Below are 57,165 nucleotides of genomic sequence, written 5' to 3' on the forward strand. Positions count from 1 at the left end.
CGGCTTTGCCGACGTGAACAAGTTCTTCGAGGGCAGCCTGTTCTTCGATGCGGTCAACCCGGAGCTGGAAGGCCGCATGCTGAAGGAATTCGAGCGCATCAAGGCAGGCTTCTGATCCCGATAGCGGCGGGAACCGGCGCCCGCCGCTCCGCCAAGAGCCAACAATCAAGACAAAAGGATGTGCCAGCATGCCAGGCGCAAATGGGTATTCCGTTCTGTTCGAACCGGTGAAAATCGGCCCCGTCACCACCCGCAACCGGTTTTTCCAGGTGCCGCATTGCACCGGGTTGGGCCATGTCCGTCCGCAGGCAGAGGCTGCGGTACGTGCGATGAAGGCTGAGGGCGGCTGGTCCGTGGTCTCAACCCAGGAGACCGAAATCCACCCGACTTCGGACCTTGGCCCCTATGCAGAGCACCGGCTCTGGGACAAGCACGACGTCCCGGCGCTGCGGCTGATGACGGAGCAGGTCCATGCCAAGGGATCGCTGGCGGCGATCCAGCTCGCCCATAACGGCCACCACGCGATGAACCACCTGACCCGCGCCCCGGTACTGGGGGTGAGCGACCGGCCGATTGACGTTGTCTATCCCAAGCAGGCCCGCGCCATGGACAAGCAGGACATCCGCGACCTGCGCCGCTGGCACCGGGACGCAGCGCTGCGCGCCCGCGACGCGGGGTTTGACATCGTCTATGTCTACGCCGGCCACCAGATGACCCTGGCGCATCACTTCCTGCTGCCCCAGTACAACAGCCGCAGCGACGAATACGGCGGCTCGCTTCAAAACCGTGTCCGCCTGACCCGCGAACTGCTGGAAGACACCCGCGAAGTGCTGGACGGACACTGCGCCGTCGCCTTCCGCTTTGCTGTAGACCAGATGATAGGCACGGACGGCATGCAGGCCGGGGAGGAGGGCCGCGCGGTGGTGGAAATGCTGGCGGACCTGCCCGATCTCTGGGACGTGAATGTCGCGGACTGGAGCAACGACAGCCAGACCACCCGGTTCCAGCCCGAAGACGGCTATCAACTGCCCTACACCGAATTCGTGAAGCAGGTGACAAGCAAACCGGTGGTCGGCGTCGGCCGCTTCACTTCGCCCGACCTGATGGCCTCGCTGGTCTCCCGGGGCGTGCTGGACCTGATCGGCGCTGCCCGTCCGTCCATTGCCGACCCCTTCCTGCCCAAGAAGATCGAGGAAGGCCGGATCGAGGAAATCCGCGAATGCATCGGCTGCAACATCTGCGTCTCCGCGGACAACCTCGGCGTCCCGATCCGCTGCACCCAGAACCCCACGATGGGCGAAGAATGGCGCCGCAAATGGCATCCGGAGGTTATCGCGCCCAAACAGCAGGAAGAGGCCGTACTGGTGGTCGGCTCCGGCCCCGCGGGTCTGGAATGCGCAATGCAACTCGCCAGGCGCGGCTATCAGGTGACGCTGGCGGAAGCGTCAGGGGAATTTGGCGGACGGGTGCGGAAGGAAAGCAGGCTCAAGGGTCTGTCCGCCTGGAAACGGGTTGCCGACAACCGCCTGTGGGATCTCCAGCAGCGCGGCAACGTGCAGATGTTCACCGGCAGCTTGCTCACCGCGGCGGAGGTTGCCGATCTGGGGATTCCGAATGTCTTCCTTGCCACCGGCAGCAGTTGGCACCGCGACGGACGCGGGCGGACCTCGCCGTTGGCGCTGGCGATGGGCGGAATGCCTGTCTTCACTCCGGATGACATCATGGACGGCCTCCTGCCGCCGACTGACGGCCCGGTGCTGCTGTATGATGATGATCAGGGCTATATCGGCGGTGTGCTGGCAAGCCATCTTGCCGCCGCGGACCGCAAGGTGGTCTTGGCGACGCCGGGCGCCGTTGCCTCGGCCTTTACCGAACTCACTCTGGAGCAGCACCGGGTGCAGGCGGACCTGCTTCAGGCCGGAGTGGAGATCATCCCGCTGCACGCTCTGCAATCGGCGGACGCGTCCGGCGCGCTGCTGTCCTGCATCTACACCAGCCGCCCGCGCCGCGTGGACTGTGCCAGCGTGCTGATGGTCACCTCCCGCCAGCGCGGCACCGCGCTTTATGATGACCTCACTGCGCACCATGCAGACCGCTTCACCACGCTGGAGCTGATCGGCGATGCCGCCGCCCCGGGCCTGATCGCCGATGCGGTCTTTACCGGGCATCTCGCGGCGCGCAATTTCGAACGCGACCCGGAGGCCGCAGATGCCGACTGGTTCCGCCGTGAACTCATCTCACTCGAAGACATGGGAGGCGCATGATGCCGAAGGACGATCTGCAGCTGATGCGTGAACTGATCGACAGCCACCGTGAAGGATTTGCACTGGAGCGGCATTTCTATACCTCCCAGGCGGTTTACAACAATGACATCAAGATGTTTTGGAACCGCAACTGGATCTGGGCCGGGCATGTCAGTCAAATCGCCGAACCCGGAGACTACTTCCTGTTCGACTACGGGCCGGAGTCGGTGATCGTCGTGCGCGACCGCGAGGGCGAGGTGCGTGCGCATCTGAACGTCTGCCGTCACCGCGGCTCCCGCGTCTGCCTGGAAAGCCGGGGGTCCGCCCGGGTGTTCTCCTGCCCCTACCACGCCTGGACCTTCGGGCTGGACGGAAAACTCCGCGGCGGCCGCGCCATGGGGCCGGATTTCGACCCGTCCGATTACGGGCTGTTCCCGGTGCAGGTGCAGATCTTCCAAGGCCTCATCTTCATTTGCGCCGATGAAAACCCGCCGTCGCTGGAAGCAAGCCTCGACCGCCTCGCGCCTCTGTCGGCACCGATGGGATTGGACTACCTGAAACTCGCGCATGAGGCCTCCTACCCGGTGCCCGCCAATTGGAAGCTGGCGCTCGAAAACTACCTCGAGTGCTACCACTGCGCCCCTTCGCATCAGGAGTATTCCCGCAGCCACTCGCTTAAAGACTCGGCAGAGGTGGAAAAATACGGCGGCGCCCTGCGCGAGCGGTCTGCCGCCATCGGCCTGCCTGTCGAAGAACTGGACCTGACAGGCCCCAATGCGCTTGCACCGGGTACGGATGTCTACTGGCGCCGCTACCCGCTGTTTCCCGGCTACCAGACCGGCAGCAAGGACGGCGAACCGCTGGCGCCGCCTCTGGGCGGACTCACGGGCCATGACGGCGGCGCGACCGATCTGTCGGTCGGTGCGCTCAACTATTTCCTGATCTACGCCGATCATCTGGTGGGCTACCGTTTCGTGCCCCGCGGCCTTCAGGAAACCGACATCCAGATCGCCTGGTATGTGCGCGGCGACGCAGAGGAGGGCCGCGACTATGACAAGGAAGCGCTCACCTGGCTGTGGCATGTCACCTCGCTCGATGACGAGCGGATTATCCGCCACAACCAGGAGGGCGTGAACTCGCACCGGTTCGTGCCAGGCCCGCTGTCCGAAATGGAGTGGAGCCTGCCCGGCTTCTACCGCAGCTATTTCAGCATGATCTGAGAAGCCGGGATCGCTGGCGCAGGGCTATTGCACCACTGGTTCCTGCGCCAGCTCCAGGTGCAGCTCGCTGCCGGTGTAGGGGCTGGCGGCGATGGCTGCATCATCCAGTTCCACCCCCAGGCCCGGCTCCCTGGAAGGGATTACATAGCCATCCTCCCAGCTGATCGCGGATTTGAGGCAGGACATATAGGGGCCTTCGAAAGTGCCGATCGACTCGAGGATCAGGAAGTTCGGGCTGCAGGCGGAGATCTGGATGTTCGCCGCCGCCACCACAGGCCCGCAGTAAAGATGCGGCGCGATCTGGGCCTGCCGGGTCTCTGCCATGGATGCGATCTTTTTGGCCTCCAAGAGGCCGCCGACTCGCCCCAGGTCCATCTGCAGGATCGAGGCCGCCCCGGCCTCCAGCACGCGGGCGAACTCATGCTTGGTACAGAGCCGCTCGCCGGTTGAAATCGGCACCGCGGTGAAGCGCGCCACCTCTGCCATATCGGCGGGGTTCTCCGGCGGCACCGGCTCCTCGAACCACAAGGGCTCATAGGGTTCCAGCCGCCGCGCCATCCGCTTGGCGCCGGAGACGGTGAACTGGCCGTGGGTGCCGAACAGCAGGTCCGCGCGGGTGCCGACCGCCTCGCGGATGCGCTTCACGAACATCTCGCTGCGCTCCAGATCCTCCAGCCGCGGCTGATGCCCGTCATAGATCGTGTACGGCCCGGCGGGGTCGAATTTCACCGCGGTGAAGCCCTGCTCCACCCGCTTCAGCGCCACCTCCGCCGCGATGTCCGGGTCGTTGTAGACATTGGGCGTGTCCGGGTCCGGATAAACGTCGCCTTCTGGCGGGTAGAGGTATGTATAGCTGCGCAGCCGCTCATGCACCTGGCCGCCCAACAGTTCATACGCCGGCTTACCCGCAGCTTTGCCAATGATGTCCCAGCAGGCCATTTCCAACCCGCTCAGCACTCCCATCACCGTCACATCGGGGCGCATGGTGTAACCCGCGCCATAGGACTTGCGCCACAGCTTCTCGATATGGTGCGGGTCGCAGCCTTCGAACTGGCGGGCAAACAGCTCCTCTGCCATGGCGCAGCACAGGTCCGGGCCGAAGGTCGCGTTGTATATCTCGCCCACTCCGGTAATGCCGCAGGCGGTGGTCAGGCGCACAAAGATGAAATAGCGCCCGCCGTGGCGCGGTGGCGGGTTGCCGAACACAAAGGTCTCAATCTTGTCGAGCTTCATCTGAAATTCCCTGTCATTCAGCCGCCAAGGGCCTGTTTTCATTATCTTCCAGAACCATTTCGGCACCGCGCGCCGCCAGCATCATCGTGGGCGCATTGGTATTGCCCGAGGTCACATTCGGGAACGACGACGCGTCAATCACCCGCAGGCCCGCCATCCCATGCACCCTGAGCCGCGCATCCAGGACCGAGTCGGTTGCAGTATGCCCCATCCGGCACGTGCAGCTTGCATGAAACACGCTGCCCGCGCGTTCACGGAAGTTTTCCAGCAGCGCAGCATCATCCATCCCGGCGATATCCGGCACCCGCTGCTCCCGCGTGACCCGTTTCATGGCGGGGGTTGCGGCCAGCGCCTGCAGCAGATGGCTGGCGCGGATGGCGGTCGCCTTGTCTTCCTCCGCCGACAGCGAGTTCGGCTCGATCAGCGGTGCCTGGCCTGGGTCGGCGGACTGGATATTGATCTGCCCTCGGCTGACCGGGCGGCTCGGTTGCACGCACAGCAGAAAGCCGTTGTCCTTGTCAATCTGAGGCTTGCCGTTTGCCTGTGTCGAGTAAGACGCCGGGTTGCAATAGACCTGCACATCCGGCAGCGCCGCGCCCGCCGTGCGGACAAAGCCGCTGCACTGATTGACCGGTACGCTCAGCGGCCCTTTGCGGGTCAGCACATAGTGCAGCCCGGCCTTCATCTGCTTGGCCAAACTGCCCAGCCGGTCGTTCAGCGTCGCTGTATTGGCCCAGAAGAAATGCGAGACCGCCAGATGGTCCTGCAGCCCCTGCCCCACCTGCGGCAGGTCATGCGCCACCTCGATCCCATGCCGCTGCAGCAGCGCCGCGGGGCCTATGCCGGAAAGCTGCAAGAGCTGCGGAGAGTTCACCGCGCCGGCGCTGAGGATCACCTCGCGCGCGGCCTTGGCGGTTTGCGGTTGGCCTTTCACCCGGAAGGCCACGCCGGTGGCCCGCCAGCCCGCGGTCAGCACTTTCTCTACCAGCGCGCCGCTGATCACCGTCAGGTTGCCGCGTTTCATCGCGGGCCGCAGGAACGCATCCGCCGAGGACCAGCGCCGCCCGTCCTTCACCGTGCTGCGGACATAGCCCATGCCCTCGCCGGGCAGCGTATTGACCCCTTCCTCCGCCGCGGCGTTCATGTCCGGCAGGAACGGCCAGCCCATGTCCTGCCCGGCGGCGAGAAAGTTTTTGGCAAAGGGATGCATCCGCTCGCTGAGGTCGGTAACCCGCACCGGCCCCGTCCCGCGCAGACGGCGGCGGCCCTGATGCCATTCGTCGTTGGTCTCCAGCGCTTCATAGCTGCGGCGCACGTTCTCCCAGCCCCAGCCGGTTGCGCCTGCGGTGTCCCAGTCGTCGAAATCATGCGGCAGCCCGCGCACATAGGCCATCGCGTTGATCGAACTGGAGCCGCCCAGCACCTTGCCCCGCGGCCAATAGGCCGCGCGCCCGTTCAGCCCCGGATCCGCCGCCGCCGAATAACGCCAGTTCACCTTGGGATCCGAGAAGGTGAAGCCATAACCAACTGGGATCTTGATCCAGAACCGCTGGTCGCTGCCGCCGGCCTCGATCAGCAGCACCTTGTAGCGGCCATTGGCAGTCAGCCGTTCGGCGAGCACACAGCCGGCCGAACCAGCGCCCACGATGATGAAGTCGAATGTCTGCGCCATGGCAAGCCTGATCCGTTGAGTTCCCGCCAAATTGCGCAGCGCGTATGATATAAATCAAACAATGTGTTTTGCCCCTATGGCTTAACTATGCTTAAAGCTTTTGCCATGACCGACCTGCCCCATGTCACTTGGCTCAAGGCCTTTGAGGCCGCCGCACGGCTGAATAGTTTCTCCGCCGCGGCGGAGGAGTTGGGCCTCACGCCCGCTGCCATCAGCCAGCAGATCCGCCTGCTGGAAAAACACTTGAATGCCCAGCTGTTCAAACGCCTGCCACGTGGTGTCGCGCTAACCGACACCGGCCAGGCCTATGCCCAGCCGATCCGCAAATCCTTCATCGACATGCAGCAGGCCACCGCCGGCCTGTTCGGCAAGAAACGCAAGCGGGTGGTCAGGGTGCGGGCCTCGATTTCCTGCGCGGCCTTGGTCATCGCGCCCCAGCTTGGCCGTTTTCAGGCGACGCACCCGGATATTCTGGTAGAGCTGACCACGTCCATCTGGGCCAACCGGTTTGACGAGGAAGGTCTGGACATCGACATCCGCTATGGCGGCGACTGGCAGGAGAGCGAGGTTCTGCATCTGGGCCACGAAAACGCTGTGCCCGTCTGCAGCCCTGGTTACCTGCACGATCTGGGCGGCAGCCCTTCGATCCATGATCTGGCCGGATCCGATGTGGTGCAGATCTTCGGCTCGGAAACCGACTGGGGCCGCCTGTCGGAGCTGCACGGGCTGAACCTGCAGACACCGGCAGACTGGTTAAAGGCGGATTCATCACTGCTGGCGCTACAGACCATCGCGGCAGGCCACGGGGTGACGATGGTGCTGGAAAGTTTTGCCAGACAATACATCGAGCAGGGGCTGGTAGTGGTTCCGACCACCTTTAAGCTGCCGAAACGGCGCTCGCATTACATTGTGATCAATGACCGGGCTGGCCAGCGCGAGGAGGTCAAGACCTTCTGCAGCTGGCTCATGTCGCTGTACCAGGCGCTGATCTGAAGCGGTTTTCCACCCGTTTTTGCTGCGGCAGTTGTGGCTTTGCTATTCCAGCAGAGCATCCAGAGACGCGGCCATCGCGCTCCACAATTCCTCTGCCGGTTCGGTGCCGACCGAAATGCGGATAAACCCCGGCGCAACCGCATCGCCCCAACGGGCGCGGCGCTCCGCCGAGGTGTGGATACCGCCGAAAGACGTCGCAGAGCGGATCAGCGGGCAGGTGTTGATGAAGGAATCGGCCTGTTCCGCACTGTCCAGCGTGATCGAGATCAGGAAACCGAACCGGGACATCTGCTGTTTCGCCAGCTCAAACGAGGGGTCGGATTTCAGCCCCGGAAAGCGGATCGCCTGCACCAGCGGATGCGCTGCCAGCCGTTCGGCCAGCACCTCAGCGGTGCTGCACATGCGGTCAAAACGCACGTCCAATGTTTCCAGCCCGCGGTGCGCGAGCCAAGCCTCCTGCGGGCCGGGGATGCCGCCGCCGAACTGGCGCCATTCGCGCGCGGCCTGCAGCACATCCGAATTGCGGGTCGCCAGATGCCCCATCAGCACATCGGAATGCCCGCCCGGCGCCTTGGTGTCAGAGGCCACCACGACATCCGCACCCAGTTCCATCGGGCGCTGGCCCAGCGGGGTCATGGTGGTGTTATCGACAATCAGCAGCCCGCCAGCGGCGTGAACCGCCTCAGCAATCGCGTGCAGGTCGCACAGGTCCAGGCCGGGGTTTGAAGGGGTTTCCGCAAAAACAACGTCAAAACCTTCGAAGCCGCCCTCGGCAAAACTGGTGGTGGGGCGCTGGTGAACTTCCACGCCGAGGCTCTGCAGGAACCGCTCGCTCAGGCGCCGGGTCACATAATAGCCGTCCGACGGGATCAGCAGTTTCGACCCTCCCCTCACGGTGGCAAACAGCGCCGCAGAGATCGCCGCCATGCCAGACGGAAAGGCCAGCGCGGGCGCGTCTTCCAGGTATGCCAGAACATGTTCCAGATGCTCCCAGGTGGCATTGTCCACCCGGCCATAGCTGGGACCGCCGGTCCAGTCGCCCGGCAAGTGGTACATCGAGCTTTGCGTCAGCGGCAGGGCCACCGGATCGCCCTCGGACAGCGTGTTGCCGCGCAAATGCAGCATGGCACCGGATTTTGGAGCGGTGGGAGTATCCATTTAAGGCGCCTTTCCTGTGTACGGGTCAACGGATTCATAGCGGCCCCCCTTCAAAGGAAACAAGGCCGGAAACGCAGGGTTCCCGGCCTTTCGCTTTGATCCCTTATTAAATGCCCTCAGCCCATCCAGCGGCGCACGGGGGCGGCGGATTCTTCCAGCGGCTGACAAACAACGTCGATCAGGGTGGGACCGTCATGGGCAAAAGCTTCCTTAAGCGCCTGGTCCAGATCTTCCGGCTTCTCGACCCGCCAGGTCCTGACTCCGAATGCCTCCGCCACCGCGGCGTGGTTGGTGCGTTTGAAGTCCACATTGTAATAGCGCTTATCGCAGTCGTCGCGCTGGCTCGCCTTGATCCAGCCGAAGTTCGCATTGGAGAACACCACATAGGTGATGGGTGCCGCGCAGCGCACCACGGTTTCCAGTTCGCCGCAAGTGAAGTTGAAGGAGCCGTCGCCCATAATGCCCACAACCTTGGCTCCGGGCCGCCCGAACCAGGCTCCGAGCGATGCAGACAGCGCGTAACCCAGGGCACCGTGGGCGCGGTTGGTGATGTACTGACGGCCCGGATGCTTCTGCTGCGAGTAGGCGTTGTAGTAGGGGCAGCTGGTTCCGGGATCGGAGACCACGATGGCGTCATCCGGCAGATTCCGGTTCAGGGTATGGATGATCTGTTCCGGCAGAACCTGTTTGGTCTTGCTGTGCGCCAGCTCTTCGAATTTGGCAAACTTGCGCTGCTTGATGTCGGCCACTTTGGCGGCGCCGCCAAATGCCGGCAAATCGCCTTCGCGGCCATCCAGATAGGCATTCACCGTCTGCAGCGCCAGTTTCAGGTCGGCAACCACACCCTCCTCAGTCGGGTAATTGGCGCCGATTACCATCGGGTCATTGTCGAAATGCACGATGCGCTGGCCGGGCCTGGGCGCCTCCCAGCGCGAGGTGGTGGTGGAGCCGGCGCGGCAGCCCATGAAAACCACCAGATCGGCAGCTTCCATCATCTCCCAGGTCTCGTCGGTGCCGCCGTTGGAGCCGACCACGCCGAGAGACAGCGGGTGGGTGTCGGCGAGCGCTCCCTTGCCCGAGATTGAGGTCCCGACAGCGATATCCAGGCGGGTTGCCAACCTGCCCAGCTCTTCCATAGCGCCTGAAATCACCACGCCGCCACCGCAGACGATCAGCGGAGACTTGGCGCTGAGGATGGCCTTGACGGCAGCCTCCGCCGTGCCCGGCTCCGGCGCCGCGCGGTAGGCGGGGTAGCTTTGATGCTTCGGGTCGCCCCAGATATCACTGGCCGGCACATCGTCATACTGGATGTCATAAGGCAGCCCCAGATGCGCCGAGCCGGAACGGCCGGTTGTCATTGCCCGGAACGCCTGGCGCACCATGCGCGGGATATGCTCGGCGCGCCTGATCACCGTGTTGAATTTTGTGAGGGGGCCCATCAGGACCTCCTGATTCACCTCGGTCAGCGGGTATTTCCCGTAGGAACCGATGGAAATGTCAGTGGTGATCGCCAGCACCGCATAGGAGCTTTCGTTAGCCTCGATCAGCCCCGGCAGGATGTAGGTGGCGCCGCCGCCCGAGGGGCCTTCGCAGACCCCCACCCGCCCGGTCACGCGGGAGAATCCGTCCGCCATATAGGCCGCGCTGCGCTCGTCGCGGGTAAGGACATGGGTGATGCCATGCTCCAGCCGGTTCATCGCATCATAGAAGGGCAGCGTGGTATCGCCGCAAAGGCCGAAGATATGAGTAACGCCATGCGCCTCAAGCGAGCGCACCATCGCCTCGGCGCCGTTCATCGTATTCTTCATTTGGACCTCCAAAAACCTGTCCGAAAACATTCCGGGAAACGCCCGGGATTCGCGCTCAGAACTGTATACAGGTCTGTAGAAATTTTTGAAGGCATAATCAGACCACAGGCTGCCACAGAGTTTTCCGGCACTGAGACCCGGAATTTTTTGTATGCCGCTGCCGCCCGAACACCCTACTGTGGCGGGAAATCAATTGCTTTCCCGGTTGGACCTGCCATGCCCCAGATCACTGCCACTCTCCTTGATCAGATCCGCGCCCGCTTTGCCCAGGTGGAAAACTGCCCGCAGCAGGGCAGCCGCATCTTTTTTGAAAACGCCGGCGGTGCGTTGTCACTGAATTCGGTGGTGGAGACCTCCGCCCGCTATGCCGCGATCCCCGACAACCAGGGCCGCGACAACTCCGGCAGTCATGAGCTGGTGCGGGTTATCACCAAGGCCAAGGACGACATGCGCGTGATGATGAACGCGCCCGGCGGCCAGTTCTTCGCTGGCGAAAGCGGTACCGAACTGCTGTTCCGCCTGATTATGAACGCCTGTCTTGGCACCTCCGAAGGCAGGACTGTGCTGGGCTCGACGCTGGAGCACCCGGCCACCCGCTCCGCCTGCGCCCGCTGGGCTGGGGTGGCGCGGCAGAACCATGTGCTGATCCCACATGATGATGCCAGCGGCACGATCACCGCTGATGCCTACGCCAAAGCGGTCACACCGGATGCGGTTGTGGCAACCATCGTCCATACCTCGCCAGTGACCGGTATGGGCGTGGATGTGGCCGCCTGCGCTGCCGCCATCCGTGAAGTCGCTCCAGAGTGCTTCATCATCGTGGACGGCATCCAGCACGCCGCCCACGGGCGCATCGACCTGACCGCCTACGGCGTGGATGGCTATGTGATCTCGCCCTACAAGATGTTTTCGCGTCATGGCTACGGGCTCGCCTGGATCTCGGACCGGCTGACCGCGCTGCCGCATAACTGCCTGATCGACGGGCCCGCGGACAACTGGGAAATGGGCACCCGCGACACCGGCAGCTATGCGACGCTGTCGGATGTGGCCGCCTACCTGGAGTGGCTCGGCGGCGAGGTCAGCGATGCCACGGACCGGCGCGCAAAATTCGTGGCGGCGGGGGAGGCTATCCACACCCACGAGAAAGCCCTGACCGACGCGATGATCCAGGGTACAGGCAACCTGCCCGGCCTTGCCGAAATGGACGGCGTCACCATTTTGGGCGGCGCCGACAACCCCGCGCGCGAGGGGCTGGTGTCGCTGGCCGTGGACGGGGTGCCTTCGGTGGAGGTGGTCAAACGCTTGAACGAACAGGGCATCCGCACCCATCTGCGCAAGGCGGACCATTATTCCGGCAACATTCTGACGCCCCTTGGCATGGACAGCTGCGTGCGCGTTTCCATGTGCCACTACAACAGCGTGGGCGAAGTGGCGAAGTTCTTGGGCGTGATGAAAGAGATCACCGGATGACCCATCGAATCCGGGGCCAATGGGTTTGAATTCTTCACGGGTCATCACCCGCCCCCGCCGCTAGGGTCGCCGGGAAGGATACAGCGGCCCTCCCCAGCCTGCAGGGAGCGCCGTTTCAGGCACGCAGGCAAGGGAACATGACGCATGAAAACCCATGCACAGGCAGTTGTCATCGGCGGCGGGCTGGTCGGCTGCTCGATCCTCTACCACCTGGCGAAACTCGGCTGGAAAGACGTGGTGCTCTTGGAACGCGACGAGCTGACCGCCGGCTCCACCTGGCATGCGGCGGCCAACATCCACGGGCTGCACGACAACAACAACGTGACCCGTGTCCAGCACTATACCATGAACCTGTATAAAGAGCTGGAAAAGGAAACCGGCCAAGGCTGCGGCGTGTTCCAGCCGGGCTCCCTGTACCTCGCCAAGACCGAGGAGCGTGAGCACCAGTTGCGCTTGCAGGAGGCCAAGGCGAAATACTACGGCCTCAACTTTCATGAGGTCAGCCGCGAACAGGCCAAGGAACTGCACCCGCTGGCGCAGTTCGACGACATCCGCTGCATCATGTTCGAACCCGACGGCGGAAACGTCGACCCCTCGGGCGTGACCATGGCCTATGCCGCCGGCGCCCGCGCCATGGGCGCCCAGATCGAACGCTTCTGCCCGGTGATCGGCACCGAGCAGCAGCCCGACGGCTCCTGGATCGTGAAGACGGAAAAGGGCGACATCCACACCCAGTGGGTGGTCAACGCAGGCGGCCTCTGGGGCCGCGAGGTGGCGGCGATGGCGGGCCTCACCCTGCCGTTGCAGCCGACCGAGCATCAGTATTTCGTCACTGAATCCATCGACGAGGTTGCCAATCTGGGCCGCCGCCTGCCCTCAATCGCCGACCGCGACGGCGAATACTACTTCCGTCAGGAGGGCAACGGCTTCCTGATCGGCGCCTATGAGAAGGACATGCGCTTCTGGGCCGAGGACGGAACCCCGCTGGACTTTGCCCATGAGCTGTTCCCCGACGATCTGGACCGGATCATGGAGAACGTGATCCGTGCCACCGAACGCGTTCCTTGTGCCGAAACCGCCGGCGTCAAACGCGTCATCAACGGCCCGATGATCTGGTCGCCCGACTCCAACGCCATCTGGGGCCCGGTGCCGGAGCTGAAAAACTACTTCTGCTGCACCGGCATCATTCCCGGCTTCTCCCAGTCCGGCGGCCTCGGTTTGCTGGCGGCGCAGTGGATGATCGAGGGCGAACCGCAATACGATATGTTCGCTTGGGATCTCGCGCGCTTTGGCGACTGGGCCGACAAGGCATTCACCAAGGCCCGGGTCGAGGACCAGTACGCCCACCGCTTTGCCATCCATTTCCCGAACGAGGAACGCAGTGCCGGCCGCCCGGCCCGTGTGCGTCCCGCGTACGAGCTGCAAAAGGAAATAGGCTGCGTCTTTGGCCTCAACTGCGGCTGGGAGCATCCCCTGTGGTTCTCCGGCACGCCCGGCACCCAGGACACCAACAGCTTCACCCGCCAGAACTGGTGGGAGCCGGTGGGCCGCGAGGTCAACATGCTGCGCGAAAACGTCGGTGTAATCGACATCTCGAACTTCGCCAACTACGTGATCAAGGGGCCGGGCGCGTTTGACTGGCTGGACAAGCTGGTTGCCAACAAGGTGCCCACTGAGGTGGGCCGCAGCTGCCTCACCCCGCTGATCTCGGTCCGCGGCGGCGTGGCCGGCGATTTCACCATCAGCAAGGTGGCGGATGACGAGTACATGATGGTCGGCTCCGGTATGGCGGAACGCTATCACCAGCGGTTCTTCAACATGATCGAGCTGCCCGAAGGCACCACGTTTGAGGTCGCGACCAACCGCATCGCGGGCTTCAACGTGGCCGGTCCGAAATCCCGCGAGATGCTGCAGCGGCTGACCAATGCGGATCTGTCGAACGAGGCTTACCGCTTCATGCGCTCGCGCACCATCGACGTGGCCGGTGTGGAATGCCTGGCGATCCGCGTGTCCTTCACCGGCGATCTGGGCTGGGAACTGCACTGCGCGGAAAGCGATCAGGTCAAGCTGTACTCCGCCCTGCTGGCGGCAGCCGCAGAGTTTGACGGCGGCCCGGTTGGCGGCCGCGCGCTCGGCTCCCTGCGGATCGAGAAGGGTTATGGCTCCTGGGGCCGCGAATACAGCCAGGAATACTGGCCGCAGGAGGTTGGCCTGGCCGGTCTCATCAAGCTGGACAAGGACTTTCTGAACAAGGACGCCTATCTGAAGGTCAAGGACAACGCCCCGCGCGAAGTTCTGTCAGCCTTCGAGATCGACACGGTGAACGATGCCGATGCCTCGGGCGGCGAGCCGGTCTTCACCCCGGACGGCAAACCGGTGGGCCGGGTGACCTCAGGCGCCTACGGCTACTCCGTCGGCAAGTCGCTGGCGCTGGGGTATGCCAACCCGGCGGTTGCTAAGCCGGGTGACGAGGTCGAGGTCTTCATCCTGGGCAAGCCGCATAAGGCGCGCATTCTGGAAGCGGCGGCCTTTGATCCTTCGGGCGCGCGACTGCGGGCCTAAGCAGGCTCCACCGCCCGACTAGAAACACCAAGGGCAGCGCCCGACCCTGGGTGGGTGCGAAAGCGCCCTCCCGTGGGGAGGGTCGGGCGCTGCCCGGCCTTCGTCCGGGCGGGACTTACCTGTGGGGCAGAGCTAAATCGGCTGCATCCCCGCCGTCAGCCATTGCGCGAAACGGGCCTCATCCACATCCCCCGTGGCGAGGTCCTCCATCATTCGCACGCCCTCCACCAGGTCCGGGCGGAACTGGTATCCGTTCAGCCGCAGAAAGGTAACGGCGGTCACAAAGGCCGTGCGCTTGTTTCCATCGACAAAGGCATGCGCCTTGGCGAGCCCGAACGCATAGGCCGCGGCAACCTCCGCCACGCCTGCATCCGAATAGGCCGCAAGGTTCATCGCCCGCGCGCAACCCATCTCCAGCAGCGCCCTGTCACGCATCCCCGCCGCGCCGCCGTGGCGGGCAATCTGCCGGTCATGAATGACAGTAACGGCTGCCAGCGGCACCCATTTATAAGTGCTCACGCAAGCGCCTGCAGCAGATCACGGTTCTCATCCATCACGATCTCGGCCGCGGCCAGCGCCTCGGCCACCGAGGGGTCATGCGCCATCACCCTAAGGCTGCCATCATCGCCGCGCACCACAAACAGCGTGTCGCCTTCCTTGGCGTCCAGCATGGTGAGCATCTCCGTCGTCAGCGTGATGACGGCAGAGTTTCCGACTTTCCTGATCTTGGTCTCAATCATTGGCAGGCCTCATGTATATATACCCGTATATACGTCAAGGACCGCCGAATTTCAATGTCTGCGGCAAACGGCGGTCAGGCCCTACACATCCATCTCCGCCGCAGCCTTCAGCAGCCAGGTCTTGAAATGCTTGACCGAAGGCGTTGCCGCCTTGTCCTTGAAGGTGGCGAAATAGGTCCAAGGGCAATCAAGGTCGAAATCGAAAGGCTCCACCAGCCGCCCGTCTGCTACATGGAACCGGACTAGTGTTTTCGGCAGCACTGCGCAGCCCAACCCGTTTGCAGCAAACTCCAGCCCCATGTTGGAGGAATTGGTCTGCAAGCCCCCCTTCAGCTCGATGCCGGCCAGCCCATAATGCTTGGCTATCTTCTCCCAGTATATCGGCCGTCCCAGGATGTGGATCAGCTTCGCCTGCACCAGTTGTTCCGGCCGGGTCAGCACCTCGCCCGCGACCTGGAAGTCTGGCGCACAGACCAGCGCCAGCTTCTCGTCCCACAACTTGACCGCCGGTCCCATCACGTCATCGACATGGTTGATGGTGATGGAAATGTCCGAAACATTGGTTTCCACATCCACCCAGATGGTGCTGTGGATGGTCAGATCGATATCCGGATGCGCCGCGGAAAACCCCTCGATCACCTTCAACAGCCAGCGTTCCGCCAGGCTGACCGGGCAGGAGATCACCACCTCCCGCTTGTGGCTTTGCGAGATCAGGAGCTGGGTGGCTGAATCAATCTCCTGCAGCGCATGACGGACCGAGGGCAGATACGCCTCGCCCACATCGGTCAGCGACAGCGACCGCGGATGGCGCACGAACAGCGGGCGGCCGATGAACTCCTCCAGGCTGCGGACGTGGTTGGACACCGCCGACTGAGTGCAGTTCAGCTCGTCCGCTGCAGAGGTAAAGCTGAGATAGCGCGCGGCGGCCTCAAAAGAACGCAGGAAGGTCAGGTGGGGGAGATTCTTCATCAATCAATCCGCTGGCGGTTTCGGGCCATGTTCACATGCTTTGGAATGCGCCGCAATTCCCAAGGGTTAGCGCCCCGAAGTGGTCAGAAACCGACGTTTAGCACGCAGCTCGCGAAATAAAGGGGGCCTATGACCCCGGTTTAATTGCGGGTCACCCGGCACCAATGCCCCTAGCCTTTGGTCAATGACCTCAGATGGACCGCCTGACATGACAGCCACATTCAACCGCGTCGCTGACTTCACCTTCGGACTGCACCCCGAAGACCTGCTGGAAACCACCCGCGAGGCCGCGGCGCTGATGTTCCTGGACACGCTGGGCATCACTATCGGCGCCACCCCGATGGAGGCCGGGCGCATCGCCCGCGATACCGCCGTGGCGCTTTATGGCTGCGGCGAGGAGGGTTTGGCCGCGCGCATGATGTTCGACGGCCGCCGGGTCAGCGTCGCGGGCGCCGCCTATGCCGCCGCCACCGCCACAGACAATCTGGACGGCCACGACGGTTACTACCCGACCAAGGGCCATATCGGCGTGGTGGTGATCCCGGCCATCGCCGCACTTGCGGAAACCGTCCCGGACTTTTCGGGCCCCGAGGCGCTGGCCATCACCACCCTGGGCTATGAGCTGGCAGGCCGCGCTGCCCTGTCGCTGCATGCCACCGTCAGCGACTACCACACCTCCGGCGCCTGGAACGCACTGGGGGTGGCGGCAATGGCAGCGCGGATGCGCGGCCTCAGCCGTGACCAGCTGCGCGAGGCGCTGGGGATCGCCGAATTCCACGGCCCGCGCAGCCAGATGATGCGCGAGATCGCCAACCCCTCGATGCTGCATGACGGCTCCGGCTGGGGCGCGATGGTGGGCATGTCGGCGGCGGTTCTGGCCGAGAAGGGTTTCACCGGCGCCCCCGCCATCACCATCGAGGAAGACCGGGTGGCGGAGCACTGGGACGACCTCGGCAGCTTCTGGCAGATGGAGCATCAGTACGTGAAGCCCTACCCGATCTGCCGCTGGGCCCATGCCCCGATCGACGCGCTCCGGCAGGTGATGCTGGAGCACGGCCTGACCCACGAACAGCTTGCCAGGATCCACATCAACACCTTCCACGAAAGCGCCTGCCTCTACCCGGGCATCCCCGCGACCACCAGCCAGGCGCAATATTCGCTGGGCTTTGCGGTGGCGGTGCAGGCGGCTTATGGCCGGATCGGCGTCGAGCATATCTCAGGCGAGGGGCTGGCGGACCCACGTGTGGCCTCGATCCACGAGCGGATCTCGGTCGCGGAGGCCGCGCGCCATTCGGTCCGCTTCCCGGCCTGCCGGGTGGCCGATGTGGTGGTGACGCTGACCGACGGGCGAGTGCTGGAGACAGGAGATGTCCACGCCCGCGGCGGCCCCGAGGCGCCGTTCTCGCAGGACGACATCGTGCGGAAGTTCATGGAGTTTGCCGCCCCCGTGCTTGGCGAGGCCCGCGCCGGCGCAATCCGCGATACGGTGCTGGGATTCACCCGCGACGGCAGCAAATTCTCCGATCTGAGCCGTCTGATCTATGACGCGCCGGAAATCAGAGCCTTCTAACAGACTGGAAAGAAAGACATATGTCACGCGAAAGGCGCAGCGGCGGACGCCGCGGCAAATCCACCCGATCCGGCGGCAGTATCGAACAACTGCCCTGGCAACAGGTAAAGAACACCTATCCGGCGTTCGAGCTTTTGAAACCGGAGCAGGTGGACCAGCTGCACGACACCTCGATGCGGATCCTGTCGGAGGCAGGCATCCGGGTGATGGGCGAGAACGTCATGGATCTCTTTGAAGATGCTGGCGCCATCGTCGACCGCGACAGCAAGACCATCCGCATCGACGAGAGCATTGTCGCCGCGGCGCTGGAAACGGTGCCGTTTGAATTTACCCTGACCGCTCGCAACCGCGCCAAGCAGATCACCCTGGGTGGCAATAACGTGACCTTCGGCCTGGTGGCCGGCCCGCCCAACGTGCACGACTGCATTAATGGGCGGCGGCAGGGCAACCTGACCGACTACCAGAACTTCATCAAGCTGGCGCATCACTTCAACGCCATCCACCTGATCGGCAACCAGGTGACCGCGCCGCTGGAGCTGCCCGCCAACAACCGCCATCTGGACACCTACCAGGCCAATCTGACCTATTCGGATCTGACCTTTCACTGCTCCGCCATCGGCCACGGCCGGGCGCTGGACGGGATAAACATGATGGCGATCTCCCGCGGCCAGACGCCAGAGGAGATGAAGGGCGATCCGGGCGTGATCACTATAATCTCGGTGAACTCGCCGCGGCTGTTCGACGACGCGATGGGCGACGGGCTGATCGCTATGGCCGAATACGGCCAGCCGGTGACGGTGACGCCATTCACCCTGATGGGCGCAATGACCCCGGTGACCCTGCCCGCAGCCCTTGCCCAGCAGAACGCCGAGGCGCTGTTCGGCGTGGTGCTGACCCAGCTGGTGAACCCGGGCACCCCGGTGATGTACGGCTCCTTCACCTCCAACGTCGACATGCGCTCCGGCGCGCCGGCCTTTGGCACGCCGGAGAACGCCAAGGCCAATATCGCCGGTGGCCAACTGGCGCGGCGCTATGGCATCCCCTACCGGACCTCCAACGCCAACGCCTCCAACGCGGTGGACCTGCAGGCGGCCTATGAAACCATGATGGCCACCTGGGGCGCGGTGCTGGGCGGCGCCAATATCGTCTATCACGCGGCCGGCTGGCTGGAGGGCGGTCTGACCGCGTCATATGAGAAATTCATCTTGGACGTGGAGATCATCCAGAACATGATCGAATTCCTGAAGCCGATAAAATTCGACGCGGATGAGCTGGGTTTCGATGCCATCCAGTCAGTGCCCACCGGCGGCCATTTCTTTGGCGCCGAGCACACGATGGCGCGCTATGAGACCGCGTTCTACCGCCCGATGCTGTCGGACTGGCAGAATTACGAGAACTGGGAAGCGGCCGGCGCCAAGGACGCCCTGCAACGGGCCACCGGGATCTGGCAGCAGGCCCTGCGGGATTTCGAGGAACCGGCGATGGACCCGGCAATCCGCGAAGAGCTGGAGGCCTATGTGGCCAAGCGGAAGGAAGATATCGGTTCCGGCGAGCCTTGAAGGAGTAGGAGCGAGTGGCCGGCCCGCCGTCCATTGGCCGCCCAGGCCAATGGCGCAGAATAATCGTGCGAGGGGCCAGCCCCTCGCGCCCCCCGGAGTATTTCCGCAAAGAAGAAGGAACCAGGGCGCATTTCGACGCCCTGGTTCTTCACATCAAAGACAGTCGAACAACCGGCCCGGCAGCGCGTCATGGCGCGGCAGGCCAAGTGCCCGCATCAGGCAGAACATCATCGCCTGGTTGGAGGTGACAACTGGCTTGCCTAAGCGCGCCTCGATCCGCTCCACCGCCTCAACCGCGCGCAGGTCAGTGCAGCTGAGAACGATGGCCTCTGCCTTCGGGTGGTCGGCCTGACAGGCGAGATCGAAGACGTCCTCCGGCGTCAGCTCGCCCTGGCCGTAGTTGCCCAGTTCTCGGCCTATATCGGCGCATTTAACCGTTTCGATGCCGTTGGCAGCCAGAAACGCCATCGCCTGGGTGTTAATTTCTCCCAGATAAGGCGAAGAGAAGCCCACTTTCGTTGCGCCAAGAGCCTTGATGCCCGCCACCAGCGAACCGGCGGCGGTGAGGGAGATGGCGCCGGAGCCTGCCTTGATCCGCGCCGCCAGGTCCGCGTCAAAGCCTGGCCCGTGAGTCAGCGTCGCCGAGGTACAGCCATAAAGCACCACGTCGGGCCGCACGCCCGAGATCATCCGGAGGTCATGGCTGATATCCGAGGCGCCAAGCCCCGCCATCTGGTCGGAACCGGGGATCTCGTCCACGTCATAGCCGCCCATGCGCTGGAAATGCACCGTGGTGTCCGGGCAGCGCATCAGCATCATGTCCGCCTCGAGGTTGGTGTTGGTGAAGGGCACCAGCACGCCGATTTTCGCGCGGGTGCGGGTTTCATGGGTCATTTGACAACTCCTTTCAGCACCGCCAGCGCCCGGTCCATCACCGGCTGGCTGCAAATGGTGGCGCGCAGGCAATCGCCCAAGCCATAACCGCCCATGCCGCGCATCAGCAGTTTTTGTTCCCGCAGCGCCGCATCCGCCGCCTGCGCCTGTTCGGGTGAGGCAAAGCGGATCAGCACAAAGTTGGTATGGCTCTGCGGCACCGTGAGCCCCAAAGCGCGGCAGCCTTCGGCAAAGCCGTCGCGGATGGCCGCCGCTTTGGCCACCACGTCCTGCATATGCACCTGGTCCCGCATCGCCGCCGCTGCCATCGCCTGCGACGGGATGGAGATATTGTTGGGGTTCAAGAGCTTGCGCACTTCCCCGGCGATCTCCGGCGGGAAGTACCCCCACCCTGCCCGCGCGCCCGCAAGGCCAAAGGCCTTGGAGAGAGTGCGCAGCACAACCGTATCGCCGCGCTCCGCCAGCGCGAAGATTTCGCCCGGATCGTTGTCCGCATCGGCAAACTCGGCATAGGCCTGATCCACCACCAGCAGCACATCTGCCGGCAGGCCCGCGCGCAGCCGCAGGATTTCAGCGTTCGGTATCAGCGTCCCCGTCGGGTTGCCGGGGTTGCAGACGAAAACGATGCGGGTCTCAGAGGTGACGGCAGCGAGGATATCATCCACCGAAACCGTCAGCTCCCGCTCCCGCGCCTTGACGTAATCCGCTTGCACCTGCGCCGACGCAGACGCCACAAAGGCATAGCCGTAATCGGTGCCCAAGACCCGGTCCCCCGGCCCGGCAAAGGCGCGGATCAGGCAGCCGATCAGCTCCATCGACCCGGCCCCGCACAGCACCTTGACCGGGTCCAGACTGTGCACTTCGGCGACAGCTGCTCGCAGTTCCGGCCACTCCGGGTCCGGGTAGAGCGGCATCTGCTCCAGCACCGCCTTGCCCGCCGCAATCGCAGCCGGGCTGGCGGCAAAGGCGCTTTCGTTCTGGGCGAGGGAAATGACCCCCTCGCCACCCAGATCCGCCAAAGCATAAGGCGCCAGGGCGGCAACATGCGGGACCGCGCGGATCATTTGCCACCCCCATAGGCGCTTGCGCCTTCCTCAGTCACCAGCCCGCGTTTCAAATCCAGTGCCAGCGCTTCGGGGTCGCGCTCCGCCGGGTCGCCGAAACCGCCGCCGCCCGGGGTTTCAAAGATCAGGTAGTCGTCTGCCTCCACCCGCAACTCGCCCTTGCCGGGGATGTCCTGTTCGCCATCGCGGAAGCGGATACGGCCCGGGGCGCCGGGCTGCCCCCCCATGCGGCCCAGTGCCGGGAACTTCAGCCGTTCCACCGACAGGAACACGATGAAGGGGGCGCCGTTCGAGGCCGTCATCTCGATCCGCTGTCCCAGCCCGCCGCGGTATTTGCCTGCGCCACCGCTGTCGGGCCGCAGCTCGCGGCGCCACATGATGACCGGGGCGACCGCCTCGGTGATTTCCACCTGGCTGCCATAGACCCCCGAAGGATAGGCCGTCGCCGACAGCCCGTCCGCATGGGGCCGCGCGCCGGTGCCGCCGTTGTGGACCGGCTCGATGGCAAACGCGCGGCCGCCGTCGCGGGCCACCTCCGGCGCGTGGCGCATCGGCAGGTCGAACATGCAGGACGCGCCCTCGGCCGGAACCTGATCCGGCAGCGCCTGATGCAGGCAGCCGAGCACCAGATCCGGCGTCACCTGCCCCAGCGTATGCCGCATTGCCACCGGCACCGGGCGCTGCGCGTTCAGAATGCAGCCCTTGGGGCCATCAACGGTGAACGGCTCCAAACTCCCGGCATTGTTCGGGATATCCGGCCCGACAATGCAGCGCAGGGCAAACACCGTGTAAGCGGTTGCATAGTTCAGCGGCACGTTGATGCCCTTGCCGGAACAGCCCGAGGTGCCGGTGAAATCCACATGCATGCCGTCCTTGGTGACGGTCAGCGCCGCGTGCAGCTCCAGCTCGTTCTCGTAGCCGTCCATCTTGAGCACGTTCTTGTAGACGCCCTCCGGCACCTCCGCGATTGCCTCCAGCGTGCCGCGGCGGGAGGTCTCGATGATATAGGCGCCCAGAGCATCCAGATCATCTATGCCGAATTCCTCCATCATGCCGGTGAGCCGCTTCACCCCCGCTTCGCAGCAGGCGATCAGCGCATAGATGTCGCCCTCATTGGCGATGGGCTCGCGGCTGTTGGCGCGGATGATATCCATCAAGAGCGCATTGGGCGCGCCCTCCTCCACCAGCTTGCAGGGCGGGATCAGCAGCCCCTCGTCATAGATGTCGGATCCTTCCGGCCCCATGCCGAGGCCGCCCAGGTCCACCAGATGCGAGGTGCAGGAGGTGAAGCCCACCACCTTGCCGTTCTTGAACGCAGGCATCATCAGCAGGAAATCGTTCAGATGCCCTGACGCCAGCCAGGGATCGTTGGTCATGTAGATGTCGCCGGGCTTCATAACCTCCACCGGGAAGCGCTCGCGCAGGTGCATCACCGCCTCGGCCATGGTGTTGATATGACCCGGCGTGCCGGTCACCGCCTGCGCCAGCATCCGGCCCTGCACGTCGAAGATGCCGGCCGAGATGTCGCCGCATTCGCGCACGATGGGCGAAAACGCCGCGCGGATCAGGGTCTGGCCCTGCTCCTCGACAACTGCCAGCAGGCGGTTCCACATGACTTGCAGGCGGGCGGGGGAAAGATCCTGTGACAAAGCGGTCATTGCGCAGCTCCTTTCTGATCCCGGATCAGGACAATGTTGCCAATTACGTCCGCATGGGCAGAGAAATCCGCCGAGACCAGCGTGGTGGTCTGGGGTTCCGTGATCAGCGCCGGGCCGCAGACGCGGTCGCCGGGTTTCAGGCTGTCACGCGGGACAAAACCGGCCTCTTTCTTTGTGCCGTCCACGTCGCAGGTGATCACGCGGAAGGCAGCGGGCGTGACTGTCTTCAGCTCCGGCGTCTCAGGCACCGCTGCCGCCTCGGCCTCCGGAGTCGCCACCCGCACCGCCCAGTTCAGGATCTCGATCTTCATGCCCGGCACCGGGCGCGAGAACTGCTTGGCGTACTCGGCCTCAAACGCCGCGGTCAGCGGGCCAAGGTCCTCCGACGTCAGATCACGATCCGGCAGAGTGATCTCGATCTCATGCCCCTGCCCGCTGTAGCGCATGAAAGCGGTGCGCTGCACTTGCGTTTCGGCATCGCCCGCGCCCTGCGCCACCACCGATTGCGCCTCATCGGTCATCTGGGCGAACAGACAGTTGATGCTGCCCATATCCATGCTCTCCAGCAGCGAATAGCGCGAGCGCACAATCTCGAACGACACCGGCGCAAACAGGAACCCGACGGCCGAGCCCACACCCGGGTTCGGCGGTATCACGATACGCGAAACGCCAGCTGAACGCGCCACCCGTGTCGCATGCAGCGGGCCGTTGCCGCCAAAGGCGATCATGGTGCGCGGGCCCAGGTCCTTGCCGGACTCCACCGCATGCATCCGCCCTGCGCTGGCCATGCTCTCATCCACGATGCGGCTGACGCCATCCGCCGCGCCTGCCCCGTCCACCTCCAGCCTGCTGCCGATCACCCGCGCCAGAGCCTCCTTCGACGCCTCCGGGGCGATCCGGATATGCCCTTCTGCAAAGGTGTCCGGCACGATGTAGCCCAGGGTAATGTCACTGTCGGTCACCGTCGGCTCGGTGCCGCCACGCCCGAATGCCACTGGCCCGGGCTCAGAGCCTGCGGATTTCGGCCCCACGGTCAAACGCCCCAGCCGGTCCACCCCGGCAATAGAGCCGCCGCCGGCGCCAATCTCGATCATCTCGATTACCGGGATCCGCACCGGCATCCCCGACCCCCTGATGAACCGCGCAGCCCGGGCGATCTCGAACTGGCGCGAGGTCTGCGGCCGGGCATTATCAATCAGGCAGAGCTTGGCGGTAGTGCCGCCGACGTCAAAGGACAGCACCTGCGCGAGTCCCGCCCGCGCGGCAATGCGCGCGGCCAGAATGGCGCCGCCGGCGGGTCCGCTTTCCACCAGCCGGATCGGGAACCGCGCCGCCGTCTGGATCGTGCACATGCCGCCGCCCGCGGTCATCATCAGGATCGGGCAGGTCACGCCCTCCGCCGCAAACCGCTCGGCAAAGCGCGCCAGATAGGTCTCCATCAGCGGCTGGATATAGGCGTTGGCCACCGTGGTGCAAAGCCGGTCGAACTCCCGCGCCTCGGGGCTGACCTCGGAGGAGATCGAGACCGTCAGCCCGGGCCGCCGTTCCGCCAGGATATCGCGCAGCCGCCGCTCATGATCCGGGTTGGCATAGGCGTGCATCAGACAGACGGCCACGGCATCAGCGCCGCTGGTGTCCAGTTCCGCAATCAGCGCCTCAACCGCGCTGTCCTGCATCGGGATCAGCATCCCGCCCTCTGCCGACATCCGTTCGCGGATGGTCAGCGCGCGTTCGCGCGGCACCAGCAGATCGGGCTTCTCCAGGTTGATGTCATACTGGGAATAGCGCCGCTCATAGGCGATCTCGAGGATATCCCGGAACCCCTCGGTGGTGACCGTCGCCACCGTCGCCCCGCGCCGCTCGATCAGCGCGTTGGTGGCCAGCGTGGTGCCGTGGATAAAGCCGGTTACCTCGCCCAGCGACCGGCCCGATTGCGCCATCACCCGCGCCGCGCCCTCCATCGCGCCGTCCGCCGGGTTCCGGTGGGTGGTCAGGGTCTTGGTAGAGGCCAGAATAGTGTCTTGCCCGGCCACCAGAACGGTGTCGGTGAATGTGCCGCCAATATCAATGGCAAGGCGCAGCGCCTGTGATGCTGTCATATGTCATTCCAAAGTCTGCCGTTGAGAAACCGTCGAAGCCCGCGAAGGGCGGCGGATCTCAGGCAGCGACCAGATCGCACCCGGTTGCGCGGCGGTCCATGCGTTTTGGAATGAATGCGTGTGTCATGCCCCCATCCTGAGCCGCTGCGGAGCGGCACGCTTGGCGGATTGCGACACACGCAAAGTCAGATAGCGGCATCACGCAGGCCGCAGGCGGCATCCCTCCCGGCAGTTCCCCGCCAGGAGGAAGGGCTTCTCAGCCGAAATGCAGGGTTTTGACTTCCTGGTAATCCTCCAGCCCCAGCATGCCGCCCTCGCGGCCATTGCCGGACTGTTTGTATCCGCCGAAGGGGGAGCCGTAGTTGAAGCCGCCGCCGTTGATATGCACCGCGCCTGCGCGCAGGCGGGCGGCGACACGCTCGGCCCGTTCAGGGTCGCCGGTCTGCAGATAGGCCGCCAGGCCGTACGGCGTGTCATTGGCGATGCGGATGGCGTCTTCCTCATTCTCAAACGGGATGATCACCAGCACCGGGCCAAAAATCTCCTGCTGGGCGATCGCCATGTCATTGGTCACATCGGCAAACACCGTCGGGCGCACATACCAGCCCTTGTCCAGCCCCTCGGGCCGGCCCAAACCGCCCGCCAGCAGGGTGGCACCCTCGCCGATGCCCTTCTGGATCATGCTCTGCACCCGGTCGAACTGGATGCGGTCGAACATCGGGCCGATGTGATCGCCTTCCTGCGACGGATCGCCCACGGCCTGACCCTCGGCTGCCGCCTTGGCGATCTGCAGCACCTGATCATAGCAGCTCCGCTCCACCAGCATCCGGGTCGGCGCGTCGCAGCTCTGGCCGGTGTTGTACATGCATTCCAGCACCGAGGCGGTGACCTTCTCTTCAAGGTCAGCATCGGCAAACACCAGGTTCGGGGACTTTCCGCCCAGCTCCAGCGTCACCCGCTTGACGGTATCCGCAGCGTCCTTGGAGACCGCGATGCCCGCCCGCGTTGACCCGGTGAAGGACATCATGTCCACGTCCGGGTGCCGCGACAGCCCCGCGCCAACCGTCGGGCCGTCGCCATGGATCAGGTTGAACACCCCTGCCGGATAACCCGCGTCATGGATCATCTGCGCATAAACGGCGGCGGACATCGGCGTGTGCTCCGACGGTTTCAGCACGCAGGTGGAGCCGGTCGCCAGGGCCGGCAGCACCTTGAGCGCGATCTGGTTCACCGGCCAGTTCCACGGCGTGATCAGGCCGCAGACCCCGATCGGCTCGCGCACCAGGATGTCGCCGTTCGGCAGCGTCTCGCGCAGCTCCTGGGTTTTCAGCGCCTCCAGGATGCCCTCCAGATGCCCGATCCCCGAATCGGCCTGGGCATTGCGCGCCATCGAAATCGGCGCCCCCATTTCGGCAGACATTGCCCGCGCCAATTCCTCGCGCCGGTCCTTGCTGATCTCCAGAAGCCGTTCCAGCAAAGCAATCCGCTCAACGCGGGAGGTCTGCGAAAAACTCTCAAAAGCCGCACGGGCCGCTGCAACCGCAGCGTTCACGTCATGCTCATCTCCCAGGATAATGGTCCCGATCCGCTCTTCCGTGGCCGGGTTCAGCACCGGGAATTCGCGGCTGGAATGCGGAATCACCCAGGCGCCGCCGATATAGAATTTTTGCAGGTCCATCAGGTTGTTCTCGCTGTAGCACCGCATTTGCGGCTTGGGTTTAGGCAAAAGCGTAGCGCATCTTGAATGCATCTGCCGTTGCCAGTGGATTGGAAGGGCGGGTTTGATCCGGCAGCCTGCCCGCTTTTTTGCGCACAGGATAGGCCAAAACCGCCACCTCGCGGGTCATTTTTCGACAAACCCCTGCTGTGGGCTGGACGCATCAGTGGCCCGGAAAGACACCGTTAACCGCCGGAACCGCTTCGCGGCCCGCTGCCGCGCTGGCTATGCTGCCCGAAAGCCCGCCAAAAAGGGCGCCCAGAGGCAGAACATGAGCAAACCCCATTGGACAGCACGGTCCGTGCTGCTGGCAGGCACGTTCCTGTGCGGCTGTACCGTTGTCGGCATCGACTACCACCGCCCCGATTTCGCGGTGCCGGTCAGCTATTACCAGTCCCGCAGCTATGCCACCGCCAAAGGCGCCTCCGAGAGCTGGTGGCAAGGGCTGAACGACCCCGCGCTGAACCGGCTGGTTGCCGCAGGCCTGCAGCAGAACCTCGGGCTCAAGGCGGCCAAGGAACGGCTGATCGCAGCCGAGGCGCTGCGCCGCGGATCCGGCCGTCCGCAGCAGGCCAGCGGCGATCTGGACGCCAGCTCGATCTTCTCGCGCCGCGAATCGCAGGATGCCTCCACCAGCACCGACACCGCTGCCGTTGGCGCCACCTATGTTTTTGACCTGTTCGGCGAATTCCAGCGCCGCTCCGAACGGGCCGTGGCGGACCGCGACGCGCAATTCTACCAGCTGGCCACCACCCGGCTGGCGGTGATCGACGCGATCACCCGCACCTATATCCAGGCGCGCTTCTTCCAGCGCGGCGCCGCCGTCACCCGCAAGACCATCCAGCTGCGCCAGCAGATCCTGCAAACGGTGGAAGAGCTGAAAGAAGCCCGTGCCGTGCTGGCACTGGACTTGGAACGCACCAAGCTGCAGGTCGCCAGCGCCAAGGCGGACTTGCCAGCCTTCGTCGCCAGTTACGAATCCTCGGTTTTTGCCCTGGCCACGCTGCTGGACCGCGATGCGTCAGAGGTTTTTGCGATGATGCAGGGCAGCTATGGACAGCCCTCTCCCGCCACCCAGCCGGACCTGGGTGTGCCAGCCACCCTTCTGCGCAACCGCCCTGACGTGCTGCTGGCCGAAGCGCAGCTGCGCGGCGCCACCGCAAACATCGGGGTCACCGAGGCAGAGCTATATCCCTCGTTGGAAATCACGGGGTCGGTTCAGGCAGTACGCGGTGCCGACGACCTCTATTCCATCGGCCCGGCGCTGAACCTGCCGCTGTTCAACCGCCCGGTCCTGCGCGCCTTCCACCAGAGCGCAGTTGCCGAGGCCAAGGCCGCCGAATACGACTACCGCGCAGCGGTGCGCGCAGCGGTGGACGAAGTGCAGTCGCAGCAAAGCAGCCTGCGCGCCGCCCGCGAACGAACCGAAGCTCAGGCGCGGGCGGTCAACCTCGGTTCAAAGGTCGCTGATCTGGCGCGCGAAACTTTCAAGGCCAATGAAATCACCCTGTTCGACCTGCTGAACACGGAAGAAGCCCTGCGCGACAACGAGCTGAGCCTGATCATTGCCCGGCGCGACCTGGCACTGGCCTGGGCCAGCCTGCAAATTTCACTGGGCAAGGGCTGGGCGCCGCACCAGGATCCGGGTAGCGCGGTGGTTCTGGTTAAGAAATCAGACTAGGAAAGCTTTGCGGCGCAAATGCAGCAGGCCGCGGTCAGGCCTGCTGGGCCTCGCGCTCCATCCGCTCAACCATTTGCCGCGCGCGCTTGCACTGCAGCTTGTCGCGCAGCGGGCTGTCCGGATCGATATCCTTGGAGCAGACAACACATTTGTCGGCACCGGAAATCGCGTTCAGGCCGCCGCAGCTGCCCTTGATCTTCTTGCCCATGAGGATCACCCCCAGCGACATGCCCAGGGTGACGATCAGCAGCAGAATGAAGGCCAGAAGAAAGGTGCTCATGGGTGGTCTCTCGCTCGATGGCTTGGCGCGCGCTTTAGTGTCCGGTCAGCGCCTCAAAGGCGCTGCTTGCCGCTGTCATATAGGCATCCGCGCCGGCTTGCACGTCCCGATCTATGAAAAACACGGCAAGTTTACGCTCCTCCGCAAGCTTCAGCCCGGCTTCCCGGCCCAGGACCAGCATTGCGGTAGCCCAAGCATCGGCCAGCATCGCGTTTTCCGCGATCACCGTGACCGAGGTAGTGGCGTGCGTCACCGGCCGCCCGACAACCGGATCAAGGATGTGCGAATAACGTCGGCCTTCGTGTTCGAAATAATTGCGGTAATCGCCGGAGGTCGCCAGCCCCAAATCGCTGACCGGCACGATCAGCTGCACGGTCTGCGCCGCCGCATCAGGTTTCTCGATGCCGATGAGCCAGGCCTCTCCCTTGGCGTTCTGACCCTTCGTCACCAGATCTCCGCCGATCTCCACCATGTAATTCTTGATGCCAAAGCCCTGCAGCGCCTCCGCCACAGAATCGACGCCATAGCCCTTGGCAATGGCCGAGAGGTTAATGCCGGTCTCCGGTGCCGCCTTCTTCAGCGTTCCGGCACCCGAATCCAGCTCCAGCAGCCGCGCCTGGCCGACACCGTCCAGTGCTTCGGCAATGGCCGCGTCAGAGGGCACCGGGTCTTCCGGCAGGCGGGGGCCGAACCCCCACAGCTCGATCAGCGGCCCCAAGGTAACATCGAACTTGCCGCCGGTCATGGCGTGCACGTCATTTGCTGCTGCCATCACGTGGGAAAGTTCCTGCGACACCTGCACCGGCACGGTGCTGCGCACGGCTGAGAAGGTGGAAACCTCAGACGCCGGATCCCAGTTGGACATCTTGGCGTTGACGGCTGCCAGAGTGGCTTCCACCTCAGCGGCCAGCGCCGCCTGATCCAGACCCTCGCCAATGGCGACCACGCTGTATGTGGTGCCCATAGTCTGGCCCGTCAGGCGGACCTCCTCCGGCTCGCTTCCGAACCAGCAGCCGGACATCAGCAGCACTGCAGGCAGGATCAGGGCAAGCAGAAACCGTCTGGGCATCGGTCATCCTCCGGGGAAAAAACTGGCGCTGCTATGCCCCTGCCCGGCGCCAGAGTCAAATGGCGCCTCAGAACTTCAGCGGCACGAACGCCAGCGCCAGAAGGCCCATCCCGGCAGGCACCCCGTACAGCCAGGCCCTGAGCCGCGCGTTGGGCGCATCGGACTTCCAGTTCTGCCGGTAGAGATGGCCGCAGACCACCACCACAAACACGGTCAGCGCGCCGGTCGCGGGGGTCAGGTAGAGGGTTTCGAACATGTTGTTTTCCCGCCGTTGTTAGCGCTCGCGTCATTTCGCCCCTTCCCGGATCATAATCCGACGCTAAGATGGGGTATGACCTGATGCAGGATAGGAGGAGACCCCGCGCATGGCACCGTTCTCATACCAGCCTCCCACCCGGGGCGACAAGGCCGGACAGGCCAGCCACAGCCAGTCGGCCGAGTCGAATTTATCGCATGGCCAGTCCACTGTTGCCAAGCTGCTGGAAGCCAAGGGCGATGCGATCTACTCGATCCGTCCGAAGGATACGGTCGGGCACGCGGTCGAGGCACTGAAAGAAAGACGCATCGGCGCGCTCGTGGTCACCGACCAGAATGGCGCGCTGCAGGGCATTCTGTCGGAGCGCGATATCGTGCGGCGGCTGGCGGAAACCCCCGGCCACACTCTGCCGCAGCTGGTCGAGGACATCATGACCCGCGACGTTCAGACCTGCCAGCCCGACGACCTGCTGATCGACGTGGCCAAGGTGATGAACGAAGGCCGCTTCCGCCACCTGCCAGTGATGAAGGACGGCAGGTTGGCTGGCATGATCACTGTCGGCGACGTGGTGAATTTCCGCCTTCAGGAGCTTGAGTACGAAGCCCTGCGCATGAAGCAGATGATCGTCGGCTAGACCCCGCCGCTTCTCCAGAATCCGAGCCGGCCCTGACGCCCGCTGTGGCCCGGGCCGGTTCATCCGGAAGATAACGGTACGGCTTCTGACACAAATCCGGGCTTTCCCTCTTTTCCGGCCGGAACTCGCACGCATTATTTGCAAATGCTGCCGGTTTGATGCGAAGAAAGCCCCCTGGACCCAGCGCCCGTTCATCAAGACTGCAGGATCCTAATCCCCCAGCAACTCCCGGATGCTGGCATCCAGCTGGTCGGCAAACCCCGAATCATTACCTGGATTGGCGGCGCAATGCCCCCAGGGCGAGTCAAACGGGCGAAAGGCAGCGCTTGGCATTTGGCGGGCTTCAGCCTCGTTGTCCTCGGGCGGAAAATAGAGATCATGGGTGCAGGGCATCAGGATGGCGCGGGCCTTGATTGCCGCCAGTGCCGCCCGGAAATCGCCGTTGTAGAGCGGGCCTGCTGAAATATCCCCGGCCTGCCAGGTGGCTAGCTTGGCCAGAAGATTGTTGGCGTCCCATCCGTGGACGTGGTCCTGCTCCCAATCCAGCAACAGTTCCTCGACAGTCTCAAACCGCAATTGGCGGTACAGGCCCTCGCGGAAGAAGGCCTGCGAAAACGCCCAGCCGGCATAAACCCGGCCAAAGGCCTTGAGGCCGGCCACCGGCGGTGAGGCGTAGTTGCCGCCGTTCCAATTCCGGTCGGCGCATAGGGCGGCTTTGACCCCTTCGAGAAAGACAAAATTGTGCGGGGAGGTCCTGGCAGAAGCGCAGAAAGGCAGGATGGCCTGCACCATATCCGGGTACTGCGCCGCCCATTGGTAGGACTGGCAGCCAGCCATGGACCAGCCCGCCACCAGGGCAATCCGCCTTATGCCGAGGTGATCATGGATCAGCCGGTGCTGGGCGGCGATATTGTCCCACATCTGCACCAGCGGAAAGCGTGGGCCATCCTGCGGGGGCGGGGTGTTGGATGGCGAAGAAGACCGCCCGTTTCCGAACAGGTTCGGGCTGACGATGAAATGGCGGTCCGGGTCGATGGCTCGGCCAGGGCCGAAGTACCCTTCGTTGCGGGAATTGGTGCCGGTGTAGAAAGTGGGCAGAACGATGACGTTATCGCGACGGGGCGAGAGCGTGCCATAGGTCTGATAGGCAAGCTTGGCATCTTTCAGCACCTCCCCAGACAAAAGCGGAAAGTCACCCAGGGGATAGATCCGGTAGTCCTGCATCGTGGACTCCTTTGAAAACTGACAGGACCCGGACTGCCCCGGTTAAGGAGAAACACCACAGTTTCGGGTGTGTGCCTTTGGCCGGGATGGCCAGTGAAATCCGCAGGTCCGGGTCCTGTTATTGTCTTATACAAGGTGGCTTAGTACAGGCGCAGGTATTCCTGCACTTCCCAGTCGGTGACTGACTGGTGGTAGCGTTCCCATTCGTCGGTCTTGTAATCGAGATAAGACTTGCGCATCACCGGGCCCATCACATGCTCGGCCATTTCATCATGGCGCAACGCCTCGATCGCGTTGAACAAAGTGCGCGGCAGGCGGCGGATGCCCAATTCCTGCAATTCCGCTTCGGTCTTGGAGTACAGATCGAAATCGGTGGGCTTGCCCGCGTCTATCTTGAGCTTGATGCCCTTCAGCGCGCAGCTCAGGTGCATCGCCATCGCCAGGTAAATGTTCATGGTCATGTCGCAGGCGCGGTTTTCGATGCAGTGGCGGCTTTGCGGCAGGCGGAACTGGGCCGAGCGGTTATTGAAACCGTAGGTGATATTGGTCGGCGCCCAGGTCACGGTGCCACCCTCGAATCCGCCCACCCGCGGCACCAGACCGTTGTAGGAGTTCACCGTCGGGCAGGTGATCGCGGTGATCGCCTCGGCGTGCTGCATCAGCCCGCCCACGGCCCAGCGGCTTTCGTCCGACCAGTCGCTGCCATCGGCGGTTTCGAAGATGTTTTGGCCCGGGCGGCTGTCATGCTGCATCGACATGTTGATATGCGCGCCGGACCGCCAGTCGCCTACCGTCGGCTTCGGCATGAAGGTGACGAACATGCCGTGCTTCTTTGCCACTTCTTTGAGCGTGATGCGCAGGAAGGCCAGACGGTCGGACATTTCCAGCATGTTGGTATAGTGGAAATCCAGCTCGAACTGGGAATAGGCGCCCTCGGCCACCACGTCGTGCAGGTTCCAGCCCAGGCCTTCGATGATGTCAATCATGTCCTTCAGAAACGGCATTGAGTCGATGGAATACTCCACGTCATAACCGAAGGCCTGGCGGCGCGGGCTGATCGCCTTGCCCAGATCGTCGTCGAACGCTTTCACCGGCAGGCCGTTTTCATCGTATTTCATCACGATGAATTCGGGCTCGACGCCGGCATAACCAGTGTAGCCTTCCAGCTTGGCCTCATGCATGGCGCGTTTCAGGGCCTGGCGCGAGCAGACGTTATAAGGCGCGTCTTCCCAGTAAAGGTCCGAGAATATGATCGCCATCGAGGTGTCCCAGGGGCAGACATAAACGGCGTCCAGATCCGGCACCACCACCTGGTCGCTGTCGGCGGGGCTGAGTTCCGGAACAAAGGAGATCGAATGCACCGCGAACTGCGGGCCCTTGCCGAGGCAGAGCGGCTCGAAATCGCTCATCGGCACCGGTTTGGTCTTGGGGATGCCGTGCAGGTCGATCCAGGCGGCCATGACATATTTGACGCCGGCTGCTTCCAGCTGCTCGCGCACTTCGGGGATCCGGGGGCGGTTGCGCTCCACCGCGTCGTGGAAGCTTTCGTAATAAATCTTCTCTTCGGGATTGACCTTCAGCATGTTCGTTCCTCCCTTGGAAAGGCAATCGTTTTCTGTTCGCTGCCCGCGGCGGGGCAGCGTTGTTTTGGTTTTGTTTTCTGCAGTTGCCTGGTGAAAAAAGGGGGGCGGCCCGTCGCCCGGGGTCAGACTAGGGCGCCCAGTCACCAGGAGTTGCGTGTATCAGCCGGCGACAAAGTCTGCCGGATCGATGCCGGGAACCGCAGTGATCCCGGCCAGTTGTTTCCAGTTGTGCGGATAGGCCGCGTAGAAGATCACGCATTTGCCGTCCGCCTCATAGGAGATGTGGTTGTCTTTGGGAACGAAGAGCACGTCGCCGCGGTTGCAGATGTATTCCTTGCCATCGCAAACCAGGCGGAATGTGCCCTCGAGGCAAAAGATGATTTCGTCGCAGGTCAGTTCCCACGGCACCTTGATGTTGTTCAGAACATTGATGCCACCGCACATGGACTTGCTGAACTCACTGGTCACCATCGGCTTGATGTAGGTGTCGCTGTCTCCCATGGAGTCATAGCGCTTCTGGACCAGGTCGAATTTGAAAAGCTGCGGTTGATCGCCCATGGGTTACTTTCCCTCGCTGGCCAGGTGTTTCAGGATGCTCTCGTTCAGCTCGACTTTGTAGCCGTCCGGGTCTTCGCAAAAGGCGATGACGCGGGTGCCATTCTTCATCGGTCCCGGCGGGCGGGTGATGTTGACGTTGGCCGCCGCCAGCTGCTCGCAGGCGGCATAGACGTCCGGGGTTTCGATGCAGATATGGCCCCAGCCGTTGCCCTTGTCGTAAGGCTCTTCCTGGTCCCAGTTTGCGGTGAGTTCGAGGGTCGGTGACTCTGCCTCCGGGCCGTAGCCGATGAAAGTATTGGTGAATTTGCCCTCGGGGTAGTCGGTGCGGCGCAGCACCTCCATGCCCAGAATTCCGCAGTAGAATTCTAGCGATTTCTCCATGTCCATCACCCGCATCATCGTGTGGGCCAGGCGGAAACCCTTGGAAATGGGTTCACTCATGTGTCTTGTTCCTTTTTTTCACTGTTGGGCCGGCGCGCTGGCCAGATCTCGTTCGATCAGGTCCTGGAAGGCGCGCACGCTGTCCTCCCAGGCGGGCGACAGCAGGCCCCCGCCGGCTGCAACTGGTGATTTGCAGCCCTCGTACATGCGCTCGACCATCTCGTGATCTTCTTTATGGACATCCCACCATAGCTTCTTCAGGCTCTCGGTTTCCTCTGTGCTCAGCTTCTGGCCATCGGTGGTGTAAAGCGCACGGTACTGGCGCATCTTGCCGGGACCGGCAGGCACGTTCAGGTACACCCCCATCTGGTCCGGAAAATAGCGGCCGAGGATGAAGTTGGGATAGAGGGTCAGGTAGCGGGAGCTGACACCAAGGCTGCCCGCCGTGCCGGTTTCCTCCTTCAGGTCCACCGCGCTGCCGATACAGTTCCCATCGGTGATGGTATTGTGGTCCTCTAGCGGCTGTTCGGTGGTCGAAGAATGCACGAACTGGACATGGTAGGGCTCAATGAAATTCTCCATGATCAGTTTCCAGTTGGTCTCGATCTCGCCGAAATCGAGCAGGCCGACCGGCTCCAGCCTACCGAAATCGATGCCTTCCAGGCGGCTGATCAGGGGGGCGGCGTAGTCTTTGAATTCCGGCGCATTGCCGTCCAGGTTGACGAAAATCCAGTCCTGCCAGACATGGGTGCGAACCGGCTTCAAGCGGTGCTCTTTCAGGTCGAAACCATCGAACTCCTGCTTGCCCGTTCCCGCAAAATGGGGAGCTGCGCGCAACCGCCCTTCCAGGTCATAGGCCCAGGCGTGGTAGGGGCAGCGGATCAGCTTACCGACATTCCTGGGCCTGTCGACCAGGGTCATGCAGCGGTGCAGGCAGACGTTATGGAACACCTGAATGCTGCCGTCCTGACCACGCACCGACAGCAGCGGCAAACCTGCGCAACTGAAAGGATGGGTATCGCCTGGATTGGCGATCTGGTGGGCAAAACCGATGAACACCCAGTTTTTTGACAGCACCGTCCGGCATTCCTGCTGCCAGATGTCCTCGCTGCGGTAGGCGTCCGCGGTCAGGCCATGCTGCGGCCCGCCGGCTACCCGCGTTCTTTCCTCGGCAATTGTCATTCGTCCTCCCTTCGACACTGCCACACGCGCCCCGGCCTGATCTGCCGGACGCATGGAACCTGCCCCTGCTGCGGCTGTTCTGTTACTGATTCTGCGCAATTCGCAGGGCTCGAATGGTAGATTTGCGAATTTCGCACTTTCTGGCAACAGAATTCTGCGATTTTCGCCATTGAAGGCAATCTTCAGGCAAGAATCAGGACGTTTCTGGTCCAAAAGCGCCCCAATAATGAGCAATACGCATTGTCAGTCCCGGCCAGAGCGAGGAAACGCAAAGCCTTTCCGGATCTGCACCAGACTTCTTGTCCGGCATTATGCTTTCAGTGCAGCGCACAGCCGGCCGGCGCCAGTTTCCCGCCTTCTGAGCCGGGGGTTCACGGGCTGATGTTTGCGGATTCCGCCACAGCCGCATATGCTGGGCTGCGAATACGGCAATCGGGCACCAGGCATATGGCAGGCAAACAGCAATCCTCCGCGCGCAACAGGCGCGTCAGTCAAAGCATCCGCTCTCCAGGGGATGACCTGAACCAGCAGATCATCCGGCTGCTGCAGCAGGACGGGCGGATGGCATTTTCCGAAATCGCGCAGAAACTTGACGTATCAGAGGGAACCATCCGCAACCGGGTCAGTGGCCTGCGGGAAAACAACATGCTTCGCATCGTGGCAATGTCGGATCCCGTGGCCACTGAATACACCACCGACGCGATGATCGGACTGAACGTCGCCGCCGGTGTCACCCCGCGGCAGGTGGCGGAAAGGCTGGAAAGCGACCCGCGCGTCGTTTTCATATTGTGGGTTGCCGGCCGCTATGACCTGGTCGTTGAACTGGTCAGCGATGACGCGGACGCTGTGAAAGCATTTCTTGAGCACGAGATCCACGCCAGCAAGGACATTGCCAACGCAGATGTCATGTTTGGGCTGAAGAATTTCAAAAACCAGTTCCTGCTGAAGCGTGATGTCGAGGATTGGGAGGAAGCCGAGGGCGGCTGATCGCCGGGAACCGCGGGCAACATGGGTGGATCCGCCCCTCACAGATCAAAGCAGTGAAGGCCATAAGGCCACCCCGCATTTTCCGCCTCTCCACCGGCGGCAGTAAAAAGCCCCGGATGGTCCATCCGGGGCTTTTGGTTTTTTGTGCTGCGCTCCGGCTCAGCCGCCGAAATCGTCGAGCATGATATCCTCGCGATCCACGCCCAGATCCAGCAGCATGTTGATCACCGACTGGTTCATGATCGGCGGGCCGCACATGTAGAATTCGCAGTCTTCCGGCGCCGGGTGGTTCTTGAGGTACTCCTCGTACAGAACGTTGTGGATGAAGCCGGTGTAGCCTTTCCAGTCGTCCTCCGGCTGCGCATCGGACAAGGCGACGTGCCATTCGAAGTTGTCGAACTCTTCGGCCAGCTGGTCGAAGTCCTCGACAAAGAACATCTCCTTCTTCGAGCGCGCACCGTACCAGAAGCTGATCTTGCGGTCGCGGTTCTCCAGCCGTTTCAGCTGGTCGAAGATGTGGCTGCGCATCGGTGCCATGCCGGCGCCGCCGCCGATAAAGACCATTTCCTTCTGGGTGTCGCGGGCGAAGAACTCACCGAACGGGCCAGAGATGGTGACCTCGTCGCCCGGCTTCAGGTTGAAGATGTAGGACGACATCTTACCCGCCGGAATGTCGCTGGAGCCCGGCGGCGGCGAGGCGACGCGGACGTTCAGCATGATGATGCCCTTTTCGTCCGGGTAGTTCGCCATCGAATAGGCGCGCTCGACCGGCTCATCCACCACGGATTTGTACTGCCATAGATTGAAGCGGTCCCAATCCTCGCGGTACTCCTCCTGGATGTCGAAGTCGGTGTAGGCTAGCTGGTGGGCGGGCGCCTCGATCTGGATGTAGCCGCCGGCGCGGAAGTTCACGTCCTCGCCTTCCGGCAGTTCCAGCACCAGCGCCTTGATGAAGGTCGCCACGTTGTCGTTCGACCGCACCTTGCAGCGCCATTTCTTGACGCCGAAGACCTCTTCGGGAACCTCGACCTCCATGTCCTGCTTGACCGCAACCTGACAGGACAGGCGGTCGCCGCAGGCGGCTTCGCGCTTGGTGATGTGGCTTTCCTCGGTCGGCAGGATGGAACCGCCGCCGGAATGCACACGCACCCGACACTGGGCGCAGGTGCCGCCGCCGCCGCAGGCGGAGGGGACGAACAGTTTCTCAGCCGCCAGCGTCTGCAGCAGCTTGCCGCCCGCAGGCACCGAGATGGTTTTTTCACCGTTGATGGTGATATTGACGTTGCCGGACGCGACCAGGCGGGAACGGGCGGCCAGGATGATGGCCACCAGCGCCAGCACGATCAACGTGAACAGGACAACGCCGAGCGAGAAAGTTTCCATAACTTCAGACGCTCCCTTACAGTTTGACGCCGCTAAAGGACATGAAGGCCATCGCCATCAGACCCGCGGTGATAAAGGTGATGCCCAGGCCCTGCAGGCCGTCCGGCACGTCGGAATACTTCAGCTTCTCGCGCACGCCCGCCATCGCGGTGATCGCCAGCGCCCAGCCAAAGCCGGAGGAGAGGCCGTAAGTGGTTGCTTCCGCGAAGTTGTAGTCGCGTTCCACCATGAACAGAGAGCCGCCCAGGATGGCGCAGTTCACCGTGATCAGCGGCAGGAACACCCCCAGCGCGTTGTAGAGCGGCGGGAAATACTTATCGAGGATCATCTCCAGGATCTGCACCATCGCCGCAATCACCCCGATATAGGAGATCAGGCCGAGGAAGGTCAGGTCCACATCCGGGAAGCCGGCCCAGGCCAGCGCGCCCGGCTTCAGCAGGTAGGTCAGCAGCAGGTTGTTGGTGGGCACGGTGATCGCCTGCACCAGCATCACCGAAATCCCCAGACCCAGCGCGGTGGAGATCTTCTTGGACACCGCGATGAAGGTGCACATGCCCAGGAAGAAGGAGAGCGCGAGGTTCTCGACAAAGATGGCCTTAACGGCGAGTGAAATCAGCCCTTCCATCAGTGCGCCTCCACATTCTGGATTTTATATTCACGCTCTTCGGCCTGGTTCGGCTTCCAGGTGCGGAACGCCCAGATCAGCAGGCCGATCACGAAGAACGCCGAAGGCGGCAGCAGCAGCATGCCGTTCGGCACATACCAGCCGCCGTTGTTTACGGTTTCCAAGATGGTGATGCCGAACAGGGAGCCGGAGCCGAACAGCTCGCGGACCACGCCCACCAGCATCAGGATCAGTCCGTAGCCCATGCCGTTGCCCAGACCGTCGATGAACGAGGCCACCGGCGGGTTGCTCATGGCGAACGCCTCGGCGCGGCCCATCACGATACAGTTGGTGATGATCAGGCCAACAAAGACTGACAGGGTCTTGGAGATCTCAAAGGCGTAGGCCTTGAGCACCTGATCCACCAGGATCACCAGCGAGGCGATGATCACCATCTGCACGATAATCCGGATCGAGCTAGGGATCTGGTTTCTGAGGATCGAGATGAACATCGACGAGAACGCGGTCACGAAAGTCACCGCCAGGGTCATCACAAAGGCCACCTGCAGAGAGGAGGTCACCGCCAGCGCCGAGCAGATGCCCAGAACCTGCAGCGTGATCGGGTTGTTGTCGACCAATGGGTCGACCAGCATGTCTTTCTTGGTCTGCGCCATCAGAACTCTCCCGCTTTAAGGGCGGCCAGGAAGGGTGCGTAGCCCTCTTCGCCCATCCAGAATTTCACAAGGTTGTCCACGCCAACGGAGGTCAGCGTCGCACCGGCCAGCGCATCAATGTGATGCTCCGGCCCGGCCGGGCCTTGCGCCTTGGCAACGCTGATCTGCAGCTCGCCGCTTTCGTCATGCAGCTTCTTGCCGCTCCACAGGGACTTCCAGCGCGGGTTGTCCACCTCGGCGCCGAGGCCCGGGGTTTCGCCGTGCTGATAGAACTGCAGGCCGAAGATGTCGTTGCCGTTTTCCTCAACCGCGATGAAGCCGTAAAGGGTCGACCACAGGCCATAGCCGTGGATCGGCAGGATCACCTTGTCCAGATCGCCGTTTTCCTCGCGCAGCAGGTACACGGTCTTGTAGCGCGACTGGCGGCCGATGCCCGCCGGGTCGTTCTCCAGCGCGCGGCTCAGCTCCGGGTCCTGCGCGGCGGCCAGATCATCAAAGCTGGCGGCGTCGAACTGGTCGGTGAACTCACCGGTTTCCAGGTCCAGCACCTGTGGTTCGAAGGCGGCGAACGCCTCAGCCACCTTGATGCCGGGCTCATAGAGCCCCGCCACCTGCAGAACGTTCAGCTGCTTGTCGCGTTTCTTGTTGATCTCCTGCACCGGGCGCAGGGACACCGCGGCGGTGGACACGATCATCGAAGCCACCAAGCAGACGGCAACAGCGATGAAGATGGTCTTGCCGACGGAATCCGGCGATGCGGCCAGGAAGCGGCCAATCAGGCCCTTGCTTTGGGTATCAGCCATGGCGGCGCGCCCTCCGTTTGATGTTGGCCTGCACGACGAAATAGTCGATCAGCGGTGCGAAGACGTTGCCGAACAGGATCGCCAGCATCATGCCTTCGGGGAAGGCCGGGTTCAGCACCCGGATCAGCACCACCATCACGCCGATGAGGGCACCGTAGATGTAGCGGCCCGCGTTGGTGTGGGACGCCGAAACCGGCTCTGTCACCATGAACACCAGGCCAAAGGCATAACCGCCCAGCACCAGGTGCCAGTACCACGGCATCGCAAACATCGGGTTAGTGTCGGAGCCGATGAGATTCAGCAGCACTGAGAAGGCGATCATGCCCGCCAGGCAGCCGACGATCAGGCGCCAGTTGGCGATTCTGGTGAACAGCAGGAAACCCAGGCCGATGGCGCAGGCCAGCGTCGAGGTCTCGCCGAAGCTGCCCTGAATGGTGCCAAAGAACGCGTCCGACCATTCGATGCCCTTGGCGACCAGCGCCTGCATGCCGTCGGCGGCGGTAACACCCAGCGCGGTCGCGCCGGAGAAGCCGTCAACCGGGGTCCAGACAGCGTCACCCGACATGTTGGCAGGATAGGCGAAATACAGGAACGCACGGCCCACCAGCGCCGGGTTCAGGAAGTTCTTGCCGGTGCCGCCAAAGACTTCCTTGCCGATCACCACGCCGAAGATGATGCCAAGCGCCACCTGCCACAGCGGCGCGGAGGCCGGCATGATCAGCGTGTATAGCATCGAGGTCACAAGGAAGCCCTCGTTCACCTCATGGCCACGGACGGTGGCAAAGATGACTTCGAAGATACCGCCCGCAACCAGCGTCACGATGTAGATCGGCAGGAAATACAGGAACCCGTGCGCGATATTGGCCATCGGGTTCGCCGCATCCAGCGAGATGCCGAACATCTGCAGCAGCGCAATCCGCCAGCCGGTGGCGGCATCAGCACCCAGCGCGGCAATAGCGGAGTTCGCCTGATAGCCGGTGTTCCACATACCCCACAGGATGCAGGGGATGGTGGCGATCACCACATAGGTCATGATCCGCTTCATATCGACGTATGAGCGGGCATGCGGCGCCACGGTGGTGACGGTTTTCGGGGTATAAAGGAAGGACTCCACCATCTCGTAGACGGGGAAGAGCTTTTCGTACTTGCCCCCCTTATCGAAATGCGGCTCGATCCTGTCAAAGAAGCTGCGCAATCCCATCCGGCTCAGCCCTCCTTTTCAATCTTGGTTAGGCAGTCGCGCAGCGCCAGCCCGTATTCGTACTTGGCCGGGCAGGCAAAGCCGACGAGGCCCATGTCCTCTTCGTCGAGCTCCAGCGCACCCAGCGCCTGTGCGGTGTCGGTGTCCATCACCAGCAGCGCGCGCAGCAGCTGCGTCGGCAGGTAGTCCTGCGGCATCAGCCGCTCAAAGGTGCCGGTGGGCACCATGGCCCGGCGGCCGCCGTTGAGGTTGCTGGTGAGGTTGAACAGCTTGCGGCTGAGTGCCGAGCCCAGCACCGGCTGCACGGCGTATTTGCCGGGCATCGGGCGGATCCAGCCCAGCGGGATCTGCTCGCGGTCTTCCTCGATGATGGCAACCTGGCGGGCGAAGCGGCCGAGAAACGCTAGCGAACCGGCAGCCTGGCGGCCCGACAGGATCGAGCCGGAGATCACCCGGACCGGAGCATCGGCGGCAATCTCGCCGCGGGTCAGCTCATCGGTGGAGGCACCCATAACGGTGCGGACCAGACGCGGCGACCGTGCAGCGGGACCGGCAATGGCAACCACGGTGGAGGGGTCCAGGTGGCCGGACAGCAGCAGGCGGCCGATGGTGATCACGTCCTGATAGGAAACGGTCCAGACCTGATCGTCAGCGCGCACGGGGTGCAGGAAGTGGATGTGGGTCCCGGCCAGGCCCGACGGATGCGGGCCGGAGAACGCGGCGGCCTCGACACCGGCAATGCCAATGCCCGGAACGCTGTCACCCGCTTTCTGGCACAGATAGGTGGTGCCGTCGGTTAAGAGGGTAACGGCCTTAAGGCCCGCCTCAAACGCCTCAGCCGCATCGTTGATTATCACGGCGGCGTCCGCGGCCAGCGGCTCGCTGTCCATCGCGGTCACGAAGATCGCGGCAGGCTTGGAGCCCGGCTGCGGCATCTTGGAATAGGGACGGGTGCGGAACGAAGTCCACAGGCCAGCTGCGCAAAGTTTCTCGGTCAGCCCCTCGGCTGTATCCGCGTTGCCGGTGGCCGAGAAATCGACGCCTGCATCGTCAGCGTCGGAAACCGAGATAACCACGCTTTCCAGAACCCGGCGGGCGCCGCGGTTGATGGCCACGACCTTGCCGGTCATCGGCGCCACCATCATCGCGTCTTCGGCATCCTTGTGGCAGAACAGCGGGGCGCCGCGGCGGACCTCCTCTCCTTCCTGCACCAGCATGCGGGGTTTCAGGCCCATATAGTCGGGCCCTAGCACGGCCACTGCGGTGATGGCGGGGCCGTCGTGGATCACCTGCTCCGGCGCGCCTGTCACCGGCAGATCCAGCCCCTTCCTCAAGTTAAATGTCTTCATATTTGCGCTACGTCCCTCCAAGGCCGAATCCCGAGGCGGTTCTTACCCCGTTCCGGCAGCGGCGGCAAAGAAAAGGCACAAAACGCCGTTTTCCGCACATCCGCACAGCCTGTCCTGATTTCCGGCGCACTCGAATCAAATTCGGCACCGAATGGCAAGGCTGTGGCCCCGCCTGTTTCCCAATTTCCTGTACACTGCGCGTTTTTATCAGACTGTTGGCGCTCACGGTCTCCGGGAAACCGTCAAAGCGGACAGGCGGAAACGGCAACGCCGTCCCCGCAGGCGCCGCCTAGGCGGGCCAGTCTGCCTGTCAGTCTCAACAGGCCGTTGAAACTGATTCTACCAAATACTGCTTAGTCAGGCGTCCCAGACAGCCTGCGGTTCGCCCATCAGATCCCGGTCAACGGTGATGCCCAGCCCCGGCGCATGCGGAACCAGCACGCCGCCATCCTTGACCGGCGCATCGAATTCCGCCGTTTTTAGCGTCACCATATCGCGGCAATCCAGAATGCAGCGCAAGGAACGCTCAGGCACCGTAGCGCCCAGATGGGCGATGGCGGAGAACGCCACCACAGACCCGACGGTATCCTGCACGCTGACGGTCGCGCCTGCGGACAGGCACATGTCCCGGTGCCGCCGCCCGTGGGTCAGCCCGCCGGCCTTGGATATCTTAAGGCCGATGCCCTCGGCCACATCCTCCGCCAGCATCAGGGCGATGTCCTCATCCTGCTGCACCAGCTCATCCAGAATGATCGGCACCGTGCAGCGCTTGCGCAGCGACATGGTCTCGCGCCAGGTCTTGCAAGGCGCCTCCAGCACGAAATCCAGCCCCTCCGGCAGCATCCGCAGCATGCGCAGCGCGGCTTCCGGCGTCAGCCCGCCATTGGCATCAACCAGAAAGAACTCGCCCGGCTGCCGGTCGGCCAGCGACGCACGGATGCGCTCCGCGTCAAGCGCCGGGCCGCCCTCGGCATCCAGCGCGCCGATCTTCACCGAATGGCCCAAATAGCCCATCTCGCGGTGCTGCGCGACGCGGGCGCGCATGTCCTCAGGGCTGCCTGCATAGATCGAGGAGATCACCGGCAGGCGCTTGCCCGTCGAACCGCCTAGCAGCTCGCACACCGGCATATTCACCGACTTGCCGAACAGATCCCAGCAAGCCAGGTCAATTGCCGACTTGGCGTGGTTGTGGCCCAGCAGGGCTTCATCCATCGCCTCGTTGATGCGGTCCATCTGCCGCGGGTCGCGGCCCAGCAGATAGGGCGCAATCTCGGCAATACCCGCCCGCGCACCCATCGCGTGCGACGCGATGTAGGTGGAGCCGAACGGGGTGCTTTCGCCCCAGCCCTCGAGTCCCGTGTCAGTGGTGATGCGCACGAAGGACGCGTCAAAGCTGCGGTACTCCCGCCCGCCCGACAGCATGTAGACGCCGCCGGAATAGGGCAGATCCAGCTGGTACAGCTCTATCTTCCTGATCTTCATTCGGAAACCTCCGGGATCATCAGCACCAGCTTGCCGGTGTGCTTCTTGCTCAGGAAATCCTCCTGCGCGGCGGCAATCTCGCTCAGCGGATAGGTCTTGGCCACCAGCGGGCGGATTTCGCCGGCTTCGATGTAGGAGATCAGATTGGCGAAAACCTCGTCCTCCTGGAAGGTGCAGCCCATCAGCGTCAGGTCCTTAAGGTAGAGCGTGCGCAAGTCGATCTCGCTGATCGGCCCGGCGATGGCGCCGGCGGTGGCGTACCGCCCGCCGCGCCGTAAAACGTCCAGAAATGACGGCCACTGCGGCCCGGCAACCAGATCGACCACCACGTCGATGGAGCCTTCACCCAGTTCCTTGATCAGATCTGCGTTGCGGTCGACAACCTTGTCAGCGCCAAGTGCCAGAACCCCTTCGGCTTTGGCGGCAGAGGACAGCGCGATCACCGTGGCGCCGCGGCGCTTGGCCAGTTGCACGGCGGCAGAGCCGACCCCGCCGGAGGCGCCGGAGATCAGCACGGTTTCTGCGCCCAGGCCGACGCGGTGCAGCATGTTTTCCGCCGTGGAATAGGCGCAGGGGATCGAGGCGAGTTCCGCATCCGACCAGTCGCAGTTCACCGCATGGGTTTCGCGCGCAGGGGCCACCGCAAACTGGGCGAAGCCGCCGTCGCATTCGCTGCCGAAGGTCCAGCATTCATAGGGGCGGTAGTCGACGTAAGTCCGCAGCATGTTGCGGACCAGCACCCGATCGCCGATGCGGGCGGGATCGCCCCCCTCCCCTACCACGGCGATATGGCCGCAAGCGTCGGCGCCCTGAATGCGCGGAAATTCCAGCGGCTTGCCGGACCAGCTAGCGTCATCATCGTTTACACCGTCGAACCCCGTGGCACCGCCCGCATTGGTGTCGGCGTCCACCGCCTTGGAATACCAGCCGATGCGGGTGTTGATGTCGGTGTTGTTGATACCCGCTGCCGCCACGCGGATCAGCACTTCGCCCGGCCCGGGCTGCGGTACCGGCACATCGGTGCGGTACTCAAGCTTGTCAATGCCGCCGTGGCCGGTCAGCAGGACCGCCGCCATTTTACTGGGGATCATGCCCTCACCTCCCTTGATTGAAATTCTTTGGCCGGCCCTCCCCTGCCGGCCAAAACAGGCCGCCATCCCTGACGGGACAGCGCCCTGAAACTTTTCTTACAGCTCCAGCGGATGCGCGCGGCCGCGCTCCGCCAGCCGGCGGTTCAGCTCTTTCGCTTCCGGCAGCCCGGCCTCCAGCGCAAATACGAATGCGTGGGTTAGGTAGAAGCAGGCGGCATCGATATTGCCCGCCTCTTCCGCCATGTCACCGGCCAGCGTGTAAAGCCGGACCAGCTCTCCGCTGTCCTTTTCGTCATGCGCATTCAGCAGCGCCCGGTCGAGGTCTGCGCGCTCCATCGCTCAGCCCTTCAGCGAAATCGCGATGTTCTTGGTGCGCACATAATTATAAAGCGCCTCCAAGCCCTTCTCGCGCCCGAAACCGGATTTGCCGACACCGCCAAACGGGGTGGAGATGCCGCCCGCGAACCATTCGTTCACGAACACCTGCCCCGCGCGCAGACGGTTCGCGACGCGATGTGCCCGCGCCAAATCGCGGGTGAAGACGCCGGCCACCAGCCCGAATTCGGTGCCGTTTGCCATGGCAATCGCTTCCGCCTCGGTGTCAAACGGAGTGAAGCAGGTGACGGGGCCAAAGATTTCTTCCTGCGCGACGCGCGCGCCCGGGTCCACATCTGCCAGAATGGTCGGAGCCATGAAGTAGCCCTCGCGCTCCAGCCGGGCACCGCCGGAGGCTGCGCGGGCGCCGCTTTGGCGGGCCGTGGCGGTGAGGGTTTCGATGCCGTCCAGCTGACGCGCCGAGATCACCGGGGTCAGGCCGGGGTTTTCCAGCCCGTGGCCGACGCTGAGACCGTTTGCCAGCGCCGCGGCGCGTTCGACGGCCTCGTCGTAGATCGAGCGGTGCACCAGCACCCGCGACATGGCCGAGCAGACCTGCCCGGCGTTGTAGAAGATGCCGCTTTGCAGGGAGGACATCAGCGTGTCCAGATTGGCATCCTCAAACGCCACCGCCGCTGATTTGCCGCCCAGCTCCATCAGCGCGGGCGTCACCGGGTCGGCGGCAGCGCGTAGGATGGCCTGGCCGGTCGGCACCGAGCCGGTGAAGACGATCTGATCCACCGCCGGGCTTTCGACCAGCCGCGCACCAAGTTCCGAGCCGATGCCGTTCAGGATAGACACCGCCCCCGCGGGGACCTCGGCGCGTTCCAGTGCCACACCCAGCATGGCGAGCGCCATCGGGTCCAGCTCGGGTGATTTGATGATCACCGAATTGCCCGCCGCCATCGCAGGCGCCAGCGACCGCGCAGCGATCGACACCGGGAAGTTCCAAGGCACGATCTGGGCGGAGACGCCGTAGGGCTCATAGACCGTAAAATCAGCGTAATCGGGGCCGAGCGGGATCGACTTGCCTTCGATCTTGTCGGCCATGCCGCCGTAGTATTCGAAATACTGCGCGGCCTCTTCGAATTCATCGTGCGCCGCGCTGAGGCTCTTACCGCTTTCCCGGCAGAGCAGATCTGCGCCCTCGTCCGCGATGCCGCGGATTTCGGCAGCGATACGCTGCATCAACTGGCCGCGTTTCGCGGGCTGCATCGCGGCCAGATCGCCGCGCTCGAAACTGGCGCGGGCGGCATCCAGCGCTTTGGCCAGGGTTTCCTCGCCCGCCAGCGCGCAATCGGCCACATGCTCGGCATTGCCGGGGTCCTCGACGGCCATGCGCGCACCGCCGTCGCCTTCAACCCATTCGCCGGCCAGGAAATTCCTGGCCAGCCCGTCTTTCAGAAAGGCACTCATGCCTCGCGGCCCTTGGTCACCTGATCCGCCACCCAGGCGTGAAAATTGTGGGTCGGCCCGTCCATCGCCGGTGAGAAACGGCCGCCGTCGAACAGCTCGCCATGGCGTCCCTTCTGCATGCCCTCGACAACAAAGACGTCTTCCTCGAACACGGTCTTCCACAGCTTGGCGTTCTCGGTGCGCAGGTCTTCCAGCTCCGGGGTCTTTTCCGAAGATTTGGAATAATAGAGCTCGATATGCTCGACAGTGTTTTCAGTGTCGACCGGTTCCAGGATGATGGCAAATGCGTGGTCGCGCTGGACGCCCAGGAGGACATTCGGGTAGACGGCCACGTACTCGCCGCCTTCGTCCCACTTGTTGCTGAGACCTTCGAAGTCCGGGAACACCTCACCATTTTCGCCCTTCAACTGACGGTAGACCAGGGTGCCCTGGCCGGAGTAATGGCCCGGCACCTCGATGTTGTAATGATCCTCCAGGCGGGAATAGCTGTTCAGGCCCGGATGCACCCACGGCAGGTGGTAGCTTTCGCAGTAGTTCTCGACCGCTAGTTTCCAGTTGGTTTTCACCTCCAGTTTGAAGCCGGAGCCTTGGCCGCCGTGGTGCACCGGGGTCTCGAACTCCTTCCAGCGCTCCAGCAGGCCCGCGTGGGCCTCTTCGAACTCCGGCGCGGAGCCGTCGACATTCACGAAGATCACGTCGCGCCAGACATAGGAGCGGATGCGCACCAGTCCCAGTTCATCGAGCTTGATGTCCTCGTGCTTGTTATTGCCGGGGCCGCCGACATGCGGGGTGGAGACCAGGCGGCCGTTCAGCCCGTAGCACCAGCTGTGATAGGGGCACCGGATGGCACCGCGGATCTTACCGGGCTTTTCCACCAGGATCATGCCGCGGTGGCGGCAGGTGTTTTGGAACACGCCGACGGCGCCGTCATTGTCGCGCACGATCAGCAGCGGCATGCCGAGGAAATCCACCGGCTTGGCATAGCCTGGTTGCGGCACGTCCTTGCCGAAGCCGATGCCGGACCAGTTGGCAAACAGAACCGAGCGTTTCTCTTCGGCGAAGACCGCAGGGTCGACGTAGTGGGCGTTCGGAAGGCCATTGGCGACGTTGACAGGGGCCATCACCGGGGCAAGCGGATCATGCTTGTTCATCTGTGTCTCTCCAAGACTGGGAAATGCGTGCGCGTTTCCCGCCATTGAAGGCAGGGAGAGGATTCACTCAATATCAGGAATATTCGCCTTGGCCTTAGCTGGATTCACCTGAGTTCCGATTGACCTCGTCAATCACCCAATTGCGAAGCAACCGGGCGGATTCCGACAAATCCGCGTCCGGGCGTCCCACCAGATGGAAACCGTGCGGCGCGGCCAGAACATGCGGTCCGATCGGCACCAGCTGGCCGGTGGTCAGCAAGGGATGCAGCAGCCGCTGCCAGCCGAGCACCAGCCCCACTCCGTCCTGCGCCGCCTGCAATGCCACCGCATAGTTGTTGACCCGCACACCGGGCGCAATAGGGCCGCTATAGCCCAGCTGCTGGAACCAATCTGTCCAGGTGGTCCAGCTGCGGTCATCGGATTCCAGATGCAAGAGCCGCTGCCGGGCCAGCTCCTCCAGCGGGCAGCCGGTGAGCTTCTCCGCCAGTTCCGCATTGCCAACCGGCACCAGATGATCGCGGTACAGCTCGGCCTGCTCCAGGCGGGTGTCCCGTTCCCGCCCGTAACGGATGTAAAAATCCACGTCCGGCATGCTGCGCAAAGGTCTGTCGTTGACGATCTGATTGACGTTCACATCCGGATGCTGGCGCCAGAACCGCACCACCGAAGGCGACAGCCACAGCGAGGCCACCGCCGAAGTCGAGCCGATGGTCACGGTGTCACCGGTCTGACGGTCGCGGATTGTCTTCAGACTGAGGGAAATCTTGGAAAACGACGAGGCCAGGGTTTCAAACAACGCCTCGCCCTCTTCTGTCAGCTCCACACCGCGGTGTTTTCGCTGGAACAGCGGCGCCTGCAGTTCCGCCTCCAGCGCTTTCACCTGATGGCTGACGGCGCCGGGGGTGACAGACAGCTCTTGCGCCGCGTTCTTAAAACTCAGGTGCCGGGCCGCGGCTTCGAATGCAGCCAGTGTGGTGAGCGGCGGCAGGTTGTAATGACGGCGGGACATCGGCGGCTCCAGGTATGCGGCACGGATGAAGGGGCTTCATTTCAATATGGGAAATTCGCCTTTGATGGCCAGACCCCATCGTTCAGCGCTAGGCCGAACCCGTGCTGCCGCCGGCGGCCTAATCGATCCGGCTGCGCTGCAGCATAGGCGTCACATTGAACGCCGCCTTGTAGACGCGGGAAAAATGGCCGGGGCTGTCAAACCCGCAGGACAACGCCACCTCGGTCACCGAGGCCTCAGTCTGGATCAATAGGTTGCGGGCGCGCTCCAGCCGCATTTCCATCGAATACTTCTTGGGTGAGGTATTGAGGTATTTGCCGAACAACCGCTCCAGCTGGCGAGTGGAAATACCGATCTCCTCGGCAATCACGGTGGGCGAGACCGGTTCGCTGATATGGTCGTGCATGATCTGGATGGCACGGGCCAGATGCGCATTGCGCATTCCATTGCGCGACTGCAGCGACACGCGCTGCTCGGCGGTGGCGTTGCGCACCGCGTTATAGACCATCTGGTCCGCCACCGCGATGGCCAGGTCGTAACCGTGTTCGCGCTCGATCAGATGCAGCATTAGGTCCGCCGTCGCCGTTCCGCCGGAAGCCGTCACGTGTTTTTCATCCGCCACAAACACGCTGCGCACCAGGTTCACCTCCGGGAAGGCCTCCATGAAACTGTCGTGGTATTCCCAATGGATCGCCGCCTGCATGCCGTTGAGAAACCCCGCCTCAGCCAGCACCCAGGCGCCGGAGCACAGCGCGCCGACCGCAATCCCGCGCGCCTTTTCCCGGCGCAGCGCCGCCAGCAGCGGTTTGCTCACATGGTTGCGCATGCGAATGCCTGACAAGGCAAACAGCCGATCGCATTTCGGAATCGCATCAAAGCCGTAATGCACCAGCATCACCGAGCCGTTGGAACAGGTCGCGGTCTCGCCGTTCTCCGAGCCGAACGACCAGTCATAGAGATCCTGGCCGCTGACCAGATTGGCGATGCGCAAGGGCTCCACCGCGCAGGAAAAGGCGAGGTGCGAGAACTCTTCCACCAGCAGAAAGGCAAAATGCTGCGTCTTTTTCATGGCTTGCCTCAAGGGAAAACGGACTGCGCGAAAGCCTCCCCGCGCAGTCCCTGGCATCGGGTCTGCCCGCTACTACTTGGCTGCCGCGCGCGCCGCGTCCAGCCAGTTGTCGTAGGTTTCGCGGTTGGCTTCGATCCAGGCCGCGACATGGCGGTCGATGTCGTCCGAACTGTCCTCGCCGTCGGCGATCAGCTTGTTCTGGGCCGAGATGTCGTTGATGTCGATCTTGGCGAGCTCGAACAGCTTGGCAGCGGCCGGGTTGGCGGCCAGGAACTCGTCCGTTGCAACGATGCGGATGCTGTCGACCGCAAAGCCCAGGTCCTTGCCGTTGAAGGTGGTTTCCGCAGCCGCGCCATCGGGCAGCGAGGAGTAAGGCACGGCGAGGAATTCGACATTTTCGCCCGGAACCAGCACGCCGGACACCCAGTACGGGGTCCAGGTATAGTAAAGCACGTTCTCGCCGCCCTCGTTGCGGGCGATGGTGTCGGCGATGATGGCGTTGTATTCACCCTGGTTGTGGTTGACGGTCTCGCGCAGGCCGAATTCGTCCAGCTGATGCTCGATCACGCGCTCGCAGCCCCAGCCGGGGACGCAGCCGGCCAGATCAGCCTTGCCATCGCCATCGGCGTCGAACATCGCGGCCTTGGCCGGGTCTTTCAGGTCGCCCAGATTCTGCACGCCCGCGTCATAGGCGGCCTTGTTGACCAGATAGCCCTGCAGGGCGCCGTCGATCAGGGTGCCGACCTTCTCCAGAACCGCGTCACCGCCGGATTCCTCGAAGAAGGTGTTGTGCAGGCCGTTCCAATGCACCGCGGTGAAGTCCGCGTCACCGGTGCCCAGGGCCAGGTGCAGGGTCTGAGCCTGAACCTCCTCCGGCTCGGCCACGTCATAGCCCAGATCCTGCAGCGCCCGGAACAGGATCCGGTGCTGGAAGATCTCCTCGGCGATCGGCTGCATCACCGGGCGCACGGTGACGCCCTCGCCGGGTTTGTCCGCAGCCAGGCCAGCGCCTGCCAGCATGGTCGAGGCTGCCAGCGCAGCCAGAGCAGTTTTCCTGAACATAAGTAAGTCCTCCCTTGGGTGTTCAGATGAAAGAGAAAGTCAGGTCTTGCCCTCAGGCCCTACCCGTCAGGCGCAGCACCGCGCCGACCGGGCCGCCCTGCCACCAGTGGCGGTGGCCGCGTTCACGGCCGGATTGGCCCATGCCTTGGGTGATGCGGTCCAGCACGATGGCCAGGATCACGATGCCGAGGCCGCCAACCAGCGCCTTGCCGGCATCCAAGCGGCCCATGGCGCGCAGCACCTCGTTGCCCAGCCCCTTGACCGAGATCATCGAGGCGATGACCACCATCGACAGCGACAGCATGATGGTCTGGTTGACGCCGGCCAGGATGGTGGGGGTGGCCAGCGGCAGCTCCACCTTGAACAGGATCTGGCGCGGGCTGGCGCCAAAGGCGCGCGCGGCCTCCACCACCGAGGCATTGACGCCGCGGATGCCCAAGCTGGTGAGACGGATCAGCGGCGGCAGCGCAAAGATCACGGTGACGATCACGCCGGAGACATTGCCGATGCCGATCAGCATGACCACCGGCACCAGGTACACAAAGGCCGGGATCGTCTGCATGGTGTCCAGCACCGGGCGGATTGCGGTCTCGAACCGGTCGTTCTTGCCGGCCAGCACCCCCAGAGGCAGGCCGATGATGAAGCTCATGATCACCGCCGAAACCACGATGGCGAGGGTTGTCATCGCCAGCCCCCAGGCATTCGGGGACAGGAAGCCAAGCACAACCATGCTGATGCCGACCAGTATCGCAACCCGGCGGCCCGCCGCCTGCCAGGCGATCAGGATCAGGATCACCAGCATGACCAGCGGCGGCACTGCGTTGAGCGCGCTGTCGATGCCGACGATCATCTCGTTGAAGAATTTCTTGACGGGCTGGATCAGCGCCCGGTTGGCGATGGCCCATTGCTTGACCCCGTCAGCGGCGTCGGCCAGCCCCAGGTCAACCGAGGAAAACGGGTCGAGGATGCTGAAAGTGTTCTCTGCCATGGTCTTGCCTCCTCAGTGCTTCAGGCCGGCGGCGTCTGCGACATCACCCTGGATGCCGCGCAGCAGGGCGTTCTTGGTCACCACCCCGACGGTGCGGCCATCCGCCTTGACCAGCACCGGGTGCTGGGTCTGCACCGACAGGTTCACCAGATCGTCGAGCGACTGGCCGGGATGGGCCTCGGGCCAGCCGTCCTTGTTGGCGGGGCCGTTCATCTGCTCGTATTGCTCGACCGGGGTCATGATCTTGGCGGCCGAGATCAGCTCCAGCTTGGAGATGCCCGCGACGAAGTCGGCAACGTATTCGTCGGCGGGGTTGGTCACGATGTCCTCCGGCGTGCCGACCTGCACCAGAGCGCCGTCCTTCATGATGGCGATGCGGTCGCCGATGCGGATCGCCTCGTCCAGGTCGTGGGTGATGAACAGGGTGGTCTTCTTCATCTCTGCCGACAGCGACATGAACTTGTCCTGCAGCTGGCGGCGGATCAGCGGGTCGAGCGCCGAGAAGGGTTCGTCCATCAGAAGGATCGAGGGGTCGGCGGCAATCGCGCGGGCCAGGCCGACACGCTGCTGCATGCCGCCCGACAGCTCATCCGGGTATTTCTGGTCCCAGCCGTTCAGATCCACGGCATCAATCGCGCGCATCGCGTTGTCGCGGCGCTCCTTGGGGTCGTGGCCGCGCACTTCCTGGCTGAAGGAGACATTCTCCAGCACGGTGCGGTGCGGCATCAGCGCCATGTTCTGGAACACCATGCCGATCTTCTCGGCCCGCACCTCGCGCAGATCCTTGGCGGATAGCTGATTGACGTCCTGCCCTTCGATGAACAGCTGGCCGGAGGTCGGCTCGATCAGCCGGTTCACATGGCGAATCAAGGTTGATTTGCCAGAGCCGGACAGCCCCATGATGCAGAAGATCTCGCCGCGGCCCACGGTAAAGGTGGCGTCCTGCACCCCCACCACACAGTCAAAGCGGTCGCGCACCTCAAGCTTGCCAAGCCCCCGTTCCTGAACGGCTTTCATCGCTTCATCCGCACGGCGCCCAAAGATCTTCCACAGATTGCGGCAGTCGATCACGGCCTCGTCAGGTTGCGTCGTCACCTGTTCCCCTCCTCCCGAAAACATTTCCTGCATACTGCATATTTTTTCTCTGTACACAAATTGTATTTTCTCCTAACACAAAATGAGCAATCAGGTTGCACAGACCTGTCCCGCCGGGTCATCCTGCCGGCACAGGTTCAGATGCAACAATGGAGACTGAGATGAAGGACGCGTCCAAAAGCAGGAAAGCAGCGCTTTATGGCCACTTGAAAACGGCCATCATGACGCTTGGCCTGCGGCCGGGCGCGGATCTCGACGAATCGAAGCTGTCGGAGGAATTCGAGCTGTCCCGCACCCCGCTGCGCGAGGTGCTGCGCCAGCTGGCCGGCGAAGGCTATGTCGATCTGCGGGAAAACCGCGGCGCGCGGGTCAGCGAGATGTCGCACATGACTTTGCGGGATTTCTTCCTGGCGGCGCCGATGATCTACGGCGCGGTGCTGCAACTGGCGGCCAAGAACGCCACCGAGGCGCAGATCGCCGAGCTGAAGGCAGCGCAGGAGGACTTCAAGGCGGCGCTGCGCGCTGGCTCCGGGGCTGACCGGGCGATGGCCAACAACCGCTTTCACGAGATCACCGGCGAGATGGCCGACAACATCTATCTCGCCCCGTCCTTTCAGCGGCTGCTGATCGATCATGCCCGCATCGGCATGACCTTCTACCGCCCCCAGGACCGCCAGATGGCGGAGAACCTGGGCGAGGCCAGCGCCCAGCACGACGATATCATCGCTGCCATTGAGGCTGGCGACGAGGCGGCGGCGGGCCAGCTGGCAATTGACCATTGGAACCTGTCGCGCGACCAGATCGAGCTGTTCGTCATGCCCGCCGGGCTTGATGTGCCGCTGGGGACGGTGGCGCGCAAAACCCCTGCATGAGGACGAGATGACCCCAATATTCCGGTTTGAGGGGATATATACCCCTGTCGTGACGCCCCACTTCGAGGACGGCAGCGTCAATTGGGACGCGCTGGCCGAAGTGATCGAATTTCTGATCGACAGCGGCGTGCACGGGCTGATCTCCGGCGGCTCCACCGGCGAGAACTATGCCCAGACCGTGGAAGAGCGCATCGCCCTGGCCCGCTTCACCCATGACCGGCTGAAGGCCCGCCTGCCGCTGGTGGTGGGCACCGGCGCCATGCTGACCAGCGACTCCATTGCGCTGGCCGAGGGCGCCAAGGACATTGGGGCCGACAGCATCCTGCTGGCCTCGCCCCCCTACTCGGTCCCGACCGACCGCGAAAACGCGCTGAATGCGCTGGCGATCGACAAGGCCGCTAACCTTCCGGTGATGCTCTACAACTACCCGCACCGCACCGGCACCATGATGGGCGAGGAGTTCCTCGACCGCGTCGGCCGCTCGCGCAATTTCTGCGGCATCAAGGAAAGCTCCGGCGATATCAACCGGGTGCACCTGCTGGCGCGGGACTATCCGCATATCCAAATGGGCTGCGGCATGGACGATCAGGCGCTGGAATTCTTTGCCTGGGGCGCGCCCTTCTGGGTTTGCGGCGGCTCGAACTTCCTGCCGAAGGAGCACGTGGCGCTGTATAATGCCTGCGTGATCGAGGGCAATTTTGCCAAGGGCCGCCGCATCATGTCGGCGATGATGCCCTTGATGCGGGTGCTGGAGCAGGGCGGCAAGTTCATCCAGACCATCAAGCACGGCGTCACCATGAACGGCATCGAGGCCGGCGCCATGCGCGCGCCGCTGAAGGGGCTGAACAAGGACGACAAACGCGCGCTGGAACAGGTCGTGCGGGTGCTGAAACAGAAAATCGCAGATATCGAGGCGGAGGGTTAAGGAATGACTTTGCTTACTCAGGACGAATATAAATCCATCGCCGCCAACCTGGACCTGCCGACGGCTGCGTTCATTGACGGCAAGTTCTGCCCGGCCGCGTCCGGCAAGACCTTTGAAACCGTGAACCCGGCCACCGGCGAGAAGCTGGCGGATATCGCATCCTGCGGTGCCGCGGATGTTGATGTCGCGGTTGAAAAGGCGCGCGAAGCCTTCGACGATGGCCGCTGGTCCCGCCTGCACCCGTCAGAGCGCAAGGACGTGCTGATCCGGCTGTGCAAGCTGATGACCCGCAACGCCCATGAGCTGGCAGTGATGGAAAGCCTCGACAGCGGCAAGACTATCTATGACTGCGAAACCGTCGATGTGCCGGAGACCATCCACTGCCTGAAATGGCACGCGGAGGCCATCGACAAGATCTATGATCAGGTCTCCCCGGCTTCGGATGATCACATCGCCATGGTGGTGCGTGAGCCCATCGGCGTGGTCGGCCTGGTGCTGCCGTGGAACTTCCCGCTGCTGATGCTGGCGTGGAAGATCGGCCCGGCGCTGGCCGCAGGCTGCTCGGTGGTGGTGAAACCCGCCGCCGAGACCACCCTGACCGCCCTGCGCGTGGCCGAGCTGGCGATGGAAGCCGGCCTGCCCCGCGGTGTCTTGAACATCGTGCCCGGCGGCGGCGCCGAGGCGGGCGAGCCCATCGGCCGCCACATGGACATCGACATGGTCTCCTTCACTGGCTCCACCGTGACCGGCAAGCGCTTCCTTACCTATGCGGCGGAATCGAACGCCAAGGAAGTGGTGCTGGAGATGGGCGGCAAGAACCCCGCCATCGTCATGGACGACGCCGAGAATCTGGACCGGGTGGCCGCGCATATCGTGAACGGCGCCTTCTGGAACATGGGCGAGAACTGCTCTGCCTCTTCCCGCCTGATCGTGCACAAGGACGTCAAGGCAGAGCTGCTGGAGCGCATCGCCCATCACGCCAAGGCCTGGAACGTCGGCGACCCGCTGGACCCGAAAACCCGCATGGGCGCGCTGGTGTCACGCGCGCATTTCGACAAGGTCTGCGGCTATCTGGAACAGGCTGAAAACGTGGTTCTGGGCGGCAAAGCGCATGACGGCGCATTTGTGGAGGCCACCGTGGTCGAGGTGCCCGGCAATGACGCGGTGCTGGCGCGCGAGGAGATCTTCGGCCCGGTCCTGTCGGTGATCGAGGTTACCGGCTTTGACGAGGCGATCCGCATCGCCAATGACACACAGTACGGCCTCTGCGCCTCGATCTTCACCGCCAACGCCAAGCGCGCGATCCGCGGTGCCCGCGCCATCCGCGCAGGAACAGTGACGGTGAACAGCTTTGGCGAGGGCGATATCACCACGCCCTTCGGCGGCTATAAGCAGTCGGGCTTTGGCGGCCGCGACAATTCCGTCCATGCCCACGACCAGTACACCCAGCTGAAAACCATCTGGATCGACCTGGCCGACGACGCAGACGAGGCCGTGGATTGACCGCCTACACTGCCAAACGCCTGCCCCGGCAGACCGGCGCGGCGGGATGGAATGCCATCCTGCCGCCGCAGGCCCCGCTGCCGGTGCTGGACCACGACCTGACCGCCGATGTGACCATCATCGGCGGCGGGTTTGCGGGCCTGTCCGCCGCCCGTCGCCTGCATCAGCTGGACCCCTCGCTGAAGGTGGCGTTGCTGGAGGCCGGCCGCTTCGCCGAAAGCTCCGCCGGGCGCAATTCCGGCTTCATGATCGACCTGCCGCATGATCTGGCTTCCAACAACTACGCCGGTTCGGGTCTGGAAGCCGACCGGGCCGCCATCGCCTTGAACCGCAAAGCAATTTCATTTGCCACGGAGGTGGCAGAGGACTGCGCCCTGCCGCAGGAGATGTTCGATCCCGCGGGCAAGATCAATGCCGCCGCCACCCGCGCCGGCGACCGGCACAACCGTGATTTCGCCGCCCATCTGGAGCGGCTGGGCGAGCCGCATCAGCTGCTGAGTCAGCAGGACATGCAGGAGCGCACTGGCAGCCCGCATTACACCTCCGGCCTCTATGCACCCGGCACGGTGATGATCCAGCCCGCAGCCTATATCCGCGCTCTCTCGGCGCATCTGGCCGGGCAGATCAGCGTCTTTGAAAACACCCCAGC

General features: G+C 63.5%; 51 protein-coding genes (1 of these 51 only partly in view). 14 read left to right on the forward strand and 37 right to left on the reverse strand.

Features of this window, described 5'->3' with window-relative positions:
* The first annotated feature begins 188 nt into the window (after positions 1-188).
* Positions 189-2,264 (forward strand): FAD-dependent oxidoreductase, encoded by a 2,076-nt coding sequence (locus tag KUV26_RS17075; RefSeq protein WP_222509240.1) that lies wholly within the window; start codon positions 189-191, stop codon positions 2,262-2,264.
* A complete protein-coding gene (locus KUV26_RS17080) occupies positions 2,264-3,463 on the forward strand; it encodes an aromatic ring-hydroxylating oxygenase subunit alpha (protein ID WP_222509241.1) in 1,200 nt (399 codons plus the stop codon). Before KUV26_RS17075 ends, KUV26_RS17080 begins: the two co-directional genes overlap by 1 nt.
* 24 nt (positions 3,464-3,487) lie before the next feature.
* On the opposite strand, the gene KUV26_RS17085 is transcribed toward KUV26_RS17080, so the two are convergent.
* Positions 3,488-4,696, reverse strand: a complete 1,209-nt coding sequence (locus tag KUV26_RS17085; protein WP_222509242.1) for a mandelate racemase/muconate lactonizing enzyme family protein — start codon at positions 4,694-4,696, stop codon at positions 3,488-3,490.
* A gap of 13 nt (positions 4,697-4,709) precedes the next feature.
* Positions 4,710-6,368 carry a GMC family oxidoreductase gene (locus tag KUV26_RS17090; RefSeq protein ID WP_222509243.1) on the reverse strand — a complete coding sequence of 553 codons (1,659 nt, stop codon included), beginning with the start codon at positions 6,366-6,368 and terminating at the stop codon, positions 4,710-4,712.
* A gap of 105 nt (positions 6,369-6,473) precedes the next feature.
* Between KUV26_RS17090 and KUV26_RS17095 the strand changes: the two genes are divergently transcribed.
* Positions 6,474-7,361 carry a LysR substrate-binding domain-containing protein gene (locus KUV26_RS17095; protein WP_222509244.1) on the forward strand — a complete coding sequence of 296 codons (888 nt, stop codon included), beginning with the start codon at positions 6,474-6,476 and terminating at the stop codon, positions 7,359-7,361.
* A gap of 42 nt (positions 7,362-7,403) precedes the next feature.
* Here the strand turns inward: KUV26_RS17095 and KUV26_RS17100 are convergent, their stop codons facing one another.
* Together KUV26_RS17100 and KUV26_RS17105 are read right to left on the reverse strand one after the other, a co-directional pair.
* Positions 7,404-8,519 (reverse strand): cystathionine gamma-lyase, encoded by a 1,116-nt coding sequence (locus KUV26_RS17100; RefSeq protein WP_222509245.1) that lies wholly within the window; start codon positions 8,517-8,519, stop codon positions 7,404-7,406.
* Positions 8,520-8,635: 116 nt separating this feature from the next.
* Positions 8,636-10,327, reverse strand: a complete 1,692-nt coding sequence (locus KUV26_RS17105) for a thiamine pyrophosphate-binding protein (RefSeq protein WP_222509246.1) — start codon at positions 10,325-10,327, stop codon at positions 8,636-8,638.
* Between the two features lie 216 nt (positions 10,328-10,543).
* Here KUV26_RS17105 and KUV26_RS17110 point away from each other — a divergent pair, with 216 nt between their 5' ends.
* The gene (locus KUV26_RS17110; RefSeq protein ID WP_222509247.1) at positions 10,544-11,797 is read left to right on the forward strand and encodes an aminotransferase class V-fold PLP-dependent enzyme; all 1,254 of its coding nucleotides are present in this window, start codon (positions 10,544-10,546) and stop codon (positions 11,795-11,797) included.
* A gap of 144 nt (positions 11,798-11,941) precedes the next feature.
* Complete coding sequence (locus KUV26_RS17115) at positions 11,942-14,359, forward strand: FAD-dependent oxidoreductase (protein WP_222509248.1); 2,418 nt, start codon at positions 11,942-11,944, stop codon at positions 14,357-14,359.
* Positions 14,360-14,491: 132 nt separating this feature from the next.
* Here the strand turns inward: KUV26_RS17115 and KUV26_RS17120 are convergent, their stop codons facing one another.
* From KUV26_RS17120 to KUV26_RS17130, 3 genes are all read right to left on the reverse strand, one after another.
* Positions 14,492-14,878, reverse strand: coding sequence for a type II toxin-antitoxin system death-on-curing family toxin (locus tag KUV26_RS17120; RefSeq protein WP_222509249.1), 387 nt, complete (start codon positions 14,876-14,878; stop codon positions 14,492-14,494).
* Complete coding sequence (locus KUV26_RS17125) at positions 14,875-15,099, reverse strand: AbrB/MazE/SpoVT family DNA-binding domain-containing protein (RefSeq protein ID WP_024092785.1); 225 nt, start codon at positions 15,097-15,099, stop codon at positions 14,875-14,877. Before KUV26_RS17125 ends, KUV26_RS17120 begins: the two co-directional genes overlap by 4 nt.
* A gap of 81 nt (positions 15,100-15,180) precedes the next feature.
* Positions 15,181-16,068, reverse strand: a complete 888-nt coding sequence (locus KUV26_RS17130; protein ID WP_222509250.1) for a LysR substrate-binding domain-containing protein — start codon at positions 16,066-16,068, stop codon at positions 15,181-15,183.
* 208 nt (positions 16,069-16,276) lie between these two features.
* Here KUV26_RS17130 and KUV26_RS17135 point away from each other — a divergent pair, with 208 nt between their 5' ends.
* Positions 16,277-17,638, forward strand: coding sequence for an MmgE/PrpD family protein (locus tag KUV26_RS17135; RefSeq protein ID WP_222509251.1), 1,362 nt, complete (start codon positions 16,277-16,279; stop codon positions 17,636-17,638).
* 20 nt (positions 17,639-17,658) lie between these two features.
* The gene (locus KUV26_RS17140; RefSeq protein ID WP_222509252.1) at positions 17,659-19,197 is read left to right on the forward strand and encodes a trimethylamine methyltransferase family protein; all 1,539 of its coding nucleotides are present in this window, start codon (positions 17,659-17,661) and stop codon (positions 19,195-19,197) included.
* A gap of 153 nt (positions 19,198-19,350) precedes the next feature.
* Here the strand turns inward: KUV26_RS17140 and KUV26_RS17145 are convergent, their stop codons facing one another.
* The 6 genes from KUV26_RS17145 to KUV26_RS23715 form a co-directional block, all read right to left on the reverse strand.
* A complete protein-coding gene (locus tag KUV26_RS17145; RefSeq protein ID WP_222509253.1) occupies positions 19,351-20,091 on the reverse strand; it encodes an Asp/Glu racemase in 741 nt (246 codons plus the stop codon).
* Entirely contained in the window at positions 20,088-21,155 is a 1,068-nt protein-coding gene (locus KUV26_RS17150) for a pyridoxal phosphate-dependent aminotransferase (protein ID WP_222509254.1), read from the reverse strand. Before KUV26_RS17150 ends, KUV26_RS17145 begins: the two co-directional genes overlap by 4 nt.
* The gene (locus KUV26_RS17155) at positions 21,152-22,813 is read right to left on the reverse strand and encodes a hydantoinase B/oxoprolinase family protein (protein WP_222509255.1); all 1,662 of its coding nucleotides are present in this window, start codon (positions 22,811-22,813) and stop codon (positions 21,152-21,154) included. The genes KUV26_RS17150 and KUV26_RS17155 overlap by 4 nt, the downstream gene beginning before the upstream one ends.
* Positions 22,810-24,912, reverse strand: a complete 2,103-nt coding sequence (locus tag KUV26_RS17160; protein WP_222509256.1) for a hydantoinase/oxoprolinase family protein — start codon at positions 24,910-24,912, stop codon at positions 22,810-22,812. Before KUV26_RS17160 ends, KUV26_RS17155 begins: the two co-directional genes overlap by 4 nt.
* A gap of 256 nt (positions 24,913-25,168) precedes the next feature.
* Positions 25,169-26,617: an aldehyde dehydrogenase family protein gene (locus KUV26_RS17165; protein WP_261399957.1), complete on the reverse strand. Its 1,449-nt coding sequence runs from the start codon at positions 26,615-26,617 to the stop codon at positions 25,169-25,171.
* A 13-nt stretch (positions 26,618-26,630) separates the two neighbouring features.
* Positions 26,631-26,759 carry a hypothetical protein gene (locus KUV26_RS23715; RefSeq protein WP_261399958.1) on the reverse strand — a complete coding sequence of 43 codons (129 nt, stop codon included), beginning with the start codon at positions 26,757-26,759 and terminating at the stop codon, positions 26,631-26,633.
* Between the two features lie 141 nt (positions 26,760-26,900).
* On the opposite strand from KUV26_RS23715, the gene KUV26_RS17170 reads away from it, so the two are divergent.
* Positions 26,901-28,310, forward strand: a complete 1,410-nt coding sequence (locus KUV26_RS17170; protein ID WP_222509257.1) for an efflux transporter outer membrane subunit — start codon at positions 26,901-26,903, stop codon at positions 28,308-28,310.
* A 34-nt stretch (positions 28,311-28,344) separates the two neighbouring features.
* On the opposite strand, the gene nqrM is transcribed toward KUV26_RS17170, so the two are convergent.
* From nqrM to KUV26_RS17185, 3 genes are all read right to left on the reverse strand, one after another.
* Positions 28,345-28,590, reverse strand: coding sequence for a (Na+)-NQR maturation NqrM (gene nqrM, locus KUV26_RS17175; protein WP_222505400.1), 246 nt, complete (start codon positions 28,588-28,590; stop codon positions 28,345-28,347).
* Between the two features lie 34 nt (positions 28,591-28,624).
* Positions 28,625-29,659, reverse strand: coding sequence for an FAD:protein FMN transferase (locus KUV26_RS17180; protein ID WP_222509258.1), 1,035 nt, complete (start codon positions 29,657-29,659; stop codon positions 28,625-28,627).
* Positions 29,660-29,726: 67 nt separating this feature from the next.
* The gene (locus KUV26_RS17185) at positions 29,727-29,915 is read right to left on the reverse strand and encodes a hypothetical protein (RefSeq protein WP_222509259.1); all 189 of its coding nucleotides are present in this window, start codon (positions 29,913-29,915) and stop codon (positions 29,727-29,729) included.
* Positions 29,916-30,024: 109 nt separating this feature from the next.
* On the opposite strand from KUV26_RS17185, the gene KUV26_RS17190 reads away from it, so the two are divergent.
* Positions 30,025-30,549 (forward strand): CBS domain-containing protein, encoded by a 525-nt coding sequence (locus KUV26_RS17190; protein ID WP_222505397.1) that lies wholly within the window; start codon positions 30,025-30,027, stop codon positions 30,547-30,549.
* A 210-nt stretch (positions 30,550-30,759) separates the two neighbouring features.
* On the opposite strand, the gene KUV26_RS17195 is transcribed toward KUV26_RS17190, so the two are convergent.
* From KUV26_RS17195 to KUV26_RS17215, 5 genes are all read right to left on the reverse strand, one after another.
* Positions 30,760-31,773, reverse strand: a complete 1,014-nt coding sequence (locus KUV26_RS17195; RefSeq protein WP_222509260.1) for an alpha/beta fold hydrolase — start codon at positions 31,771-31,773, stop codon at positions 30,760-30,762.
* A gap of 140 nt (positions 31,774-31,913) precedes the next feature.
* Positions 31,914-33,356, reverse strand: a complete 1,443-nt coding sequence (locus KUV26_RS17200; RefSeq protein ID WP_222509261.1) for a glutamine synthetase family protein — start codon at positions 33,354-33,356, stop codon at positions 31,914-31,916.
* Between the two features lie 159 nt (positions 33,357-33,515).
* A complete protein-coding gene (locus KUV26_RS17205; protein ID WP_222509262.1) occupies positions 33,516-33,914 on the reverse strand; it encodes a cupin domain-containing protein in 399 nt (132 codons plus the stop codon).
* Positions 33,915-33,917: 3 nt separating this feature from the next.
* Positions 33,918-34,355: a lactoylglutathione lyase gene (gloA, locus tag KUV26_RS17210; protein WP_222505393.1), complete on the reverse strand. Its 438-nt coding sequence runs from the start codon at positions 34,353-34,355 to the stop codon at positions 33,918-33,920.
* A gap of 18 nt (positions 34,356-34,373) precedes the next feature.
* Complete coding sequence (locus KUV26_RS17215; RefSeq protein ID WP_222509263.1) at positions 34,374-35,477, reverse strand: aromatic ring-hydroxylating oxygenase subunit alpha; 1,104 nt, start codon at positions 35,475-35,477, stop codon at positions 34,374-34,376.
* 447 nt (positions 35,478-35,924) lie between these two features.
* Between KUV26_RS17215 and KUV26_RS17220 the strand changes: the two genes are divergently transcribed.
* Positions 35,925-36,464, forward strand: a complete 540-nt coding sequence (locus KUV26_RS17220; protein ID WP_261398950.1) for an Lrp/AsnC family transcriptional regulator — start codon at positions 35,925-35,927, stop codon at positions 36,462-36,464.
* A 159-nt stretch (positions 36,465-36,623) separates the two neighbouring features.
* Here the strand turns inward: KUV26_RS17220 and nqrF are convergent, their stop codons facing one another.
* The 16 genes from nqrF to KUV26_RS17300 form a co-directional block, all read right to left on the reverse strand.
* Complete coding sequence (gene nqrF / locus KUV26_RS17225) at positions 36,624-37,847, reverse strand: NADH:ubiquinone reductase (Na(+)-transporting) subunit F (RefSeq protein WP_222509264.1); 1,224 nt, start codon at positions 37,845-37,847, stop codon at positions 36,624-36,626.
* A gap of 16 nt (positions 37,848-37,863) precedes the next feature.
* A complete protein-coding gene (nqrE, locus tag KUV26_RS17230) occupies positions 37,864-38,472 on the reverse strand; it encodes an NADH:ubiquinone reductase (Na(+)-transporting) subunit E (protein WP_019296950.1) in 609 nt (202 codons plus the stop codon).
* A complete protein-coding gene (locus KUV26_RS17235; protein WP_222509265.1) occupies positions 38,472-39,125 on the reverse strand; it encodes an NADH:ubiquinone reductase (Na(+)-transporting) subunit D in 654 nt (217 codons plus the stop codon). Before KUV26_RS17235 ends, nqrE begins: the two co-directional genes overlap by 1 nt.
* Positions 39,125-39,928 (reverse strand): Na(+)-translocating NADH-quinone reductase subunit C, encoded by an 804-nt coding sequence (locus KUV26_RS17240; RefSeq protein WP_222509266.1) that lies wholly within the window; start codon positions 39,926-39,928, stop codon positions 39,125-39,127. Before KUV26_RS17240 ends, KUV26_RS17235 begins: the two co-directional genes overlap by 1 nt.
* The gene (locus KUV26_RS17245) at positions 39,921-41,129 is read right to left on the reverse strand and encodes an NADH:ubiquinone reductase (Na(+)-transporting) subunit B (RefSeq protein WP_222509267.1); all 1,209 of its coding nucleotides are present in this window, start codon (positions 41,127-41,129) and stop codon (positions 39,921-39,923) included. Before KUV26_RS17245 ends, KUV26_RS17240 begins: the two co-directional genes overlap by 8 nt.
* 5 nt (positions 41,130-41,134) lie before the next feature.
* Positions 41,135-42,478, reverse strand: a complete 1,344-nt coding sequence (locus tag KUV26_RS17250; protein ID WP_222509268.1) for a Na(+)-translocating NADH-quinone reductase subunit A — start codon at positions 42,476-42,478, stop codon at positions 41,135-41,137.
* 357 nt (positions 42,479-42,835) lie between these two features.
* Positions 42,836-43,960 carry a mandelate racemase/muconate lactonizing enzyme family protein gene (locus tag KUV26_RS17255; protein WP_222509269.1) on the reverse strand — a complete coding sequence of 375 codons (1,125 nt, stop codon included), beginning with the start codon at positions 43,958-43,960 and terminating at the stop codon, positions 42,836-42,838.
* Positions 43,957-45,051, reverse strand: coding sequence for an alcohol dehydrogenase family protein (locus KUV26_RS17260; RefSeq protein WP_222509270.1), 1,095 nt, complete (start codon positions 45,049-45,051; stop codon positions 43,957-43,959). The genes KUV26_RS17255 and KUV26_RS17260 overlap by 4 nt, the downstream gene beginning before the upstream one ends.
* A 96-nt stretch (positions 45,052-45,147) precedes the next feature.
* Entirely contained in the window at positions 45,148-45,387 is a 240-nt protein-coding gene (locus KUV26_RS17265; protein WP_222509271.1) for a hypothetical protein, read from the reverse strand.
* Between the two features lie 3 nt (positions 45,388-45,390).
* A complete protein-coding gene (locus tag KUV26_RS17270) occupies positions 45,391-46,842 on the reverse strand; it encodes an aldehyde dehydrogenase family protein (RefSeq protein ID WP_222509272.1) in 1,452 nt (483 codons plus the stop codon).
* Positions 46,839-47,993 carry an aromatic ring-hydroxylating oxygenase subunit alpha gene (locus tag KUV26_RS17275; protein ID WP_222509273.1) on the reverse strand — a complete coding sequence of 385 codons (1,155 nt, stop codon included), beginning with the start codon at positions 47,991-47,993 and terminating at the stop codon, positions 46,839-46,841. Before KUV26_RS17275 ends, KUV26_RS17270 begins: the two co-directional genes overlap by 4 nt.
* Before the next feature lie 94 nt (positions 47,994-48,087).
* Positions 48,088-49,002, reverse strand: a complete 915-nt coding sequence (locus KUV26_RS17280) for a LysR substrate-binding domain-containing protein (RefSeq protein ID WP_222505382.1) — start codon at positions 49,000-49,002, stop codon at positions 48,088-48,090.
* Between the two features lie 118 nt (positions 49,003-49,120).
* Entirely contained in the window at positions 49,121-50,071 is a 951-nt protein-coding gene (locus KUV26_RS17285) for a GlxA family transcriptional regulator (protein WP_222509274.1), read from the reverse strand.
* A 72-nt stretch (positions 50,072-50,143) separates the two neighbouring features.
* On the reverse strand, positions 50,144-51,133 hold the full coding sequence (proX, locus tag KUV26_RS17290) for a glycine betaine/L-proline ABC transporter substrate-binding protein ProX (RefSeq protein ID WP_222509275.1): 990 nt from the start codon (positions 51,131-51,133) through the stop codon (positions 50,144-50,146).
* 52 nt (positions 51,134-51,185) lie between these two features.
* A complete protein-coding gene (locus tag KUV26_RS17295) occupies positions 51,186-52,121 on the reverse strand; it encodes an ABC transporter permease (RefSeq protein ID WP_222509276.1) in 936 nt (311 codons plus the stop codon).
* Between the two features lie 12 nt (positions 52,122-52,133).
* Complete coding sequence (locus KUV26_RS17300) at positions 52,134-53,216, reverse strand: glycine betaine/L-proline ABC transporter ATP-binding protein (RefSeq protein ID WP_315900140.1); 1,083 nt, start codon at positions 53,214-53,216, stop codon at positions 52,134-52,136.
* A gap of 161 nt (positions 53,217-53,377) precedes the next feature.
* Here KUV26_RS17300 and KUV26_RS17305 point away from each other — a divergent pair, with 161 nt between their 5' ends.
* The 4 genes in view from KUV26_RS17305 to KUV26_RS17320 are tightly spaced (at most 7 nt apart) and all read left to right on the forward strand, a layout consistent with a single transcriptional unit that may run on beyond the window.
* A complete protein-coding gene (locus tag KUV26_RS17305; RefSeq protein ID WP_222509278.1) occupies positions 53,378-54,088 on the forward strand; it encodes a GntR family transcriptional regulator in 711 nt (236 codons plus the stop codon).
* A 7-nt stretch (positions 54,089-54,095) separates the two neighbouring features.
* A complete protein-coding gene (locus KUV26_RS17310) occupies positions 54,096-55,013 on the forward strand; it encodes a dihydrodipicolinate synthase family protein (RefSeq protein WP_222509279.1) in 918 nt (305 codons plus the stop codon).
* Between the two features lie 3 nt (positions 55,014-55,016).
* On the forward strand, positions 55,017-56,516 hold the full coding sequence (locus KUV26_RS17315) for an aldehyde dehydrogenase (protein ID WP_222509280.1): 1,500 nt from the start codon (positions 55,017-55,019) through the stop codon (positions 56,514-56,516).
* A protein-coding gene (locus KUV26_RS17320) for an NAD(P)/FAD-dependent oxidoreductase (protein ID WP_222509281.1) crosses the window boundary here: on the forward strand, positions 56,513-57,165 show its start. Its footprint extends 688 nt past the window's final position; the window shows 653 of its 1,341 coding nt (coding positions 1-653); the start codon lies at positions 56,513-56,515; the stop codon falls past the right edge of the window. The genes KUV26_RS17315 and KUV26_RS17320 overlap by 4 nt, the downstream gene beginning before the upstream one ends.

This window comes from Leisingera daeponensis (assembly GCF_019801465.1).
GTDB classification, from domain to species: domain Bacteria; phylum Pseudomonadota; class Alphaproteobacteria; order Rhodobacterales; family Rhodobacteraceae; genus Leisingera; species Leisingera daeponensis_A.

Bases quoted from the DNA above. Each gene is read 5' to 3' on its own strand.
- nqrM (WP_222505400.1), bottom strand. From the start codon at position 28,590: ATGAGCACCTTTCTTCTGGCCTTCATTCTGCTGCTGATCGTCACCCTG.
- KUV26_RS17275 (WP_222509273.1), bottom strand. From the start codon at position 47,993: ATGAACAAGCATGATCCGCTTGCCCCGGTGATGGCCCCTGTCAACGTC.
- KUV26_RS17285 (WP_222509274.1), bottom strand. From the start codon at position 50,071: ATGAAAAAGACGCAGCATTTTGCCTTTCTGCTGGTGGAAGAGTTCTCG.
- KUV26_RS17145 (WP_222509253.1), bottom strand. From the start codon at position 20,091: ATGACCCATGAAACCCGCACCCGCGCGAAAATCGGCGTGCTGGTGCCC.
- KUV26_RS17315 (WP_222509280.1), top strand. From the start codon at position 55,017: ATGACTTTGCTTACTCAGGACGAATATAAATCCATCGCCGCCAACCTG.
- KUV26_RS17260 (WP_222509270.1), bottom strand. From the start codon at position 45,051: ATGATCCCCAGTAAAATGGCGGCGGTCCTGCTGACCGGCCACGGCGGC.
- nqrF (WP_222509264.1), bottom strand. From the start codon at position 37,847: ATGGAAACTTTCTCGCTCGGCGTTGTCCTGTTCACGTTGATCGTGCTG.
- KUV26_RS17240 (WP_222509266.1), bottom strand. From the start codon at position 39,928: ATGGCTGATACCCAAAGCAAGGGCCTGATTGGCCGCTTCCTGGCCGCA.
- KUV26_RS17255 (WP_222509269.1), bottom strand. From the start codon at position 43,960: ATGAAGATCAGGAAGATAGAGCTGTACCAGCTGGATCTGCCCTATTCC.
- KUV26_RS23715 (WP_261399958.1), bottom strand. From the start codon at position 26,759: ATGACCCGCGAGGTGGCGGTTTTGGCCTATCCTGTGCGCAAAAAAGCG.
- KUV26_RS17165 (WP_261399957.1), bottom strand. From the start codon at position 26,617: ATGCGGTGCTACAGCGAGAACAACCTGATGGACCTGCAAAAATTCTAT.
- KUV26_RS17115 (WP_222509248.1), top strand. From the start codon at position 11,942: ATGAAAACCCATGCACAGGCAGTTGTCATCGGCGGCGGGCTGGTCGGC.
- KUV26_RS17250 (WP_222509268.1), bottom strand. From the start codon at position 42,478: ATGAAGACATTTAACTTGAGGAAGGGGCTGGATCTGCCGGTGACAGGC.
- KUV26_RS17295 (WP_222509276.1), bottom strand. From the start codon at position 52,121: ATGGCAGAGAACACTTTCAGCATCCTCGACCCGTTTTCCTCGGTTGAC.
- KUV26_RS17135 (WP_222509251.1), top strand. From the start codon at position 16,277: ATGACAGCCACATTCAACCGCGTCGCTGACTTCACCTTCGGACTGCAC.
- KUV26_RS17245 (WP_222509267.1), bottom strand. From the start codon at position 41,129: ATGGGATTGCGCAGCTTCTTTGACAGGATCGAGCCGCATTTCGATAAG.
- KUV26_RS17095 (WP_222509244.1), top strand. From the start codon at position 6,474: ATGACCGACCTGCCCCATGTCACTTGGCTCAAGGCCTTTGAGGCCGCC.
- KUV26_RS17220 (WP_261398950.1), top strand. From the start codon at position 35,925: ATGGCAGGCAAACAGCAATCCTCCGCGCGCAACAGGCGCGTCAGTCAA.
- KUV26_RS17140 (WP_222509252.1), top strand. From the start codon at position 17,659: ATGTCACGCGAAAGGCGCAGCGGCGGACGCCGCGGCAAATCCACCCGA.
- KUV26_RS17235 (WP_222509265.1), bottom strand. From the start codon at position 39,125: ATGGCGCAGACCAAGAAAGACATGCTGGTCGACCCATTGGTCGACAAC.
- KUV26_RS17185 (WP_222509259.1), bottom strand. From the start codon at position 29,915: ATGTTCGAAACCCTCTACCTGACCCCCGCGACCGGCGCGCTGACCGTG.
- gloA (WP_222505393.1), bottom strand. From the start codon at position 34,355: ATGAGTGAACCCATTTCCAAGGGTTTCCGCCTGGCCCACACGATGATG.
- KUV26_RS17110 (WP_222509247.1), top strand. From the start codon at position 10,544: ATGCCCCAGATCACTGCCACTCTCCTTGATCAGATCCGCGCCCGCTTT.
- KUV26_RS17155 (WP_222509255.1), bottom strand. From the start codon at position 22,813: ATGACCGCTTTGTCACAGGATCTTTCCCCCGCCCGCCTGCAAGTCATG.
- KUV26_RS17080 (WP_222509241.1), top strand. From the start codon at position 2,264: ATGCCGAAGGACGATCTGCAGCTGATGCGTGAACTGATCGACAGCCAC.
- KUV26_RS17280 (WP_222505382.1), bottom strand. From the start codon at position 49,002: ATGTCCCGCCGTCATTACAACCTGCCGCCGCTCACCACACTGGCTGCA.
- KUV26_RS17105 (WP_222509246.1), bottom strand. From the start codon at position 10,327: ATGAAGAATACGATGAACGGCGCCGAGGCGATGGTGCGCTCGCTTGAG.
- KUV26_RS17075 (WP_222509240.1), top strand. From the start codon at position 189: ATGCCAGGCGCAAATGGGTATTCCGTTCTGTTCGAACCGGTGAAAATC.
- KUV26_RS17190 (WP_222505397.1), top strand. From the start codon at position 30,025: ATGGCACCGTTCTCATACCAGCCTCCCACCCGGGGCGACAAGGCCGGA.
- KUV26_RS17180 (WP_222509258.1), bottom strand. From the start codon at position 29,659: ATGCCCAGACGGTTTCTGCTTGCCCTGATCCTGCCTGCAGTGCTGCTG.
- KUV26_RS17130 (WP_222509250.1), bottom strand. From the start codon at position 16,068: ATGAAGAATCTCCCCCACCTGACCTTCCTGCGTTCTTTTGAGGCCGCC.
- KUV26_RS17160 (WP_222509256.1), bottom strand. From the start codon at position 24,912: ATGACAGCATCACAGGCGCTGCGCCTTGCCATTGATATTGGCGGCACA.
- KUV26_RS17215 (WP_222509263.1), bottom strand. From the start codon at position 35,477: ATGACAATTGCCGAGGAAAGAACGCGGGTAGCCGGCGGGCCGCAGCAT.
- KUV26_RS17150 (WP_222509254.1), bottom strand. From the start codon at position 21,155: ATGATCCGCGCGGTCCCGCATGTTGCCGCCCTGGCGCCTTATGCTTTG.
- KUV26_RS17195 (WP_222509260.1), bottom strand. From the start codon at position 31,773: ATGCAGGACTACCGGATCTATCCCCTGGGTGACTTTCCGCTTTTGTCT.
- KUV26_RS17200 (WP_222509261.1), bottom strand. From the start codon at position 33,356: ATGCTGAAGGTCAATCCCGAAGAGAAGATTTATTACGAAAGCTTCCAC.
- KUV26_RS17270 (WP_222509272.1), bottom strand. From the start codon at position 46,842: ATGAGTGCCTTTCTGAAAGACGGGCTGGCCAGGAATTTCCTGGCCGGC.
- KUV26_RS17205 (WP_222509262.1), bottom strand. From the start codon at position 33,914: ATGGGCGATCAACCGCAGCTTTTCAAATTCGACCTGGTCCAGAAGCGC.
- KUV26_RS17085 (WP_222509242.1), bottom strand. From the start codon at position 4,696: ATGAAGCTCGACAAGATTGAGACCTTTGTGTTCGGCAACCCGCCACCG.
- nqrE (WP_019296950.1), bottom strand. From the start codon at position 38,472: ATGGAAGGGCTGATTTCACTCGCCGTTAAGGCCATCTTTGTCGAGAAC.
- KUV26_RS17125 (WP_024092785.1), bottom strand. From the start codon at position 15,099: ATGATTGAGACCAAGATCAGGAAAGTCGGAAACTCTGCCGTCATCACG.
- KUV26_RS17305 (WP_222509278.1), top strand. From the start codon at position 53,378: ATGAAGGACGCGTCCAAAAGCAGGAAAGCAGCGCTTTATGGCCACTTG.
- KUV26_RS17170 (WP_222509257.1), top strand. From the start codon at position 26,901: ATGAGCAAACCCCATTGGACAGCACGGTCCGTGCTGCTGGCAGGCACG.
- proX (WP_222509275.1), bottom strand. From the start codon at position 51,133: ATGTTCAGGAAAACTGCTCTGGCTGCGCTGGCAGCCTCGACCATGCTG.
- KUV26_RS17265 (WP_222509271.1), bottom strand. From the start codon at position 45,387: ATGGAGCGCGCAGACCTCGACCGGGCGCTGCTGAATGCGCATGACGAA.
- KUV26_RS17100 (WP_222509245.1), bottom strand. From the start codon at position 8,519: ATGGATACTCCCACCGCTCCAAAATCCGGTGCCATGCTGCATTTGCGC.
- KUV26_RS17310 (WP_222509279.1), top strand. From the start codon at position 54,096: ATGACCCCAATATTCCGGTTTGAGGGGATATATACCCCTGTCGTGACG.
- KUV26_RS17090 (WP_222509243.1), bottom strand. From the start codon at position 6,368: ATGGCGCAGACATTCGACTTCATCATCGTGGGCGCTGGTTCGGCCGGC.